The following is a 57,413-nucleotide window of genomic DNA, read 5'->3' on the forward strand; positions in this document are numbered from 1 at the left end:
GGGAAACTGCTGGGACAATGCGCCTCAAGAATCTTTCTTTGGCCATTTGAAAGACGAAACGGATTTAAAAGCGTGCCAAACACTCCAGCAGGTGAAGCAAGAGGTCAAGCGTTATATGACGTATTACAATCTGGAACGTGGGCAATGGAACCTAAAGAAGCTGCCACCTGCAAGATACAGGCAGCAGCTTCTTCACGTGTCCTAACCTTTTTTTCAAAGTGTCCTTTACAAAGGGTACAGTTTACAAGGGACCGCGTTTTTTTCTTTTATCCAAACAAAAGCTTACTTGGCATCGACCAGATCTTCGATCGAGTTCGCTTCGACATAAGCCGGCACGACCAATCCGGTCTTGACGCCTTTCATGTTGGCGCCGAGATCTTCGATCTTGTCTTGATATTTATTCCAATAATCGGCATGCGTCAGCGGCAGCCAAGCGGCCAGGCTCGCATCGGCATCGCCTTGGGCAACGCCCAGCCACATCGGACCGGCTTCGACCTGAAGGCCTTTTACCGTAAAGCCGAGTTTGTCCTGCATGATCTCCTGCACGAGGCTGAAGCTTGCGATCTCGGAATCCCAGGCGACAAAAGCAAGAGTGACGGTGTCGCCGCTTACCGGCGTGATGCCGTCGGTCCATTCGGCTACGCGCTCCGGATGGGCTTTCACGAAGTCCTTGGCCGCTTGTTCAGCCGTTGTGCCATCTTGGATCGCGATCATGATCTCGCCCATCTCTTCTTCCGTCCATTCGAACTTGTCGAGGAATTGATAAGCTTCGGGATGATCCTGCTCCAGTCCCTGACGGGCGATCGTATGAATTTCTTCCGCTTCGCCGAAAGATTTCTTCGGATCTTCCAGGTATTTCAGATCGTATTTCGAGAACATCCAGTGCGGTGTCCAGCCGGTAACTACGATCGGATCTTTTTTCTTGATCGCTTTGTCGAGTGTGGCGGTCATGGCCGCGCCGGATCCTTCCACCAGCGTCCAATCGCTGAGGCCATAATCCGTAACGGCTTTCTGCGTGGCATTCATGATGCCGGCACCCGGATCGATCCCGATAATCTTGTGGTCGACCTGACTGCCGAGCGAAGCATCCGCACCGGCAGCGTTGGAAGAAGCGTCTCCCCCCGACGAGCAGGCACCGAGTACGAGTACCGCAGCGAGACTTGTCATTCCGAACCATTTTTTCGTGCCAAAGTTAAATTTTTTCATTGGGCTTTTCTCCTTTTTCGAGCAGGTTTAAAGATATTTTGCGACAAACGGTCGAGAACGATAGCAAGAACAACAACGGCAAGACCGGCTTCAAAACCTTGACCGATATGCAGTTGGGTCACGGCGCGGTAGACTTCGACGCCGATTCCCTGGGCACCGATCATCGAAGCGATAACGACCATCGAGAGCGACAGCATGATCGTCTGGTTGATGCCGGCCAAGATCGTCGGCATAGCCAGCGGCAGCTGGACTTTGAACAATTTCTGTGCGCCTGTGGAACCGAACGCGTCGGCCGCTTCCACAAGCTCGCTGGAAACCTGTTTGATCCCCAGATTGGTCAGGCGGATCGTCGGCGGAATAGCGAAAATGATCGAAGCGATAACGCCGGGTACGACGCCGAGGCTGAAGAAGGTGACGGCCGGCAGCAGGTAGACGAACGCCGGCATCGTCTGCATAAAGTCGAGCAGAGGCGTGATAATGCTTGAAGCGCCCCGGCTTTTCGCACACAGGATGCCGATCGGAATCCCGATGACGATCGAGATGAAGCCGGAGGTAAGCACCAGCGCAAGCGTGCTCATGGTCGCGTCCCAATAGCCGAGGTTCCAGATCAACAGGAAGCCCAGTACCGTGAACAGCGACAGTTTCCATTTGCCGGCGAAGTAGGCGATCACGGCCAGAATAAGGATGAACAGAATAGGATGGGGGAAGGTAAATACGTTCGTAAAGAATTCGACGATGTCTTCGATCGTTACGGCAATACCGTCGAACAATCCTTCCAGGTGGATACTCATCCAGTCGACAGCGGAGTCTACCCACTTCGCGATCGGAAGTTTGGGGATTTCGGCAGCGATGATATTATTCGGCACGAGTGTAACCTCCTTCATTTTCCACTTCTCCGGCCATGGCTCCGAGCAGGCTGCCGCGAACGACAACGCCCATCAAGCGGTTTTCTTCATCCACGACCGAGATCGGAATCGGAGACGTACTGCTGAGTTCGAACATTTCGCCGATCAGACGGTCCGGCGGACACACCGGACATCCGGGAATCAGAATATCTTCAATAGAAAGCTTTTCTCTGACGGCCCGCGAAGCATCCTCGGCCGTAATGGCACCGAGCAGACGTTTGCCGCGGTCGATGACGAACAGGTTGGATACCGCGCGTTCGCGCATCAATTCGAGAGCGACGCGGGGACCGCGGTCGGGCGTGATAGTCTCGGGACGCCGCATGACATGGGAAGCGGTCAGAACCTTGGACAGATCCACGTCTTCGACGAAACGCTGCACGTAACGGTTGGCCGGCTGGATCAGGATTTCTTCCGGCGTACCGATCTGAACGACTTCGCCGTCGCGCATCAGGGCGATGCGGTCTCCGATCCGAAGCGCTTCGTCCAGATCGTGCGTGATGAAGATAATCGTTTTTTTCATTTTTTCCTGCAGATCGAGCAGTTCATCCTGCATATCCCGGCGGATCAGCGGATCCAGGGCACTGAACGCTTCGTCCATCAGCAGGATTTCGGGATCGTTGGCGAGTGCCCGGGCAAGGCCCACGCGCTGCTGCATGCCGCCGCTCAGTTCATCCGGCATTTTGTCTTCCCAGCCTTTGAGACCGACCAGCTCAAGCGATTGTTTCGCTTTTGCATAGCGTTTCGACTTTTCCACTTTTTGAATTTCTAGACCGTATTCCACATTTTCGATCACCGTACGATGCGGGAACAGCGCGAATTTCTGGAAAACCATACTGATTGTTTTGCGGCGTACTTCGCGCAGCTGCTCCGCGTTCATCTTCATAAGGTCTTTGTCATGGACGAGAACCTGTCCCGCGGTCGGATCGATCAGCCGGTTGAACATGCGTACGAGCGTCGATTTGCCGCTGCCCGACAAACCCATAATGACGAAAATTTCGCCCGGCTCGATATCCATGTTCACCTGGTTGACCCCGACGGTGATTTGTTTTTCTTTGGCCAACTTTTCTTTGTTATAGCCTTGTCCCAGTAATTTCACTCCCTGGGCGGCGTTGGGTCCAAACAACTTGCTTACATTTCGAATGCTGAGTATCGGCATTTCATTCACCCCTTCTATTTACTGATGCAAACGGACCGAAAGCGATAGAGCATTTTAAGAAAAACCAGGCTTTCGGAACCAACCGAGCTGCGTGATGCCAACGTCCTAAAGTGTAACAAAGCATTATTTTCTTTTCAACCTTCAAAACCGTACGTTAAGTTCATACAGAAAAAACTGTACAGAGTTATGGTGTGAAATGCTTGGAAATACTCCTTTATGCTCGCTTTTTGAAAACTTTACAATTAAGAATCCATCTCCTAGAATAAAAAATGACAAATCATGTATTCAACTATAAATAGAATTCTTATATGAACCTTATAGAGAAAGAACCGAAGGAGGTTTCAGGCATGAGCTTGGACCAGAACGAGTGGAATGAACAACAATATGAAGCGGTACAGCGGATTCGCAAGCGCGTCATTGAAGTCGTAGGACGAAATATGGAGCTGTACGGCGTAACGCTGTCGACCGGCCATCTATACGGGCTGCTTTTTTTTGCCGATAAACCGATGACCCTCGACGAGATGGGACACGAGATGCAGATGAGCAAGACCAGCATGAGTACCGGCGTACGCACACTGCTCGATCTGAAGATGGTCAATAAGGTCTGGGAAAAAGGGTCCAGAAAAGATCTATATGAAGTGGAATATGACTGGTATCAGACTTTTACGGACTATTTTGCTACCCAATGGAGAAGAGCGGTGGAAAGTAATATGCAGGCTTTGCGCCGTGCGATGAAGGAAATTGAACGTTTGGCGGAAGAGCCCGATACAAGCGAATTCATGGCAGGCGTGCTGCAAAAAGATCTGGAAAAAATCCGCCAGGCCGAAAGCTACTACCGCTGGCTGGATCGGGTGATCGATGCGATGGAGGAAGGCCAACTCTTCGACCTGGTACCCAGGGAGTCTTAAGTCCCGGTGTGCCGGAATCGACGGTTGTACGTAGGCGGACCGCTCCGCATAAATCGGCCGGGCGGCGGCGCTTCTAAAAAACTCGGTGCGGGTAATGGTTTGATTGTAGGCGGATTTTGTCTCTGGCCTTATTTCTGCTTACAATTCTTCGACTTTGTGGACTGGTCTGCTGCATTGACAGCCCCGCTTTCCGAGCTTACGCTGGAATTAATAAATTTACGTTTAAAGGTGGCTGTTTTACCTATGCAGTATCGTCCTACTCAAGCCGTCGTGGATCTGGATGCTCTTGGCGCCAACTACGAGGCTTTTCGTTTGCATCTGCAGGATTCGACCCTGCTGCTCGCCTGCGTCAAAGCCAATGCCTACGGGCACGGAGCCGTGGAGGTCAGCCGGGAACTGGAGCGTCTGGGCGCCGATTATTTGAGTGTGGCTTTTCTGGACGAGGCGTTGGAACTTCGAGATGCAGGCATACACATGCCGATTTTGGTGCTCGGTTATACGCCGCCCGAAGGACTGGGCGTCGCGCGCGACCGGGACATCACCGTTGCGCTGTTCAGCGACGACGTTCTGGAAGCTGCGCGGCTGCTGGAGCGTTCTGCGTCGGAATCCCGTCTCAAAGTCCATATCAAAGTCGACAGCGGCATGGGCCGCCTTGGCCAAATGGCCGGTCCGGACGCGGCAGCTTTCGTCAAAAAGGCTCTGCAGGCAGATGCGATCGAAGTCGAAGGATTGTTCACTCATTTCGCCAGAGCGGATGAAGCCGACAAGACCTATACCCAGTTCCAATACGAAGCATTCTGCGGTACCGTGGACACGCTTGCGCAGGAAGGCATCGAGATTCCGTTGATACATACCGGCAACAGTGCCGCCGCGATCGACACGCCGGGCTTTTCCCCGAAAATGGTTCGGATCGGAATTTCTTTGTACGGCATTTATCCTTCCTGCGAAGTCAATCACAATGCGGTTTCGCTGAGACCGGTACTGACGCTCAAGACGCGCGCCGTCTTCCTCAAGACTCTTCGGCATCCGATGGGAATCAGCTACGGTTCCCTGTATACGGCAGAAGCGGGCGAACGGATCGCGACGCTGCCGCTCGGCTACGCCGACGGTTACTCGCGCATGCTCGGAGGCAAGGCGGAAGTCCTGATTCGGGGCCGCAGGGCCCCGGTCACGGGAACAATTTGTATGGATCAGTGTATGGTGTCGCTCAAATCTTTCGCGGACGCGGAAGATATCCAAGAAGGCGAAGAGGTTGTCCTGCTCGGCAGCCAGTCCGGGGAAATGATTACCGCGGACGAAATTGCCGCCAAACTCGGAACGATCCCTTACGAAGTGTTATGCATGCTTGCTCATCGTGTACCCAGAATTTACACCCGCAGCGGTGCTGTCACAGCAGAATCCAATCCCCTTTTGCATGAAAATCCGGTCTCTTTTCAAAGGCTTCCGAGCGAAGTGTGAAGAATTGGGCTGTACGAATGAAAGATTGTGGGCTATAATGGGTGGCAGCACAGGTGATATACGCATCGTATATACACTTTTTCAACAGTTCCCGAATGAACGGGCTCCAAAACAGGCGGGAACCGTTGACGGGTATAAGCTCATGGGGGTGGAAGAACGGTGGCGAACTTGCAAAGCACCAAGAGAGTGATGATCAGCTTGCCCGATCATCTTCTGAAGGAAGTGGATGGAATCGCAGCTTTGGAAAATTCCAATCGCAGTGAACTGATCAGGTTGGCAATGAGACAGTATCTGGTCGACCGGAAGAAGCGGTATATCCGCGAGTCGATGCAGCGGGGTTACATGGAAATGGCCCATATCAATTTGTCGATGGCTTGTGAAGCGTTTCATGCGGAGGAAGATGCGGACATCACTCTGGTTCGCTTAGTAAGCGGGGTGTAACTATTGCTTGTAAAACGCGGTGACGTATTTTTTGCGGACCTGTCGCCAGTGGTGGGGTCCGAGCAGGGTGGAGTGCGCCCGGTTCTGGTGATCCAGAACGATATCGGCAACCGCTTCAGTCCTACGGTCATCGTCGCGGCGATTACCGCCCAGATTCAGAAAGCAAAGCTGCCGACCCATGTAGAAATCGATGCCAAGACGCACGGATTCGATCGCGATTCCGTGGTCCTGCTCGAACAGATTCGAACGATCGACAAGCAGCGCCTGACAGACCGGATTACAAGACTTGGCGAAGAAACGATGAAGCGGGTCGATGAGTCCCTGCAGATCAGTCTGAGCCTAGTCGATTTTTGAACCGGAATGCAGCTGCGGTAGTCGACGGAAACGGCGTTTTGCGCCAACCGGGAGAAGAGCATGTCCTATGCGGGTACTCACGCAGGGAACGCTCTTTTCTCGGTTTTTGGCGTGTCAGCCTTTTGACCACCTTACAATAAAGCTCACATAAATGTAACAAACAGAGCAGGCGGGCAAACGGATACGAAGGTGAAGAAGGCTGCTTTTCTGCGGTGTCGAAGCAGAGCAGAGTAGTCGACGGATAGCGGAAATCAAGGTAAAATGGCGGTGAAGTATCCGAAGAAGAACGGCTGATGCTTATAAAAGGCAGCCGATCCTGATTATTGACGAAGCGGGGAGAGCTTACAGATGCGTTTTAAAAATGTGTTTTCCATTATTGGACCTTCCATGGTCGGTCCTTCTAGCTCACATACAGCGGGGGCGGTACGGATCGGACTGATTGCGAGGCAGCTGCTGGGCACCAAGCCTTCCAGTGTCAAGATCGCTTTGTACGGATCGTTCGCCGAGACCTATTGGGGACACGGGACGGATCTGGCGTTGGCCGGCGGACTGCTCGGTTACGCGACCGACGATGCGCGCGTAGCCGAAGCGCTCGAGGAAGCGGAACGTCTGGGCATCGAGATCACTTTCGTTAAAGGGGTCGGTATGGCGCCGCATCCGAATACGGCAAAGCTTGAATTAAAAGCGGAGAACGGCCGGACCGCTCAGGTGCTTGGCGCCTCGATCGGCGGAGGCAATGTCATGATTCACGAAATGAACGGCTTCGACGTACGATGCAGCGGAGAATACCCGACGATTGTCGTCCTGCATGACGACCGGCCGGGTGTGATCGCTTCGCTTACGGCGGTATTGGGGGCCAGCGATACGAATATCGGGTATATGGGCGTCGACCGCAAAGGCCGCAGCGCCGAAGCGATGACGGTCATGGAACTCGATTCGGTACCGGATCAGCGGCTGCTTGCCCAGCTGCGTCAGATCGAAGACGTCAAGGAAGTTACGGTTATCCATTTGAACGGCGGGGAGGCGAAGCATCAATGAGATTTCGAACCTTAAAACAATTGGCGGAGATCAGCGGGGCGGAGAACAAAACGTTGGCCGAAGTCATGATTGAAGACCAAGCGGCAGAAACCGGGGCTTCACCGGAAACGATTGTCGCGCAGATGGCCGATTATTACCAAAAAATGAAAGAAGCCGTACGGATCGGATTGTCGGAGCAAAATGTATCGCGCAGCGGCCTCAGCGGCGGCGATGCGGTCAAAGTGCTGGACCTGGTCGAGAATGGAACACCTTCTTCCGGCGACCCATCCTCCCGGGCGATGGCTTACGCACTGGCCGTATCGGAAGTGAATGCTTCGATGGGGCGTATTATCGCTACGCCTACCGCCGGTTCGTGCGGGATCATTCCGGGAGTGTTCGTCAGTTCCCAGGAGCGTTTCGGCTGGAGCGACGAGCATATGGTGAACGGACTGTTCGCGGCCGGAGCGATCGGCTACGTGATTGCCAATAACTCGTTTATTTCCGGAGCCGAAGGCGGCTGCCAGGCGGAAGTGGGTTCGGCCATCGGAATGGCGGCCGGCGCAATGGTCGAACTGCGCGGCGGCAGCGCCGAGCAGGCGATGCATGCCGTCGGCCTCGCACTCAAGAATACGCTTGGACTGATCTGCGATCCGGTAGCGGGACTCGTGGAGATTCCCTGCATCGTCCGCAACGGACTTGGGGCGGTCAATGCGCTGGCTGCGGCCGATATGGGGCTTGCCGGCGTGCGCAGCGCTATTCCTTCCGACGAAGTCGTTAGTGTCATGCTGGAAGTCGGGGCGGCCATGCCGAGCGGACACCGCGAGACGGGGCAGGGAGGTCTGGCCCAGACGCCGACCGGTCGCAAGCTGACCGAAGGATTGATGCGCGGCCGCAAGCCGCTGGAACCGGAGACGGAAGAACCGAGTACCTTGTCAACCCTAAAGGTAGGAATACGCTCCCCTGAATCGCACTAGAAGCGTGTGCGTTTCAGGAAAACGTAAACCTGTGATTAAGAGTTGAAAGGGTACTAGAGTGGTGCAGGCCGAGACGGTCGAATAACAGGGGGCGGGCACGAACTGCCGATGCTCCCGGAAGAGGCGAAGCGAATTCAGGCGGATCGTGCCGCACGCTTCGCCTTTTTGGATGGAGAAAGGAAGGGCAGGAACATGATTGCGGACAACGGCCGGATTTATCTGTACGAATATGCTTGTCACGAAGACGAACGGGAACTTTGCGCGCTGGAGCTTCGCACTTTGTTTGAGACGAAGCCCTCTCCCGGATTTCTGAGGAGCGAACGGAATATCGATCCTTCCCGCAGTCCCTTTATTCGGGGAAAGCTGACGATCGAATACACGGCTCTGACCCTGGAGGCGCTCGCCGAGCAGGCGGGGCGGATCGAGCTGGGCGGCGAAACGTTCAAGCTGCGTTATATGGAAGCGGAAGGCGGAGCCGATTACGAAGAAAAGCGTCGAATCGAGCGGGTGGCCGGAGCGTCTATTCGCGGACGGGCCGATATGAAGAACCCTGACCGGCTGTATGGGATCGCTTATGCGGATGGTTTGTGGCGCCTGGGACGCTTCGCGCAGAGCGAAGCGGTCTGGCTGCGTCACAACGACAAGCCGCGCCAGTATTCGACGGCACTCGGAACGCGAACGGCAAGAGCCGTAGCGAATATTGCGGCGCCCGTGCCTGAAGGGATTCGTGCGATCGATCCGTGCTGCGGTATCGGTACGGTGCTGATCGAAGCGGGATCGATGGGGATCGGGATAGACGGATTCGACCTGAATCCGCTGGCCGTTATCGGAGCCCGGGAGAATCTGGCGCACTTCGGCCTGCCGGTCCAGGTGAAAGTCGCGGACATGCGAACGCTCGAAGGCCGTTACGATGCCCTTGTCCTGGATCTGCCCTATAATCTGTGTTCGGTCCTTGCGGCGCAGGAGCGGATGGACATGCTTCGTTCGGCCCGCCGTTTGTCCGCGCGCTGCGTGATTGTAGCGACGGAAGAGATCGGAGCGGAGATCGAGGCTGCGGGATTTGCCTTGGCGGATCGCTGCACCGTGCGCAAAGGGAAATTTGCCCGGCATATCTGGGTGGGCATATAGAAGAAAGAAACGGCAGCCTTTTTGTTTTTTCACGAAACGAGGCGCTGGAATTTCGATTTCGGTTTGCGAAAAACAACGTCTGTCTGTCATAATAGGTAGACCGTTTTTCGCGGCGCAGGCCCGGGAAATACGCCGGACCGTTAGAGCGGTCCGGAGAACAAGCAGCAAAAGAAAGAGGGAGATTTAGTGTCGGATTTGGAACTGAACAAGGACAGCGGTTCGTCCGAGATGACGGCGACCGAGCGCGAAGCCATGTTTCGCCGGACGGCGGATACTCTGGGCATCGCGGCCAAGCAGGTCAAAGCGGCCGTAGCGCTGCTGGACGAAGGCAATACCGTGCCGTTTATCGCGCGGTACCGCAAAGAAATGACCGGGGAACTGGATGAGAACCAGTTGAGAGATATCGAAGAAGGCGTGCAGTATGCGCGCGGTCTTCATGTACGCAAATTCGAAGTGCTGCGCACGATCGAAGAGCAGGGCAAACTGACGGAAGAGCTGAAGCGATCCATTCTGGAAGCCGCCAAGCTGCAGCAGGTCGAAGATCTGTACCGTCCGTTTCGCCAGAAGCGCAAGACGCGCGCAAGCGTTGCGAAGGAAAAAGGACTTGAGCCGTTGGCCGAGTGGCTGATGAGCCAGCCCGGCCGTGCGGAGATCGACCGGGAAGCCGCGCGCTACGTGTCCGAAGACAAAGGAGTCGCTTCGCAGGAAGAAGCTCTGCAGGGGGCACTCGACATCGTGGCCGAGCAGCTCGCCGACGACGCCAAGATTCGCGCCTGGGTTCGGACGTATACGCTGGATCATGCGATTCTCGTTACGGAAGCCAAAGACGCTTCGGCCGAATCGGTCTACGAAATGTATTACAAATACAGCGAATTGGCCAAAAAAATGCCGCCGCACCGCATTTTGGCCATCAACCGCGGCGAACGCGAGAATGTGCTCAAAGTCTCGCTCGAGACGGATTTCGCACCGATCCTGCGTTATATTGCCAGACGCGTCATTAAAGGTTCGTCTCCGGTCCATCCGCTGCTCGAACGTTCGATCGAGGACGCCTACAAGCGTCTGATCGCGCCTTCGATCGAACGCGAAGTACGCAGCGAACTGACGGAAAAAGGCGACGCGCAGGCGATCTCGATCTTCGCGGGAAATCTGCGGAGCCTGCTGCTGCAGCCGCCGGTGCGCGGCAAGCGCGTACTCGGCGTAGACCCGGCTTTCCGGACCGGCTGCAAACTGGCCGCGGTCGACGAGACGGGAAAACTGCTTGAAGTAGCCGTTACGTATCCGACGCCGCCGCGCAATCAGATCCGCGAAGCCTCCGAGAAGTTCCGGGAACTGGTCGACAAGTACGACCTGGAATTGATCGTAATCGGCAACGGTACGGCTTCGCGCGAGACCGAGCAGTTCGTCGCCGACTGGATCGGCGAGTATCAAGCGCGCAAGCTGTCGTACCTGATCGTCAACGAAGCCGGTGCCAGCGTCTATTCGGCGTCCAAAGTCGCCCAGGAAGAATTCCCGGACATGGATGCGGCGGAGCGCAGCGCCGCTTCGATCGCAAGGCGGGTGCAGGATCCGCTGGCGGAGTTGGTCAAGATCGATCCCAAAGCGATCGGTGTCGGCCAATATCAGCACGACGTCTCGCAAAAACAGCTTGAAGGACAGCTGAAAGCGGTCGTCGAATCGGCCGTTAACCATGTCGGCGTCGATGTGAACACCGCTTCGCCGTCGCTGCTGTCTTACGTCGCCGGTATCAACCAGACGACGGCCCGCAATATCGTCAAGTACCGCGACGAGAACGGTTCGTTTGCAAGCCGGGCGGAACTGAAGAAAGTGCCGCGTCTCGGCGCCAAAACGCTTGAGCAGTGCGCCGGATTCCTGCGAATCGAAGGCAAGAACCCGCTCGATCGTACGCCGATTCACCCGGAATCGTACAAAGTCGTCGACCGGCTGTTGGCCGAACTCGGCTTCAAATCGTCCGATCTCGGCACGGCCGAGATGACGGCGGCGCTGGAAGCGGCCGATGCACAGGCTCTGGCGGACAAGCTGGAAGTCGGCCTGCCGACGCTGCGCGATATTCTGGAGAGCCTTCAGCGTCCGGGCCGCGACCCGCGCGAAGAACTGCCGGCTCCGATCTTCCGGACCGACGTGCTGAAGATCGAAGATCTCAAGCCGGGGATGGAGCTTCAGGGAACCGTGCGCAACGTGATCGATTTCGGCGCTTTCGTCGATATCGGCATCAAGAGCGACGGCCTGGTGCATATTTCGCAGCTCAGCACGAAATTCGTCAAGCATCCGATGGACGTCGTGGCTGTCGGCGATACCGTGACGGTCTGGGTCCTGAACGCGGATCTCAAAAAAGGCCGCGTCGGCCTGACGATGCGTGGACCGGTGGAGAACGCTTGATCAATCCTCGCATATAAAAAAGCGTCCCGGAGTCGAATCCGGGACGCTTTTTAGTGCGTTCAAGCTTATCGTCTTCAAACGGATTTGGATAGGAATCAAGCCCGTTCGTCGGCTTTTTCGGCCATTCCGACGATTGTTTTTTCTTTTTCTCCGAATTCCGGATTGCCATGTTCGGTTAGTTCCAGCCGAGCGCCGTCGAATACCGCTGTCAGGTTCAGCGTAATCGGCTCTTCCGAGAACCGGATGACGATCCGCAGCGAACCGTCGCTCTTCCGGCTGAACCAACCGTTCGCCGGGCCCGTATCCGGCGCGAAGTTCGGACTGCCGCCCGGAATCGGCGTTTCCGTGCGATGCCATACACCCGCGCCGCAGCGCAGCGCGATCGTGGAAGCTCCGACGAGCGAAGCATCGTCTCCGGCTTCCCACAGCTCGAAGAGGACGGAGCCGTCCTCTTCTGCGGTAAAGCGCGCGGCTCGAAGCTTCCAGCCGCCGGCAAATTCCCCGTCCAGCCGGTAGATCCGGCCGGACCAAGCTTCGTCCGCCGGCGCTTCGCCTGCCGGCTCCGGCGCGTAGGCAAGCTTCCGCAGCCGCTCGGCGGCTTCGTCGCCCGCCGCGCCTGGCGCCCTAGGCGCATCCTGCATCGCCGGGAGCAGATGCGTCCAGACCGCTTCCAGCAGCTCCTGCGTCCGCGAGATCGCGGACGTCAGTACGATGACGGCATCCTGCTCCGGCAGCACCAGGCAGAACTGGCCGAAGGCTCCGTCGGCGCGGTAGGCGCCGTGACGGCAGACCCAGAACTGGTAGCCGTAGCCGCGCGTCCAATCGCCGCCCTGGTTGTCGCCGTTCTCGATACGTTTCGATGTCGCCAGGCCGATCCAGTTTTCCGAGACGAGCCGCTGCCCGTTCCAGATTCCTTTTTGCAGATAAAGCTGTCCGAATTTGGCAAGATCTTCGCTGGACAGTTTGAGACCCAGCCGCCTGCGGTCACGCCCTGCGGACTTTCCTGCCAGGTTTTGCGTTCGATGCCGAGCGGCGCGAACAAGCGGGGTTCCAGATAATCGACGACCTTTTGTTGGGTGATTTTTTGCAAAATGACCGACAGCATGTAAGTGGCGCCGCTGCTGTAAGAGAACTGGCTGCCGGGAACATTCTCGACTTCGGCTGCCAGGAAAGCGCGGGCCCAATCGGCTTCCGGTACGGGACGAACGCTTTCCAACGGATCTTTTGCCTGTCCGGTTCCCATGGTGAGCAGATCGTGCACCGTCATCTTCAATAGATTGGGATGCGGTTCTTTGGGCATCAGTTCCGGCAGCAGATCGGCGACTTTGTCTTCTGCGGTAAGTCTTCCTTCTTCGACGGCCAGGCCCACGGCTGTCGATGTGAAGCTCTTGCTGACCGAATACAGGGCATGACGGTCTTCCGGCGCGTGCGGTGCCCACCAGCCTTCCGCGGCAACTGCGCCATGACGCAGCAGCATGAAGCTGCGCAGATCGAACTTGTCTGCGGCGACCGCATCAAGGAAAGCGGAGATTCCGCGGGGATCGATTCCGAGGGCTTCGGGCCGGCTTCTAGGCAGTTTCATAGGTTCCATCATTGTGTACCTCCAGACGATTACAGACTGTATTGTCCTATTATTCCGTAGAAACGGAACCTTTCCTTGACAGTGTAGTCCAATCGCAAGGTAGAATTCAATAGACGAACGTACACACCAAAAAGGGGGAGAGCGGATGCACAGCGGGCGGAGCATGACCGACGCCGAGCTACAGGACTGGGTCGAAAAAGTGTCGCTTGAACATTTTGGCGTCCCGTTTCGGCACCGGGCTTTTTTTAATGCCAGACTGCGTTCGACCGGAGGACGTTATGCGCTTCGGTCGCACGATATCGATATCAATCCCCATCAGCTGCAGGCGCACGGACTTGAAGCGGTGGAAGGGATCATCAAGCACGAACTTTGTCATTACCATCTGCATATCGCCGGACTCGGATACCGTCACCGGGATCCGGATTTCAAACGACTGCTTGCCAAAGTAGGGGGGAGCCGCTACTGCCAGGCGCTGCCCGATCAAACGAAGCGTACGCTTCCGTTCAAGTACAAACTCATCTGCTCGAACTGCGGAATGGAATACAGGCGCAAGCGCCGGATGGATGCTTCCCGCTATCGCTGCGGACGCTGCGCAGGCGGTCTTCGTCTGGAAGAATGGACACCCGAAGCCCAGAGCGGCGATTGAGACAATCGGCTCCAAGCCTCGGCCTTTTGCGTAAAGTTCACTCCCGCCCTCCAAGATGGGGTATAATAAAAAAGGCTCCCGTATTCGGGATGCCTCATCTTGGTTTTATTTTGAAGGAGGAAATACGCATGGCCAAATCGGCAGCGAAAAAAATGCGCGAGAAGCGAATCAGAGAAGGAAAAATGGATCTGGCAGCAATGAGAAGTCCGTTCGCGCTTGCAGATCTGAGAACGCGCAGAACCAAAACGAAGCAGGAAGTGCTCGGCCGAGTCAAGCATAAGAAGCCTTATGAGAACCCGAATTTCACCGGAGGTGAACAGGGTTCTTTTTATTTTGTCCGAATTTCGAGAAAAGGGGTTGACGAAAAAAAACCGGCATGCTAAATTATATCTTGTTGAAACATTAACCAATGTTCCCTGATAGCTCAGTTGGTAGAGCACTCGACTGTTAATCGAGTTGTCACAGGTTCGAGTCCTGTTCGGGGAGCCATTTTTATGGAGAGATACCCAAGTGGCTATAAGGGGACCCTCTGCTAAGGGGTTAGACTGCGTTAGCGGTGCGAGGGTTCGAATCCCTCTCTCTCCGCCACATTTTTTTACTTCAACATCTACAACTTATGATTGATGAATCAGATGAGGAACCTGAGAAGGTTCCTCTTTTTGTTCTTCTGAGGGATCTACAACATTTTTATAAAAAATAAAATTAATTTTCGAAAATGCTTGCAATCTATCCTTGATCTTTGCTATACTCTTACTTGTGCCCAGTTGAGAAACACTGAGCCGTCAAGGTGATAAGGCCCGTTGGTCAAGGGGTTAAGACACCTCCCTTTCACGGAGGTAACAGGGGTTCGAATCCCCTACGGGTCACTTTGAGCCATTAGCTCAGTTGGTAGAGCACCTGACTTTTAATCAGGGTGTCGAAGGTTCGAGTCCTTCATGGCTCACCATTTCTTTTACTCCTCGGTAGAAATGGTGATCGGTTCGCCAAGCGAATCATTTGAATATGCGGTAGTGGTGGAATGGCAGACACGCTATCTTGAGGGGGTAGTGGGTGTATACCCGTGGAGGTTCGAGTCCTCTCTACCGCATAAGACATAAGAGCAGACTCCCTAGGGAGTCTGCTCATTTTCGTTTGAGACGGACGGCGCGGAGCGGGCTTCCCTGCGAAGCCGTTCGGCGACCCGGACGTAACCGGGATAGAGCGTGCGGATACAGTCCGGACAAATATCGTGGGTGCGCACCGAATCCGGACATTCGCCGGGTTCCGGATCGCGCCATGCCCCGTTATGCCGGGTCCGGCCGCAGCCTGCGCATATTTCTATCCAGCAAGGCGGGAGCGTAGAAGGCATCGCGGACTTCATCTCCTTGTGCCTGCAGCCGCCGGAGTACGAAGACTTTCGTTGTGGGCTGCAGGCGTATACGGCGCGGACGAAGACAGCTTCAGCAGTTCCGAGACCTGTCGGCGATATTTGGAAGCTTTGCGGCTGCCGTTAATCAGGTTTGAGAGCCGCGCCGGCGGGATATCGTACCGTTCGCAAAATGTCTTCTGGTCCATCTCCAGCTCGGCCAGCCGGCGCTTGATTTCCCAGCCGAACGGAGTGATCGGTTTTTTCCTTTGCAACTTGGCGTTCCTCCTGTTCATGCGTAAATGGATGAATTATAATCAATTAGAGACGGACAAGGGAGCATTTACCATAAAACCAATTATATACGCATATACGTTCATTTTCAATGATAAATAGCGTAAATACGTAATTTTTAAACAGGAAAAGGTGCTTGAGGGGGAAAAAACGTGCAGTCGATCTATGAACGGATTGAGCAGCTGATCAAAAGCAGCGGCATGACAAAAAAAGCGTTCGGCGAACGTCTGGCTATCAGCGCCGGCAATCTGGGCGATTGGCGCAGAGGCAAGTCGACGCCGAGCACACACAAGCTGATCGAGATTGCGGCCTTTTTTTCGGTGAGTCTGGATTGGTTGATGACAGGCAAGGAATGGCAGCCCGAAAAAGTGCAGGAAACGGGAAGCCGTTATTTTTTTGACGATTCGGGGCAATTGGATTGCCAGGATACGGAGTTGACCGACGAGGAGAAAGCATTCATTCGCGAATACAAAGAGTTTGCCGCTTATCGGCGGCGAAGAGCGGATGATCACCGTACCTAGACGCGCGTTCCCGATATTCCGAGCAGGGTCCGCGCCAATCCCTCTATCCAAAAAACGCTTTGAAGCGGGGGCTTCAAAGCGTTTTTTGGATAGGTGCAAGATAGGAAGCTTCATAAGAGAAAGCCGGAGGGGTAACGCTGCGTACGAGCAGCCAGCGCTCGGATACGTCTTCGATCATACGCATCAGCAGCTTGCGGCGGCTGACATCGTCAAGTCCAAGCAGGCGGGAGCAGTATTCGACATATTGGGTCGTGTGATGATAGAGATAAGCCGGCACGGCTTCGGACGATTCGATCTCCAGTTGGACATTGATCCAGGCATAGCAGAGAGCGGGGCAGCCGAAAGCCTGTTCGGATTGAAGAGCCTCGGCAAGCGGTGCGAAATTCATCCACGGATAAAGTGACTTGGACAGTTTCAGCAGCTTGCGGCCGGCACGGCGCATCTCCGTATCGATTTCGTTCGGACTTGTACGTGTGCGCAGGCTTCGGTCCAGACGAAAAACGGTCTCGTAATCTCCGCGGGCCAATGATTCGTAAAAGTCTTCGATTGCGCGTCCTTCGATATGAGCCAGGCGGGGGTGGATATAAGCGCGCATCACTTCTTCAAAAGCTTCGATGCTATCCAATCGTCGACCGTTTATATCTTCGTTCAGGCGGCCTATCGGGGAGGGGGAAGTGGTTTCAAGCAGAGTCATATAACTGAGAAGCTTTTGTCCGCTGTGCATGAGCCTGCACCTCCTTCGTGAATAGATAGCTGATTTTATGAAAATAAGCGATTGATGTTATTTATATGATAGGTTATGTTATTTGGAGCGATAATCTTCTTTTATGGTATACATTTTTACATGAAAACATGTTTTCAGTCAAGATAAATTCCTTTTATTAGATAATAATAAGCGTTAAGTGACTTTGCGCGTTACATTATATAACTCTATATTATCATAAACCTCTTTTTGCAGAGCTTAAAAAGGGGATTTGAAAAATAATATTGACTGCATGCTTACTGTGGGATATAATATAGAAGTTGACTGAAATATTTTCATGTGCGGTAGTGGTGGAATGGCAGACACGCTATCTTGAGGGGGTAGTGGGTGTATACCCGTGGAGGTTCGAGTCCTCTCTACCGCATAATGAAAAGCCTGCAGAATCCGTTTTTCGGATTTGCAGGCTTTTTTTGTGTCTAAGAAAGAAAATCGCAGCAAAAAAAGCCCGCCGCTAAAGCGGGAGCTTTCAAGCGGAAAAAGTGGGCCAATCGATCAACCCAGCAGTTTTTCGATATCTTTTTCGAGCTGGTCGGGCGACGTTTGCGGAGCAAAACGTTTGACCGGACGGCCTTCCTTGTCGACCAGGAACTTGGTGAAGTTCCATTTGACCGACTTGGAGCCCATCAGCCCCGGTGCTTCTTCGCTCAAATATTGGAACAACGGATGGGCGCCGCTGCCTTTGACATCGATTTTTTCGAAGATCGGGAATTTCACTCCGTAATTGATCTGGCAAAATTCGGCGATCTCTTCGTTGGAACCCGGATCCTGTTCGTTGAATTGATTGCTCGGGAAGCCGAGGATTTCGAGGCCGCGATCATGATACTTGTCGTACAGTTCCTGCAGTCCCTGAAACTGCGGCGTGAATCCGCATTTGCTGGCGGTATTGACGATCAGGACCACTTTTCCGCGATAATCGGCGAGTTTGACCTCGTCCCCTTTGGATGTGCGGGCTTCATATTCATATACGGACATATCGAATTCCTCCTCTAAAAATAATTACTCTCTTTTTGATTGTAAACAATTTAATTGAGTTTTGCAATTCGCTTTTCGTTTCATTCTTCGCTGTTTGCTTTATAGATTAGATAGTTTGACAGACGGTACATCTCTTAAATTCCACAGAAGGAGTGATACATCATGGAATCTTTATATACGGCAGAAGCAACAGCGCGCAGAGGCGGCAGAAGCGGAGTGGTCGAATCGTCCGACGGAGCGCTTAATCTGCAGCTTTCGGTACCGAAAGGACTTGGAGGCGGCGGAGGTACGGGCACCAATCCGGAAGAATTGTTTGCGGCCGGCTACAGCGCCTGCTTCGAGAGCGCTCTGGCCAATATTGCCCGCAAAGAAAAAGTCGATATTCCCGATACGGAAGTGACCTGCAAGATCCATATCGGCAAAGACGAGTCGGACGGAGGCTTCAAGCTGGCCGCCAAGCTGGAAGTGCGTATTCCGGGGCTTGATCCCGAGAAAGCCAAAGAATTGGTCGAAAAAGCGCATGCTTTTTGTCCGTATTCCAAAGCGACACGCGGCAATATGGAAGTGGAACTGAGCGTCGTCTGATTGTCACAAGGCGCGAAGGCCGGAAAGCTCCCGAACACCGGGAACTTCCGGCTTTTTCTTGTGCCATCTATGCGGTCCACGCGGTTGACACGAAGGGTGAAATTCATTAAGCTATATAAGCACGCGGCGCGGGGCAACCTTATCCTGCGTCCAAACTATGAATAACGGGTGATACTAACATGGCTTACAGACCGAATGTGGTAGGTGTAGATACGGCCGGAAGCAACGACAAAGACGGACTGTACGAATTCGTTGTCCATCTGGAAGACGGTACGATGTGCCGCGTCTTCTATAACCGTTTTCCGGAGTGGAAGCTGACCAACATCAGCCGTCTGCTCAAAACACCGTGCCCGATTTGCCGCAAAGATTACATCTGCAACTGCTTTGAAAAGTTCAAAGGTGATATCGATGTGCAGCTGCGGGACGGAAGAATCGAACAACTGCTTGCGTAATACGTTAGACGAAACGGATTTTTGAACCTTTGAAGTGCGCTGGGCGCTTCTTGCCGGTTTGGATATCGAACAGCGGACGTACGGGATTCCCCGTGCGTCCGCTGTTTTTGTGTGCTGCATCTCCGGCGATAAGCCCGACCGTTCCTTGGGGTTGAAGAGATTCAAGACCGGAAAGACGGTTAAAGGGATAATAAAGCATCAGCCATCGCGGACAAGCGAATCACTTTTCGACTTAGGAGGCGACATCATGAGCAAGGAAGAGCAAGTTCACACTCAAACCGCCGGTCAAAAGGTTGTCTTGATCGACGGCGTCTGCCACTTCTGCCAGGGAGCCGTAAGATTTATTGTAGCGCGCGATCCCAAAGGGAATTTCCAGTTCGCTTCGCTGCAGTCCGAACTCGGTACGGAGCTGGCCGGCGGAACGGGCTTCGAACAATCCGGAGAGCCGAATACGCTGGTCCTGATCGAGAACGGACACAAATATGTACGCTCTACCGCCGCGCTGCGAATTGCCCGGAAACTTCGTTTCCCATGGCCGCTGCTGTACGCGCTGATGATCGTGCCGCGGCCGCTGCGGGATGCGGTCTATCGCTATATTGCCCGCAATCGCTACCGTTGGTTCGGCAAAGACGATACCTGCCCGATCCCGCCGCCCAGTGTACGCAAGCGGTTTTTGGATACGGGCGCGGGCCACGCCTGAGCCGGCTGTCTCCGATTAAAAAAGAAAAAAATGGGTCTTGCCTGCTTGTAGGCTCTATGCTATTGTGAGGATAAATTGATGCAAGACAGCGGAAGCACCGCTCCTGATTTGCCAAATACGGCGAATCCCGGAGCGGTGCTTTTTTGCGTTTGACGGAAAAAGGGGGCGAACAAGCATGCGGAATTTGCAGATTGCGTTGGCGGTGGAGGACGAACAATATATCGAACCTTTTTTTCTGTATGCACGTACCGGAGAATTCGCGAAACAGGTAAGCGTAAGAGCTTTTTCAAAAATCGAGGCTTTTTTAGAAGGGATGGAAGAGAGCCGTCCGGACTTCGTGTTGGGCGAGCCCGCTTTCTTGAGACCGTGGTTGGCGTCGGACGGCGGCCGGGGGATTCCCTGGGCCGTATTGGGCGGCGGAGAAGAAAGTCTGGCGCTGGGTGGTCCCGTGCTGCTGCCGTTTCAACCGCTCAATCTGCTGCTGACGACGGTTATGGATCTGGCAGGGACGGCTCAGGTTTCCGGAAGGACGTCCGAATCCGGGGCCGAGGTGATTGCGGTGTATTCGGCGGCGCCGGGTGCGGGGAAGACGACGGTCGCAATGAATCTGGTCAAACAGCTCGGCAGCCGGGGACTTCGGGTCTTTTATCTGAATCTCGAAAATGTGGACAGTGCCGCTTCGTTCCGGAGCGCGGTCGGCAGCAGCGGGAGCGAAGGCGGACTGCCCGAGCTGCTGTATGAACTGAGAGCCGCCCGGGAGAACGGCGAAGCCTGCGGCTTTCCGCTGTCGCGCTGCGCCCCTTTTCAGGAGACGCTCAAATGTATTTCTTTTCCGCCGCTGGACCGTCCGGACGAGCTGCTCCAGATGAACGAAGCGGATACGGCGGCGCTTCTCGATTATCTGTCTGCCAGCGGAGCCTGCGACGTGATCGTGGCCGATACCGATACCGAGAGCCATGAGCGCTCCCGGGCACTGCTGCAGAGAGCGGATCGTGTGCTGTGGCTGCTCGCCGACGATCTGCTGCATCTGCGCAAAACGTCGGGTTGGATGAACCATTGGGAAACCAAACAGTCCGAATCCTTTTATGCGCTGCTTGCCAAAAGCACTTTCGTGGTCAATCGTTACGGAGGCCACCTGGAGAACCGGCTGCCCCGCCCCGAGATTCGTCCGATGGCGTTCCTGTCTTACATCCCTTCATGGAAGTACCTGTCGCGGGAAGATATCCTGCTCGGCTCGCCGATCTTTCAACGGGATATTCTGACGCTGTGCGAACAGTTGGGGCTGGACCGTCCGGGGCTGCGGAAGCTTCCCGCGCATGAACCCTCCTATGCGGTAGGCGGACGGCCATGAAGCATGCGGCAGCCGAAGAGCTTGTACAGGAAGAACTGTTTCGCGCTATGCGCGCCGAAGTCCGATCGTCGCTCGATGTGACGCAGACGGCGGACGACGGCGAGCTGATGACAAGGATCGAACGCAAGGTGCTGTCCGACAGCCGTTCTTCGGCGATGACGTCCGGCGAGAAAAGGATGCTGGTGCGCCGGGTTTACGACTCGTTCCGGGGTTTGGATATCCTGCAGCCGCTGGTGGACGACAAGAGTGTCACGGAGATCATGATCAACGGCCACCGGGAGATTTTTATCGAACGCGAAGGAGAGGTACACCGGATTCCGCAGTCGTTCGAATCGCGGGAGAAGCTGGAAGATATCGTGCAGACGATTGTTTCCGGGGTCAACCGGATCGTCAACGAATCTTCCCCGATCGTCGATGCAAGGCTCAAAGACGGATCCCGGGTCAACGTGGTGCTGCCGCCGATCGCGCTCAAAGGCCCGACGATGACGATCCGCAAATTCCCCGAGCAGCCGATGACCATGGACGAACTGGTCCGGCGCGGCGCACTGGACGAAGAAGCGGCGGAAGTTCTGAAAGTGCTTGTCCGCAGCCGCTATAACATTTTTATCAGCGGCGGCACGGGTTCCGGCAAAACGACGTTTCTCAACGCGCTGTCACAGTATATTCCGCCCGACGAACGGGTCATTACGATCGAAGATTCGGCGGAACTTCAGATCGTGACGGTGCCCAATTTGGTCTCGCTCGAGACGCGCAATGCCAATGTGGAAGGTAAAGGCGAGATTTCGATCCGCGATCTGATCCGTTCCTCGCTGCGCATGCGGCCCAACCGGATCGTCGTTGGCGAAGTGCGCGGCGCGGAGGCTTTGGATATGCTGCAGGCGATGAACACCGGGCACGATGGCAGCTTGTCCACGGGCCACGCGAACAGCGCCAAAGACATGCTCAGCCGTCTGGAAACGATGGTGCTGAGCGGCGCGGATCTGCCGATCGAAGTCGTACGCCAGCAAATTTCTTCGGCGATCGACGTGTTCGTCCATCTGTCCCGGCTGCGGGACCGTTCGCGCCGGGTCGTGGAGATCAGCGAAGTGACCGGGATGAACGGGGGTCAGGTCGAGCTGAGGCCGCTGTTTCTGTTCAAGGAAGAAGGGGAGCGGGATGGACGGATTGCCGGCCGGCTGCAGCGGAGTGCGGAACCGATGAAGCATACGGAAAAACTGCAAAATGCGGGAGCGGCCGACTGGCGCAGGATTGCCGGGCTGCCTGAAGGGGGGTGAATTTATTGCTGCGTACAAGCCCAAGCGGGACCCGCAGGCCGGCCAGAGGCAAAGCCGCGTCCGGAAAAGGTATTCCGCCAAGCGGCCGGGCTGCAGGAGAAGCGGAATCGGGTTCTACTTCTGCGGCATCGGCGGACAAATTGAAAGATTATACCGCGCATGCGCTGGCCGGTTACGAGAAGGTACTCAGCATCGCGGTTGCGGCCGCTCTGCTGTTTGCCATAGGCATGATCTTCTATCAAATGTGGATACTGGCGCTGCTGCTGACCCTGCCCGCGCTGAAAGCGCCCGGAATGTGGCGCAAGCGGCAGATCCGGCGCAAGCGTACGCTGCTCAAGCTGCATTTCAAGCAGGCTCTGTATTCTTTGTCCTCATCGATGGCAGCCGGGCGTTCGGTCGAGAATGCTTTTCGCGAAGCTTCGAAAGATCTGGATCTGCTGTATCCGGGAGGGAGCAGCGACATGATTCGCGAGCTGGATGTGATCACGACCAGGCTGGAATACGGAGAACCGATCGAATCCGCGCTGCTCGATTTCGGCCGGCGGGCGAAGATCGAAGAGATCGACAATTTTATCGATGTATTTGTGACCTGCAAACGGACGGGCGGCGATCTGATCGAAGTCATTCGGCGAACGTCGAGCGTAATCGGAGAGAAGATGGATATTCAGCAGGACATCTCGGTGATGATTGCGCAGAAAAAGTTCGAATCGAATATTTTGCTGGGAACGCCATTTATTTTCATCTTGTTTATCAATGCGTCGGCACCGGAATTTATGGCTCCGCTGTACGGTTCTCCGATGGGAATCATTCTGGCGACCGTCGGACTGGGCCTGATGTTTCTAAGCGCCTGGCTGATGGGACGGATCATGAATATTCAAATCTGAGCGGAGGGAAGACATGTTGGTAACGGCCTTTTCGGGGCTGCTGCTGTTGATTCTGGCGGCTGCCCTGCTGGCTGCTTGGACCAAGCGGCAGCCGGCGCATAACAAGGTGGCGGTGCTGCCGATGGAAGGAATCCGGATGCGCAGGCTGCTGCCGCCGATGCTGGTGCTGGTGGAACGGATGCGGATTGCCGCACGTTTTCCGATTTTTTTTCACAAACTCCAGTCTTCCGTACAGCGCGGCGAAGGATTGAGAGACAGCGCGGAGAGAACGATGCTGTTCATGGCCCAGATGCTGCTGTATGCCCTGCTGTTGATCGTCTTCGGATGTATCATGGCGATTGCCAACAGCGGTTCCGCCGCTTGGCTGCTGATCGGTCTGGGACTTGCGATCGTTCTGCCTTTTGCGCTGATCAAGGATCTGGCGTCGAAGGTCAAACAGCGGGAAGAAAAGATTCTGCTGGAACTGCCGGAAATGTTGAACAAAATCGTACTGCTGGTCGGTGCGGGGGAAACGGTGCAGCAGGCGATCATACGCTGCTCCCAGCAGAAAGAAGGCAGCGACCATCCGCTGTACAAGGAATTGGATCGCATGGTCACCGAGTGGCGCAGCGGAGATCCGTTCCACCAGGCTTTCGAACAGTTCGGCAAACGCTGCGGCGTGCAGGATGCCACGGTATTCGTGACGACGGTGCTGCTGAATCATAAACGCGGCGGCGGAGAATTTGCGATGGCCCTGAGGGACTTGTCGAGAACGCTCTGGGAGAAACGCAAGTCCCTGGGCCGAATTCAAGGGGAAAAAGCGTCGTCGAAAATGGTTTTTCCGATGATGCTCATTCTGATTGTCGTCATGCTGATGGTCGGAGGCCCGGCCATGATGCTGATTCAGATGTAACCACCATTATAAAAATATGAGGAGGAATAAGGATGCTGCAGGTAATCGGGAGCAAAGTGAAAGGGTTTTGGAAAGAGGAAGAAGGGCTGGGGACGCTGGAAGTTATTCTGATCATTGGGGTGACGCTAATCATTGCCCTGATTTTCAAAACACAAATTACAGCGTTGGTTAACAAGTTGCTCTCGAGCGTGAACACTAAAAGTGAAGAATTTTTCAAGTGAATATGATTAAGCGTTCATGCCCGAAGATTTTGAAATCTATATTTTCTGAAAATCAAGGAAGCTTCACGATCGAGGCCACCTTCGTCATGCCGATCGTCATGCTCTGCGTGGTCATGATCTTGATGCTCTGCCTGTATCTGTACCAAAGTGCCATGCTTGTTCAAGCGTCTGCGATTACATCGGAACGGGCGGCTTACAGCTGGAATAACCAATACAAGGAATCGCGTACCGGACGTTTCGGCGTAGATCAGACGGAAGATCTGTATTGGCGTTTGACCGAAGACCAGCTTCTTGCTTCGCTGTTCAGCGGAATAGGCGGCGGCGAAGCTTCGGAGACGATTAACTTACCGGGAGGGGGCGGAGGATCGCTGGGCGCTGTCAAAATGGCGAAAGCCGCAGAGCCGCTTCCTTCAGGAATGACCGGAACGATGACCAGCAAGCGCGGACTGCTGCATCCGATCACCACGGTCTTGTATACGCCGCTCAATCTGACGCCGATCAAACGGATCGCCGGAGACCGAATGGGCGGTTCCCAATACTCGACTGTCGTCGAACCCGTTGAGTTTATTCGCAATATCGAATTGGTCCGGTATTACGCCGGCAAATTCAAAGCGGACCAGGCTGTTCCGAACAGTGAAAAAGGCGGCGCTGCCGTCGCGATGACTCCGAAGAACGCCGGCGTCCAGTTGGGCAAAAAAGCGAAAAAGTAAGATCGATAGAAAGGAAAGCCGGGTGCGCGTATACGGACGTATCCCGGCGCGGGGGGTGAAGGTATGAGATTCCGACCGGGCAAGCTTCACAGGAGAAGGCTGTTTATCCTGAAGCCCCGTCTCTGGAAAAAAGAACACGGTTCGATTACGATTTTTCTGAGTTTGATTCTGGCGGTTACGCTGGCATTTGTCGCAATCTTTATCGACTATTCGCGAATGTCGGCGCTTAAAGCCAAAAGCGAACGTCTGCTGCATGCGGCGACACGCTCGGTGCTGTCCGCTTATGTGCCGGAGCTGCAGCGCAGTTATGGACTTTTTGCTTACGGAGACAGCGATCCTTCCCTGATCTTTTCCGGCGTGCTTGAACGAAGTCTGGCGTACAAAGCAAGAGAAGAGGTTCTGCCTATTCTGGATGCCAAGCTGCTCTCGTCATCAGTGGAGTTGAGCCGCGAACTTGGGAACTACGAGATTTTTAAGAATCAGATCAATGAAGAGATGAAATACAAAGCTCCGGTCAACTTTGCGATCGAGGTAGTGGGCCGATTCAAACCGATGTCCCAAACCATGAAAGAAGCCTCGGGAACGGTGGAGATCCTGGAAAAACTGCAAAAGTTGTACGACAAACGCGAGGCGGAGCTCGACAGTATGCTGAAACTGCAAAAAGAAGCCGGTAAACGCACGGACGGGCTGACCGAACAAATCGGCACGAACGGCGCCAACGATATTGCGGACGCTTCGCTTGGCGGAGTGTCGTCGGCCGCCGATATGGCCGCGCAGTACAACGATTATCAGACGCAGAAGCAAAGGGTGTCTTCGGAAAGCGCACCGCCGGAAAAAGACGGGAAAGGAGAACCCAATCCCGGATTTCTGGAATGGCTCCAGCTGCTCGCCCGAATCTCCGCTTACGAGTCGGGATCGGCACATGTGACAGGTCGTATGCAGCGTACGGTTACCTCCGCTTTTCCTCCGCATGAGCAGGATCTTAAGCAGGCGCGGGAGCATCTGCTCAAAGCCCAGGCGATCAATACGGAGATGGAAGCGGTAATTGCTTCGATCGGGACCCGCGGCGCGGACGGTTCATACGATACGGTCACGCGTTCGGATATTCCGGGAGCGGAAGGCGGTCCTACGGGGGATATGGCTTCGATTCGCGAAAAGATGAAAGAGCTGCCGCTGAAGCCGGAGTTTTTCTCCGGAATGGAGCAGCGTATCGTGGGTCAGGAACAAGGATTTACGGCTATGCAGTCGGATGTGAACACCTTGCAGCAGACTTTGGGAAGAGCTTTCGGAGATGCGGGGATGAACGGCTATACCTTGAAGCGCATGGTAGTCAGCGCAGGCAAAACCGCATCCGAGTATAACAGCCGTTACGGAGGCGGAGGCAGCGTAATCCGTGAAATCGAAGAAGAATTCAAAAAGCACCGTGCGGACGACGAACTGCGCAAGCAGGAAGAACAAAAAGCCAACAACAAACTTAAAGAAGTCGGAGAGATTCTCAAATTCCTGTCGGAAACCAAAGGCCATCACGAAGACTTCCAGGAATTGGAGAAGTATTACGCGGAGAACGTGAGTTTGAACAAAGGAATCTCTGCGGCGAACGAAGCGGCGAAATGGGAAGAAGACGCGGCTTCGGCCGGCAAAGAGGCAATGGAAGACATGGATGGATTTTTCGGGGGGATTGCAGGCGTACTGGACGCTTCGGGCGACCGGCTGCTGCAAAACGAATACGCTTCGGATCATTTTTCCAATTTCAATTATGCAAAAGTCCAAGAGCTGGCCAAACCCGGCACGCCGCTGGACGGTTCGGCCACCGCGGATCTGGTCAGCGTGGAGAATCAGGAATTGGAATATATTCTGTACGGATTCGGGAATCCGGGCGGAAATATCGCAGCCGCTTACGGGGAGATCTTCGCTATGCGGATGTCCATTCGGACCATGGAGGCGCTCACCGATCCTACTATTCTGGCTTTTGGCAACCCGCTTGTCATTCTGGCCAAAGCGCTTGTACAGGGGATTACGCAGGCGATCCTCGATATGACGATGCTGGCCCAGCAGGGCTATGTGGAATTGAGCAAGACGCTCAAGATCAGGCTGACTTACAAAGACCACTTGAGACTGTTTCTGTTCGCTCACCCTGGCAATGATAATCGGCTGTCCCGAATGCTCGCCGTCATTCGGTTCGATACCGGCGTCAACCCCGATGATCATTATACCTATCTGTCCGGCGATGCGGCGATCTCCATGCCGGTCTGGTTTCTGCCGGGCGTCATGGAAACGCTTGGAGTCGGCGAAGGCACCGCGTCAAGAAGTGAGTACACGATCGATCTGCAGGCGGACTACTCTTATTGAAACCCGGAGGCGGCTCATGAAGCGAGTTCCAAGCAAGAGCCGGCGGCTGGCCGGCGAACGGGGCAGCATCGTAGTGGAAGCGTCGCTCGTACTGCCCCTTTTTTTATTCCTGTTTATTTTCTTGGCATATATCGTTCAGATGACCGCCTACTCGACGGTCCTTCAGACTACCGCTTCGGAAGCGGCCAAACAGGTATCGACGCATCTGTATCCCGTACAGATGGCGGCGGACAATCTGGGCAAAACGGAGCCGGTGGCCAAAGCTCTACAGGGATTCTCGAAAATATCGTTCCAAGAACTGGCGGCGCAGTACGCTTCTTCGCTGCCCGATCCAATCGGCGAGTGGATCGGCGAAGCGGCGGCCAAAGGCGATCTGCCTCTGCAGTCCCTGAAAGACGAAGCGGCTTCGGCCGTGCTTGACCCGGCGATCAAGCCTCTGTTGACTCCGCTGATCGAAGGCGGCCCGCTGGATGCGGACAAGCTTCATGTTATCGGCCTGACCGTTCCGACGACAGGAGCCAGCAATCAGCCTTATTTCGGGGTGGAACTGACTTATGAGCTTCCGATCAAAGTCCCGTTTACCGGAAAATCCTTGTCGATCCGTGCCAAAGCGGAGGAAAGAGCCTGGATCGGCGATACGGGAGAAACGGCGGAAGAAGGGGCAGGATCCGGAACAGGTACGGAAGCCGGACCCCCGGCCGTCATTACATCCGTACCGGATCCGGCGTATCCCGGCAGCCGTGCAACCGTAACGGCTAAGATTCAGCCGGGACAGACCGCGGCGATCAAAGTCGTCTACAAAAGCGGAAACAGCAAGGCGAGATATCTGGGCCGGCAGACCGCCGATGCTTCGGGCAATCTGTCCTGGACCTGGCTGGTAGGCGGCAATACGACGCCCGGGGATTGGACATTAGTTGTGGAAGTCGAGGGAGCCGCATCCGCCGAAGCGTCGTTTGAAGTCCGCAAGCGAGAGTAAGACGTCCGAACAGTCGGAAGAAAGCCGCAGCCGGCAAAGGCCGATGCCTTTTCATTCCCATCCCTATTAATGAAGAAAAAGAAAAGAGGATATCGCATGAACGACACTTTGGCTTTTATCGGCTGCGGCATTTTTTTGACGATGGCTTTTATGACGGATATCCGCACACGCAGGATTCCGAATCGGCTTAACTTGGCTTTTGGCGCAAGCGGGCTGCTGTATCAGGCAGCCGTGCACGGTTTGGAGGGAATCTTGTTTGCCCTGCAAGGCTGTGCGGCGGGATTTGTCGTCTTGTTTATTCTGTATCTGCTTGGAGCCGTAGGCGCCGGAGACGTCAAGTTATTTGCCGGGATCGGGGCCTGGACAGGCTTGTTATTCACTGCGCAGACGCTGCTGTATTCCATTTTGTTTGCGGGAGCGATCGGACTGGGCATTTTGTGCTGGAGGCGCGAAGGGATGCGCCGAATCAAAGCGATTTTCGGCAGCATGGCCGGAATATTCATGTTTCGCAGCCTTGCCCCGCTGACGGCGGACCGGGTTAATCATCTGACGTTTCCTTTTATGTGGGCGGTTCTGCCCGGCGCATTGGCCGGTTACTTTTATATGTACTGAGGAGTGTTGAACGTGGAGGAGTTTGTCACCGATTTTGTCCAGAGCGATACGACTTACATGGTACTGAAGAGCAAGCACAAACTGGGCGGAGACGACTTGAACCGGGTTCAGGTCAAAATGCTCGCTTCTTCGAATGTTCCGCATGTGCTTGATCTGCATGTGCGCGAAGTCGATGCGGAGGTGGAACTGCATTACAATATAGGCGGCAAAAGAATGCTGTCCACATGTATGCGGACGGAAAAAATCACTTTGGTCGAATATTATGCGCTGCTGCTGCAAATCGTCACGGCGCTTGAATACGGAATGACCTATATGCTGAATCCGAACGGTTTTTTGCTCAAGGAAGAGTATATGTTTATGGACGGCCCGCTCAAAGAAGGTACGGTCTATCTGACGTATCTGCCGCTTAACGGACCCGGCGAAGCCGTTTCCAGCCGGGAGCGGATCGGAGGCCTGGCTGCACGCTGGATGACGGCAGTCGACGACCTTCGGGGAACCGGGGTTCAGCGGATTTTGCAGATGTGCGAACAGCCGTCCTTTTCCCTGCAGTCGCTCAAAAGTCTGCTGATCGGACTTCTGGCTGGAAGCGGGAAGCGGACTACGGGCGGTCTTGAAGCTGCGGGTGCGGCGGCTCCCAAGCCTTTTCCCCCGATGGGAGAATATGCCGAGTCCCACGGCCCCGTCCGGCACTCTTCCGTATCCGGATCGGGAAATGGCTGGGCTCGGGAAGAGAACCCGGGCGGCGCTTTTCCCCACGCATCCGGACATCCCAATTACGCTTACAACGAAGCTCCGGATTCCGTCTTCTCCGGAAATTCGGCAGCCGCGCCGGTTGAAGCAGAGGAACAAGAACGGCGTCTGCCCCGGAAGCTGCTGGGCAGCGCCAAACGCCAAAATGACCGCAAAGATCCGGCGCATAGGCAGCCTGAGATGGAAACGCCCTACGAAGAAGTAGGGTCGCGAGAAGGAAAAAACGGCCGTTTGGTTGCTCCGCTGATCGGGCTGCTGCTTCTGACGGTGCTGTGGAAGATGCTGTATATGGACAATCCCGGAACCGGAAGTCTGCTAATATGCACCGTGGCTACGCCGCTTCTGCTTGTTTTTGCCTATCTCGGTTGGTCGGGCAAACTGAAATTCAGCCGCCGGGGATCGGAGCGGCGGCAGGAGGAAGAAGAAGCGCAGGCGCTGGCTTCCGCTTGGCAGGAACCGCGCGGCGCTTCCGGACACCGGGTATTCTACGGACGACAGGAAGCGGAACAAGAATTTGGGGAAAGAACGCCGGGAGTCCCCCGAACGCCGCAGGCCGGCGCTTCAACGGCGGCAGCTGATCGCCGGAACGTGCCCGACTTTTTGAGACCGGCTTATGCGGGAGGGCAAGCGGACGAAGATTTCTCCGCAGCCGAACAAAGGTATGCCATGCAGGAAGAACAAGTTCATCCGCTGTCTGTTCTGCCGGAAGCCGGCACCGGAATGCTCGCTTCGCCCTCGTCCCAGCCAACGGTCATGCTGGGCGGCGGAAGAAGCGACGTTCCGGTGGGAGTGATCTCCGGAGCCGTGGATTCCAGACCGAGATACCGGCTGGAACGCGTAGAGAATGGCACACTGCCCAAAAGTATTGCGCTGCCGGGCGGCAGCTTCACGATCGGGCGGGCCGCAGACGTATCCCAGCATGTAGAGACGGCGGTCGGGATCTCCCGTGCCCATGTAGAGCTGGAGCTATCCGGAGACCGCTGTACGCTCAAAGATATCGGTTCCCGAAACGGCACGATATTGAACGACGAGCCTATCACGCCTTACAAAGCCTATGAATTGAACGAAGGCGATACCTTCCGGATTGCGGGGATTGCGTATACGCTGCTGGGTCAATAAGACATATCGAATAAGCAATATTGAATAAGCAAAAAGTCCGCTCAGGTTTCCCTGATCCGGACTCTTTTTTGACTTTTGATGATACGAGGTTCTAGCCGTTACTTCCTTTCCAAGTCCCGCACCGCTTCTTCCACATAAGGGTGGGTGAACGTGAACCCGGCCTGCTGTGCCGCAGCCGGAATCACGTGCTGGCCGCCGGTGACCATGAGCGACATTTCGCCGAGCACGGTACGCATCAGCACGGCGGGGACGGGGAACCAGTGCGGACGGTGGATGGCGCCGCCGATCACGCGGCCGAGTTCGTCCTGCCGAACAGCATTCGGCGCGGCCGCATTGACCGGACCGGACACTTCCGGCTGCGTCAGGCAGAATTCGAACAGCGCCGTCAGATCGTCGATATGAATCCACGACATCCACTGCCGTCCGCTGCCGAGTTTGCCGCCGCCCATCAGCTTGTACGGCAGTTTAAGTACCGGATACACGCCCGCTTCGCGGCCGAGAACCAGCCCGATCCGCATTTTGACAAGCCGGGTCTGCGCCATAGCTTCGATCGGATCAGCCGCCGCTTCCCATTTCACGGACAGCTGCGAAGGGAAGTCCTGCCCGCCGGGTGGCGAGTTTTCGTCGAACTCCGCCGTTTCCGACGTGCCGTAGATGCCGATCGCGGACGCTTGGATAAATACAGACGGAGGCTGGTCCAGGCCGCGAATGCCTGCGATCAGCTTGCGTGTCGATTCCAGGCGGGAGCGTTCCATTTCCTGTTTGGCTTGATCCGTCCAGCGTTGGCTGAGCGAAGAACCCGCCAGGTTGACGATGCCGTCGAAGCCAGCCAGTGCCTGGGGATCGCGTTCGATCTGATCCCAGGTGAGGGTGGCGCTTCCGTTCGCGGCTCCGCCTTGTCCTTCCGCCGCTTTGCGCGAGATGACCACCACCTCATGCCCCGACTGCGTCAGTCTTGCCGTCAGTTTTTTGCCGATAAATCCTGTTCCTCCGCTGATTGCTATCTTCATGCCGAACCTCCTCGTGCGGGAACTTCCGCTTTGTCCGCAAATGGGCGTACCCTTACTATTACGGTTCTTTTCCTTCTATTAAACGATGTTCCTTTCTTCTTTACAAATACTCCGTGTGCGCAGAAGGCGAATTCCGCTATAAATCGGTTTCGCTGCGGGCTGGGGAAGGCCTGCGTCCGTTTTCCGATCCCGCCTTCGATGACAGTTCTGTCTTATCCGTTCTTATGCGTGGATTTCTTGCCCGCTTCACGTTAAAATAAGACAAGGTTTGGACGGAGGCCGGGCAGTCGTACCTTGTCAACGCTAAAGGTAAGGTTACGCCTCCTTCAAATGCACCTAAAGCGTGTACGTTTGAAGGGAAAGTAAACCTCTGATTAAGAGTTGACAAGGTAGTAGTCGGAAGCGGAAAAGATGCTTTTTGGCAAAACAACCCCGGCGTCCGCAGACAAAGAGGAGGATGAATCATGCTTAAAATCGGCTCCCACGTATCCTTTTCGGATAAGGGACTGGTGAGCGCGGCGAACGAAGCGAACAGCTACGGGTCGACCTCGTTCATGATATATACCGGCGCTCCGCAGAACACGCGGCGCAAGCCTATGGAAACGATGAACATCGAAGAAGGACTCAAGCTGATGGAGCAAAACGGAGTGCCGGAGATCGTCGTGCACGCGCCGTACATCGTCAACCTCGCTTCGTACAAAGACCATACGTACGAGCTGGGGGTCAGCTTTTTGCAGGAAGAAATCCGCCGTACCCACGCGATCGGGACCAAGCAGATCGTGCTGCACCCGGGCGCGTTCACGGACAAGGATCTGGAATACGGCATCGAACGTATCGCGGCGGGACTGACCGAGGTGCTGAGCGGCGTGGAAGAGACCGACGTGAATATCGCGCTCGAGACGATGGCGGGCAAAGGCACGGAAGTCGGCCGCAAGTTCGAAGAGATCGCGCGCATCATCGACAAAGTGCCGAACAACGAACGCCTCAGCGTCTGCATGGACACCTGCCATATTCACGACGCGGGCTACGACGTAGCGGGCGACTTCGACAGCGTGTTGAAGCAGTTCGACGAGATCGTGGGACTGGATCGCCTCGGCGTGATGCATATCAACGACAGCAAGAATCCGGTCGGAGCCGGCAAAGACCGCCATACGCCGATCGGCGCGGGCTGGATCGGATTCGAAGCGCTCAACCGGGTCGTCAACCATGCGTCGCTGAGCCATCTGCCGTTCATTCTGGAGACTCCGTGGATCGGCAAAGACGTCAAAACGCAGCGTCCGATGTACGAAGTCGAGATTGCGCTTCTGCGCGGCACCGTAAGCGAGCGTTTCGGCAAGGGTTTCGGCGAAGACGTCGAGAAGCTGCATGCGTTTTTCGCGGCGCAGGGGATCGATCCCCGTTCGTTTACGCTCGATACGTGGGCTGTACTGAAGAACGACGCCAAAGCCAAAAAGGCCGATCCGCGCGAACCGCTTGAGCGGCTGTACGATCTTGCTCTGCAGGAGTCGGTGCTGCCGAATGCGTCCGAAGAAGACCTCAACAAACGTTTGATCGCCGTGCTGGCGGGCAAGGAAGCGTTGGCGCGTTTCTAGATTTTTGCAAAAAAGCGGGGAGGGCAGCGCGCGGCGTCTATGATGGCGGACTCGTCTGCCTCTTCCTGCACTTTCACTTATGTCGAGAAGGCCGGCGTGCGCATATTCGCAGCCGGACCCAAGGAGGATTACGGAATCATGGAACAACATGTCAAAACAGCGGGTTCCGCAGGCCCACAGCAGCCGCAGCACCGGGCTCGCATGCTTATCTCGTGTCCCGACGGACCGGGGATCGTATCGGCGGTATCGCGTTTCCTGTTCGATCACGGAGCGAATATCGTCCAGTCCGATCAATACACGATGGACCCCGAAGGCGGAATGTTCTTTATGCGGATCGAGTTCGATCTCGACGGACTGAACGAACGCCTGCCGAAGCTGGAATCCGATTTTGCGGAAATTGCCGATCGCTTCAAGATGGATTGGAAAATCTACCAGGCGGCCAAAAAGAAAAAGCTGGCGCTGTTTGTCTCCAAAGAAGATCACTGCCTCGTCGAACTGCTCTGGCAGTGGCAGGCAGGCGATCTGGACGCGGAAATCGCGGTGGTCGTCAGCAATCACCCGGATATGCGGGAGTATGTCGAATCGTTCGGGATCGCATACCGCCATATTCCGGTTACCAAAGACAATAAACCGGAAGCGGAGCGGCAGCAGCTTGAAGCGGTCGGCGACGATATCGACCTGATCGTTCTGGCGCGCTACATGCAGATCGTATCGCCGCACTTTATCCGCAATTATCGCAACCGGATCATCAATATCCATCACTCTTTCCTGCCGGCGTTCGTCGGGGGCAAACCGTATGCGCAGGCTTACGACCGCGGTGTGAAAATCATCGGCGCAACCGCGCATTACGTGACGGAAGAATTGGACGGAGGTCCGATTATCGAGCAGGACGTACAGCGGGTCAGCCACCGCGACGACGTGCCGGAACTCAAGCGGATCGGCCGTACGATCGAGCGGGTCGTTCTGGCGCGCGCGGTCAAATGGCATGCCGAAGACCGGATTCTGGTTCACCATAACAAGACGGTCGTCTTCAACTGATCCAGTACCCTTAGTGTTGACAAGGTACTAGCCCCTTGACCGATAACGATGTTAGGTTACGCCCATCGCAAACCTCAGATTTGATTCGGTCAAGGTATTAGGCGACAATAATTATTTTCGTAACAAAAGACCCCATGGGACCGTCTTAGTAAGGGGACGTCCGTGCGGAGTGCTTGTTTCCATATTTCGCAGCCGCAAGGCGCACAGTCGGCCTGTTGAGTGCTCAACAGGCCGCTGTCGTTGTTCGGGATGTAAAATTTAGCTATTTAAGGGTCTGAACTTACGAAACGAAAGGGGAATATTATGTTGGGATGGATGATGCGCGCAGCCCGAAGCGGCTTGGCGCTGCTGCTGCCTCTGGCGCTGATCGCGGCGCTGCTGCCGATTTTTCCGGCCGGGGCGAATGCCGCGGTCGACACAACGGGCGGATTTCGGGTATCGGCCGAATTCGGTTACGGAGGCAAGATCAATGACGGACGCTGGAATCCGCTGAAGGTGACCTTGGTCAGCGATACCGATCTGACGGGAGATTTGGTCGTCCAGGTATCGCCGCAGAACGGCATGGGAGAAAGTACATATGTCCGCCGCGTCGAGATTCCGGCCGGAACGTCCAAGGAAGTGACTTTTGCGGTACCCGGAGGCTCCTACTCGCGCAATACGAGCATGCTGCGCTTTTATCCGGGTTCGGTCGAAAAAGGAGAATCGCTGCCGTTTCGCGAAGGCCGCGCGTACTTGTCGAGTTCGAGCCAATTCGGCGGGATTGTCGGCGTTCTGTCGTCCGATCCCGATACGATGAACTTCTTGAGTCTGCTGCAGGGCAGCGGGCAGACCGTTAGTATGGTGCCGCTTGAAGCGGGCGATATCGGAGAAAATCCGCTGCTGCTGGATGGGCTCGATGTCCTGGTTATGAACGACTTTGCGGCGGATACGCTGAACGAGAAGCAGGCGGACGCCATCCGCACCTGGGTAGAACGGGGAGGGTCGCTGCTGCTTGGCGGAGGAGCCGGCTATGCCAAAACGGCGGCGGGATTCGAAGATCTGTCGCCCGTCGAAGCGTCCGGCGGTACGTCTTCCGTATCCGCGGCGCCGCTGGCATCCGGAGGCGAAGGCAAACCGCTGCCTGCCGGATCGTCGCTGACGGCGGCCAATGCTGCGGCCAAGCCGGAAGCCGATGTGCGCTACGGCACGCCGGATCGGCCGCTGATTGCTTCGATGCCGCTGCAGGCGGGACAGGTCTGGTACGCGGCGTACGATCTATCGCTCGAACCGCTGTCTTCCTGGGCGGGAAGCCCGGCGCTGTGGGGCAAGCTGCTGCAGCCCGATCTGAACGCTGCCGGAACGGGGAGCACGGGCGTTCCGAATACGTCTTTTGCTTCCTCTTCGTATAATGTCGCGAGTGCGCTCGATTATTTCCCTTCGCTGCATATGCCGAAGCTGAGCGTGTTGGTCTGGATGCTGCTGATCTATCTGGTGGTTGTGGCACCGCTGCTGTATCTGCTGCTCCGCAAATTCGATAAACGGGAATGGGCCTGGGTATTTATCCCGCTGGTTGCGATCGTCTCGAGCGGGGCGATCTATATGACGGGCTCTTCCGACAAAACGAACGAGATCGCGCATACCTTGAGCTATGTGACGCTTGACGGCGAAGGCCAAGGCGTACGCCGAAGCGCAACGGCGCTGTTCGTACCGAGCAGCGGCGAGTATACGGTCGATTTCCCGGCAGGCACGCAGTTGGGAATCATGACCACGAACGGCGCTTGGAGCGTCAACAACGGCGAAGTGACCGGGCAGCTGGACAACTTTGTCCGCGAAGGACCGGAAGCCAGCCGCCTGCGCCTCGGAGACATGTCGTATTGGTCCGTCGCCAAGTTTACGGTGGAAGAACCGGGCAGTCTGGATGAAGGCAGGTGGACACCGAACCTGACGGTTAACGCAAAAGGCGAGATCAGCGGCGTCATCGTCAACGAGACAGACCGGCGGATGGAAGATATGGCTCTGGTAGCCGGCGGCAAACTGTACAAGATCGGCACGCTTGAGCCCGGCAAGGAAGCTTCGGTCGGCAAAGGGTCAACGATGTCTTCCAACTATTACGATCTGGGCAGCATGCTGTTCGCTTATCCGACAACGGGGGGGACCGATACCTATACCCGCCAGCGTGCGATGACGCAGAATATTTCGGTAAACGGACCTCTGGTCGGCAGCGGCATGCAGAATGCTTTTTTGATCGCTTTCAGCGAAGATTCGGAAGATCTTCTTAATGTCGGCGGCAAAAAGGTCGCAAACGACCGGCTCAGCATGTATACCCAGCCTGTTTCGATCGATATTTTGCAAAACGGAGAAGTGAATATCCCTTACGGATACACGGGAGGAACGGTCATTCATACGAATACGACGCAGGTGTCCGATGACGGCATGGGGCGCATGAGCGCTTCGCCGGGAACGATGACACTCGGCTATACGCTGCCCGATTTGGGAGACGTCGATTACAAGCAGCTCGATATCCGTCTGCCGGACGGCGTGCAGCCGACGACCCGGCTTGAAATATGGAACGAAGCCGCCGGCGAGTGGCGTTCGATCAATTGGAAAACCGGGTCGGCCTCTTATCAGAAAGCCTCCGATTATGTAGCGAACGGCGATCTGGTGCAGATTCGCGTGAGAGTCAGCGAATGGACGACGATGGCGCTGCCGGAGATCAAATTGAAAGGATCGGTGCAGCCATGATCGAAATCACTGAACTGAGCAAGCGCTACGGCAGCTTCCAGGCGCTCGACAAAATCAGCATGACAATCGGAGCGGGTACGGTATTCGGCTTCGTCGGCCCCAACGGAGCAGGCAAATCGACCACCATGTCGATTCTGGCGACGCTGCTGCTGCCGGATTCCGGTACGGCCAAGGTCAGCGGCTACGACGTTACGCGCCATCCCAAAGAAGTTCGGCGGCGGATCGGCTATATGCCCGACTTCTTCGGCGTCTATGACCGGTTCAAGACCGACGAATACCTGCATTTCTACGGAGCGAGTTACGGGATCGCACGGACCGAGCGGGAGAAATTGATTCCCCAGCTGCTCGAACTCGTTAATTTGTCGGACAAAAAAGAAGCTTATGTGGACGGTTTGTCGCGCGGCATGAAACAAAGATTGTGTCTGGCGCGCAGCCTTGTGCATGATCCCGAAGTGCTGATTCTCGACGAGCCGGCTTCCGGCCTCGATCCGCGGGCGCGGATCGAAATGCGCGAAATCCTCAAAGAGCTTAAACGCATGGGCAAAACGATCATTATTTCCTCGCATATTCTGCCGGAACTTGCGGAGATGGTAGACGAGATCGGAGTGATCGAGCACGGACGCATGGTCGCTCAAGGCAAAGTGTCCGATATTCAAAGCCGGATGCGGGTGAATCGGGTGCTGCATATCCGTACGCTCGGCCGGCAGGAAGAGCTGGCGGTCCGTCTGCGCGACGAAGAGCATGTCAGCCGCGTCCTCGACGATGCCAACGGGATTCAGGTGCATTTCAGCGGAGAAGATGCGCAGCAGATGCATCTGCTGCGCCGCATCATGGACTGGGAATACGAAGTGGTTTCTTTTAACGAAGCCCAAACCAACCTGGAAGACGTCTTTCTCGAAATCACGAAAGGAGGGGCGGCGACATGAGTACTCCAAAAAGACCGGGCGGACTCGGAAGTCTCTGGATCAACCCGGTGCTCGACAAAGAATTCCGGCTGAGAATGCGCACACCGCGTTCGTTTATCGCGCTGCTTGCCTATGTGTTCGTATTGGGCGGGCTTGCTATCGGGTTTATTTATGTGACGATGGGCTTCCAGAATTCCCAGGCGGGGATGCGCTTCGATCCGACGACAAGCCGCCTGCTGTTCTATGTGCTCAGTATCGCGCAGCTGGTGCTGATCGCTTTTATGACCCCGGCACTGACGGCGGGAGTCATCAGCGGAGAACGGGAAAAGCAGACGCTGAACATTCTGCTGACGACGCAGCAGAGTTCGTCCGCTATCGTGCTGAGCAAGCTGGCGTCCTCGCTGGCATTTATGGTGCTGATCGTGCTCGCCACGCTTCCGATCTACAGCATCGTGTTTCTCTACGGGGGCATCTCGCCTTCGCAGCTGATCCTGGTGTTTCTGTTCTATCTGTTTACGATGCTGCTGCTTGGCGCGATCGGCATTTTGTGTTCGACGCTGTTCAAACGTACGATTATGGCGGTCATTATGGCTTACGGGATGACGCTGTTTATCTTTGTAGTGACGGGGGTCGCCTATCTGCTGATGCTCGCCGTCGTTCAGCAGACCTATTACAGCGGAACGGTGCCGCCCAAATATTCTTGGGTTGGATTTATCCTGGGGCTTAATCCGGCCGGAGCCCTGATCAGTATTTTCGAACCGGGTATCTCCAAGCAGGCTTTCCTCGTCAACAGCGGAAATCTGCAGGACGATGCGCCGATTGCATTGTGGCTGGAATTCCTGCTGGTCTATGCGGTCGTGACCGCCGGAGCGCTGTGGATCGCGATTCGCCGTACCCGGCCGGTACGCCGTAGAAGAGCGGAAGACGAGGAAAAGGTGCAGGGCGAAGAAGGATCCGCCGTGGCCGAAATGAAATCCGTACCCGGCAAGTCCGATCGGTCATAAACGTACGCAGCGGGGGAGCGAACCGTTAAGCCGTGAAGGAAAAGGAGGGACACCGATATGGAAAACATCTTGTTCGCGATCGCAAAGGTAAGGTTGAGGCTTCAGTTTTTCCGGATGTGTACATTCGCGCTGCGCGGCTTGACCGCCGGACTGGCCGCGGCCGCTCTGGTGTTGGCCTTCGCACGGTTCGTACCTATGGCTTACGCTCTTCCGGGCGCGCTGGCCTGCCTTCCGATCGGCGCGCTGCTCGGCGCGGGCGCTGCCTGGATCCGGCCGGTGCGGACGGAAGAAGCCGCGCGCGCGATGGATCGTGCCGATCCGGCGGAAGAACGCCGTGATCTGATGACGACGGCTCTTGAATTTGCGGACCGGGATTCGGCTGCGGCGAACTGGCAGCGGGCACAGGCCGAGACGTACGGCCGCGAGTTCGAGGCCAAACGCAAAGAGCGGCTGCCTTTTGCGGTGAAAAGCGGGCGCGCCTCCGTTTCTTCGGCCGCTCTGCTGGTTGTATGCGCCGTTCTGCTGCTGCTTCCGAATCCGATGGAGGGCGAACTGCGTCAGCGGGAACGCGAACAGGCGCTGATCAACGCCCAGCAGAAAAAAGCCGAAGCGCTGGCCAAGGAGTTGGAGCAGGCGCCGATCGAACCCGAAGCCCGGGCTCCGCTGGCCGAAACGGCGGCGAAACTTGCGCAAGGGCTGGACGATTCGCGCCGGTCCGAACAGGCGCTTAAACAGATGGAGCAGGCGATGAAGGAGCTGGGACGCCAGGCGGACGAAGCGGCGGACAGCCAGCGGGAACTTCAGGACTGGGGCCGCCGCCTCGCCGCCCAGCAGGCGCTGAAAGAAGCCGCCCAACAGGGGGCAGATGCGCCGAAGCGTGCGGAAGCGCTGAAGAATGCGATCAATAAACTCTCCGACTCGCAGAAAAAAGAATTGGCGGATACGCTGAAGAATCTGGCCGAACAGGCCCCTGCGGAAGGAAAAGAAACGGCTGCCCTTCAGGAGGCGATGAAGCAGGCGTCCGAAGAAATGTCAAAATCGCTCCAGCTGTCGGATGAACAAATCCGCGAGCTGGCCGAGAAACTTGCGGCGGCGGCCGGCGACTCGGGAGAACTTGGCAAACAGAGCGATCTGGCTGCCGCCGCTGCGGCCCAGATTGCCCAAAGCGGGATGGAAATGGCCGGGGAACTTGCGGCATCCGGCGTATCGCTGTCCGATGCCTGGGGCAGCGGCGGCACGGCCGAAGCGCTGGCTAACGCCGGGGGATCCGGCGAAGCCGGTTCGGGAGAACCGGGCGATTCCGAAGGTTCTCCCGGTGAAGGAACCGGCGGCGAAGGTTCGGGCGGCGCCGCGGCCGCAGGCGGTCAGGGCTCGGGTTCGCAGGGAAGCGGATCCGGCCAGGGATCAGGCCAAGGGGCGGGCCAGGGCTCGGGCGGAGGTTCGGGTTCCGGCAGCGGATCCGGAGGAAGCGGTTCGGGGCAGGGCGGAAGCGGAGCCGGCTGGGGCAGCGGCGGCCGCGAGCAGGTCACCACGCCGCGTGATCTTCAAGGCAGCGGCAATATCCAGTCCGACAGCGGGCCTTCGAGTGGCGGAGACAAACAGACCGGAGGCGTGTCTCCGACGATCGACGGGGTCAGCCGTCCATACGAGGAGGTATACGGCGAGTATTCCGAACGCGCCAAGGAATCGCTCGGGCGCAGCGACCTGCCGCAGAGCATGCAGGGATTGGTCGAAAGTTATTTTACGGAAATTCAGCCGGAGTCCTGAGAAAATCCGCTTGTTCCCGTTTCACGAGTTGAAAGGAGAGAAAATATGCTGCAGCAAACCGATCGAATCGAGGCTTGGAGAAAAACGATGGAGGACGTGCGTGAGGAGATTGCGCAGGTGATCGTCGGGCAGAGCGAAACCGTCGAACAGATGCTGTGGTGCGTATTTGCAGGCGGCCATGCCCTGCTTGAAGGCATTCCCGGACTGGGCAAAACCATGCTGGTCCGTTCGACGGCGGACGCGCTGGATCTTCCGTTCTCGCGGATTCAGTTCACCCCCGATCTGATGCCAAGCGACATTACGGGCACCGATATGATCCATTTCGAGAATGCCGGCGGGGTAACGAGCGAGTTCCGGCAGGGACCTCTGTTCGGCAGCATCGTACTGGCCGACGAGATTAACCGGGCCACGCCCAAGACGCAGAGCGCACTGCTCGAAGCCATGCAGGAGAAGACGGTCACGATCGGCGGCGTGACGCATCGTCTGCCGGAACCGTTCTTCGTCCTGGCTACGCAGAATCCGCTGGAGAACGAAGGCACGTATCCGCTGCCCGAAGCGCAGCTGGACCGTTTCCTGCTCAAGCTGGATGTCGACTACCCGTCGCCGGACGAGCTAAAAGAAATCATCCGCCGCACGACCGCGCCGCATCAGCGGCAGGCGGTCAAGCGCGCGGACGCCGCTGCACTGATGGAGATCCAGCGCGGCGCCAAAGAGGTGCTGGTGGCCGAAGACGTACTCGATTACGCGGTGCGTCTGCTGATGATGACCCATCCGGATCAGGCGGATTCGCCGGAATCGGTCAAGCGCTATGTCCGGTTCGGCTCGGGACCACGCGGGCTGCAGGCGATGATCGCCGTATCCAAAGTCCGCGCGATCATCCAGGGCCGCATGCACGTCTCGAGCGGAGATATCCGGGCTTCGGCCAAGCCCGCCATGCGCCATCGCCTGCTGCTGAATTTCGAAGGACAAGCCGAAGGCGTCTTGCCGGACACGCTGGTCGATGATATTCTCGCCCGGCTGGAGTCTTTGAGATGAAGCCCGAGGAACTGCTCGGCGCGCAGTGGACGTCGCAGCTGGACCGGTTGACCTTGTCAACGGCAAGGCGGGTCCGGGGGACAAGGCAGGGGAGACGGCGTTCAAGAGAACTTGGCGCTTCGCTCGAATTTGCGGATTATCGGGAATACTCGCCGGGCGACGATGTGCGGCGTTTCGATTGGAGCGTCTACGGCAGGACGGGACGCAAAGTGGTCCGGCAGTATCTGGATGAGCAGGAGCTTCAGGTGACGCTGTATGTGGACTGCTCGCAGTCGATGGATTTTGCCGACGAATCTTCGCCTTCCAAGCTGCTGCACGCCTCGAGGCTTGCCGCCAGTATCGGCTATATGACGCTTGCGGCGTATGACCGGCTTGGCGTCTATCGGATCGGAGAAAGGGTAGGCGAAGGACTGCCGCTGCTTCGCGGCCGTCCCGCCGTACATCGCCTGCTGAACTTTTTGGCCGCATCGGAGGCGAAGGGCCGGGGCGATCTGGCCGAAGCGTTCGCCGAGCGTTCCCGGCTGCCGAAGCTGCCGGGGATGACCTGGATCTTCTCCGACTGCTGGACCGAACGCGGGGAAGAAGAAATGGAAGAAGCGCTGGCGCGGCTTCAGGCCGCCCGGCAGGAAGTGGTCCTGGTGCAGGTCGTAACCCGCGGGGAAATTCAGCCCAAGCTGCGCGGCGATCTCAAGCTGATCGACGCGGAGCTTGGGACATCCAAGGAAGCCGCGCTTACCGGTCGGCTCGTGGAAGCGTACGAACGGGAATTCGCCGCATATCGGGGACGTTTGGCCGAATACTGCGCACGTCGGGGAATCGCCTATATTCTCGCGCCGACCGATGTTCCGATCCGGGAAACGGTGCTCGGTACGCTGCGGGAGCAGGGGCTGGTCCGCTAGGCTGGCTGCGGTTGTCCGGCAGGGAGCAGGTATCGGCGCCAAGGCGATCACGAATGAAAGGAGGTGCGGAGAATGGGAATCGGTTCTTGGGCAGGGCTCTGGTTTGCACTGGGGATTCCGATCATTATCATCATGTATTTGTTCAAACGCAAGTTTATCGACACTCCGGTATCCAGTCATTTGTTATGGCGGAGGGCGCTGGAAAATACCGAAGCGAACCGTCCCTGGCAGAAGCTGCGCAGCCGTCTGCTGATGTGGCTGCAGCTGCTGGCGGCGGCTCTGCTCGCTTTTGCGCTGATGCGGCCGTTTCTGTGGACGGAAGCCGGAAGCGGGGGGCATACGATCGTGGTGGCCGATGTTTCGGCAAGCATGAATGCCCGTTACCCTGCGGGACCAGGCGGAGATTTGCCTGAAGCTTCTGCCGCGGCAACGAGGCTCGAGGAGATGAAGCGCAGCATTCTGGCGGATACGCGGCAGTCGGGAAGCGGGCTGACGCTGATCCGGATGGGAGGCAGTCCCCAGGTTGTCGAATCGGGCGCTTCGGACCGGACATCCTGGGAACGTGCAGTCGAATCGCTGTCGGCCGATTACGGCCGGACCGCTTACCGCGAAGCGATCTCGCTCGCGTCGGCGGTGGCCGAAGGACAGGAAGATGCCCGAATCGTCGTCTATACGGACGCGCAGTGGAATGAGCGTACGGACGATCTGCCGGTTTCGGCGCCGATCGAAGTGCGCCGGATCGACGGAGCGGGCTACCGCAACGCGGCGGTCGAACAGTTCGGCACGGACGGGAGCGGCCGGTTCGTCGGCGTCATCGCAAACACCGGCAGCGCGGCGCTCGAACTTCGGGCGGAGCTGTCCGGGGACGGACTCCGGCTGGCGGAAGAGAGTCTGAAGCTTGCGCCGGGCCAGCGGAAGACCGTCACGTTCGGCGCAGCGGAAACGGCCGACGTATACCGGTTGGGCCTTGCGGATGCGCCGGACGATTATGCGGCGGACGACGACGCTTTCGCTTTTGCGGAAACGGGCGGTACGGTGAAGGTCCTGCTGCTGTCGGACGGCAATTTGTTTCTGGAAAAAGCGCTGCGGCTCTCCGGGGCTGAAGTGACCCGCCTCGATCTGTCGGGCGGCGTGCCCACAGCGCAGGGTGCGGAAAGTACGTCCGGAAATTCGGGAACCGCAAACGGAAAAGACGCAGAAACAACGGAAAAAGCAGCGCCTCCGCTGCCGGAAATCCGGCCGGATCTGGTTGTGGTCGAAGGACAGCTTCCGTCGGCTCTGCAAAGCGGCGAATGGAAACGGCTGCTGGCCGGCGCTGCGGTCTGGACGATCGGCGGCGGAACGGATACGCAGCAGCCGGCCGGGCGGCGGGTGGAAGTATCCGCGCACCCGGTCACCCGGTATTTGACTCTCAGCGAACCGTATTTCGGTCCGCTGACCCGGGATAAGCCGACCGGACTGACGCCGATCATGAAGATTGGAGAACGTCCGGCTATCGCGGCGGGCATGGAGAACGGCCGGCGCGCCCTGTGGTTCGGTTTCGATCTGCAGAGCGGCGACCTGCCGCTAAACAGCGAGTTCCCGGTACTGGTCAGCAACGCGGTCACTTGGTTGTCCGGCGGCCGCGGAGGGGGGCTGGGCCGAGTCGTATCCGGGGCGGCTGTGGATGTGCCAATTGTGCCGGGCGCGGAAGACGCCGTCTGGCGTCCTCTGCAGGGACTCGCGTTCGCAGCCGGAGCCAAGACGATCGAAGCCGAAAAAGGAGTAAAAGACGCAGGCGGATCGACAGAAAGCGAAGCGGGTTCGAACGAACAGCCCGATGTTTCGGAGCCTGCCGGGAACGCGGCGGAATCTTCACCGCTTCCCAGTTCTTCGCAGCCGGCTCCCCCGATTCCGGGTTTGTATGCTTTTGAACAAACGGGCCGTGGGCTCGGCGGCGCTCCGGTCTATCTGCTTGATGTAAGGCCGGATGCGTCGGAATCTGCGGCACCCGTCGGAGAAGATCCGATATTCGGCGGTGCTGCGGTCGATCCGGACGGAGCGGCGCCCGACCGGGCGGCGTCCGGAGACAATCGGGGGCGCTTTGCCCTTACGGCTCTGCTGGCGGCGCTGATCGCCGCGATTATGCTGACGGAATGGGGGGTGTACCGACGTGGGCGTTCAATTTGATCATCCCTGGCTGCTGCTTCTTCTGCTTCCGCTTGCGGGATTTGCCGTATTCGCGCTGCGGGGCCCGGCCAGGATCTCGATGTTTCGGCATCGGCTGGCCGCTTCGCTGCGGACGCTGTCCCTGCTGCTGCTCGTACTGCTGCTGGCCGGTGTGCAGCTGTACACCGTCCAGCGGGAGCACGAAGTGGTCTATGCCGTCGACCGTTCGTCCAGCGCTTCTTCCGCAGACGACGACCGGCAATGGATCGAATCTTCGCTGCGGGAAAAAGGAGCGGACGACCGGTTCGCCCTGCTCTCTTTCGGCCGTGACGCTTCGGCGGAGCAGACGATGAGCGGCACTTCGCCGCTTGGCGGGCTGGATGCGGCCGTCGATGAAGATTATACGAATGTACAGCGCGCACTCCAGCTGTCTTCGGGAATGCTCGGCACCGGCGATCCGCGTATTGTGCTGATCAGCGACGGCGAAGAAAATATAGGCAGCATGATCGAGACGGGGCGTCTGCTCAAAAACAGAGGCATCGCGGTGGACGTTCTGGACAAGACGGGCCAAGTTGAGCGCGATGCCGCGGTGGATTCGCTCACCCTGCCGGGCAAGCTGTATCTCGGCGAAGCGTTTACGGTCGAAGCGCAGCTGCGCAGTACGTTCTCGGGAACCGGAGAAATCCGCCTGTACGAAGACAATGTGGAGATCGGGACGCAGACCGTTCGGGTCGAGCGCGGCGAGAACAGCGTACTGCTGCAGGGTCTGGCCAAAAAGCCGGGCCTGCACCGCTACCGGGCCGAGCTGGGTATTCCGGGCGACGGACAGTCCGCCAACAACGCCGCGTTTGCTTTTACCCGGGTGGCCGGCAGTCCGTCCGTTCTGATCGTCGAAGGCAAGCCGGACACTTCTTCCAATATCCAAAGCGCGCTTAATGCGGGTCTGATCGATACGACCGTCATTGCGCCTTCCCTGCTGCCTTCGCAGATTGCGGATTACGCCCAATACGACAGTATTTTGTTCAACAATGTGTCGGGCGACTCGCTCGGACAAGCCAAAATGGACGCGATCGAAACGGCGGTCCGCAGTTACGGAATCGGCTTCATGATGAGCGGAGGCGATCAAAGCTTTGGATTGGGTGGCTACTTCGATACGCCGATCGAGCGGGCGCTGCCCGTCTCGATGGAACTGGAAGGCAAGCGGGAGATTCCCGAACTCGGTCTGATTCTGGTGATCGACCGATCGGGCAGTATGAGCGGCAGCAAGATCGAGCTGGCCAAAGAAGCGGCTATGCGTACCGTAGAGCTTATGCGGGCCAAAGACACGGTAGGCGTTGTCGCTTTTGACGATGCGCCCTGGTGGGTCGTCGAACCGAAGAAGCTGACCGACAAAGAAGACGTGCTGCAGCAGATCCAGTCGATTCCTAGCGGAGGCGGAACGAACATTTATCCGGCGATGGCCTCCGCGGGCGAAGCGATCCAAAAGATCGATGCGCAGCGCAAACATATTATTCTGCTGACGGACGGACAGTCCGCAGGCGGAGGGAATTACGACGAACTGCTTGCGGAATTGGGCGAAGATAACGTCACCGCATCGAGCGTCGCCGTCGGTTCGGACGCGGACCGCGGACTGCTTCAGCGGATCGCGGAGCTGGGCAAAGGCCGATTCTACGACGTGCAGGACGAAACGACGCTGCCTGCGATCTTCAGCCGCGAAGCGGTGCTGCTCGCCCGGACCTATGTCGTCGACAAGCCGTTTACGCCTGCGGTAGCGGATGCGGGAGATTGGGCGGGACTGTTTGCGGGAGGACTTCCGCAGATCAACGGCTATGTGGCCACGAGTGCCAAACCGTCGGCGCAGACGGCGCTGGTCAGTCCCGAACCCGATCCGCTGCTGGTCAGATGGCAGTACGGTTCCGGTCGAAGCGTGGCTTGGACAAGCGACCTGACCGGAGAATGGTCGGGGCAGTGGGTATCTTGGGAGAAGTTTGCCAATGTATTGACCCAGACCGTCAAATGGACGTTCCCGCAGTTTGCCGCTTCGCCTTACCGGATCGAAACGGCAATGAGCGAGGGAGGCACCGAGCTCAGCGTGACGGCTGCTCAGCAGGGAAACAGCACGCTTCCCGAAGAGCTGATCGCTTCGATCGGAGGCGACGCATCGGGCGGGAGCGAACCGGTGAAGCTGGTGCAGACCGCTCCGGGGCGCTATACCGGCATCCTGCCGGTAAGCGATCCCGGCGCCTACCTGCTTAATCTGTCGCCTGCCGACAGCGAAGAATCGGCCGGTCTTCCGGCCGCGACGGGCACGGGGCTGGTCATCCCGTACTCGCCGGAATACCGTATCGCTTCCGCTTCCGACCAGGGAGCGCAGCGTCTCGCGGAGCTGGCGCAGCTGACCGGAGGACGTGTCCTCTCCTGGGACGACCCGGCTGCGGTCTACGCGCAGCCGGCCGCTCCGCACAAACAAATGCGGGATTGGACTTCACTGGTATTGGCCGCTGTGCTGGCCTTGTGGATCGCGGATATTGCGATCCGCCGCCTGGCCGTTCCCTGGGAACGGATCGCCGCCGTGCTGGCGGCTCCGTTCACGGCGGCCGGCCGGCGCAGCTTCGCCGCAGACAGCGAAGCCGCTCCTGCGGAGGACGGCGCGCTTGCGCGCCTGACCGCCGCCAAGCGGCGGAGCACGGGCTTCCGCGGCGGCGAGAAACGCGCCGCCGAGAACGCCGCCGCGCCGCCGCAGGGCGCGGCCGACCGGGGCGCCAAGCGGCCGGCCGGGGCTCCCCGCGCCGAAGGCGGGGAGCCGGGGTCCGCGGCAGGCGGGGGCATCGCCTCCGCCGTGGACCGCGTCCGCGCGGAGCGCGGCGCCGGCCAAGCGCAGCCGGCCGACCGCTCCGCCGATGCGGCGGGCGCGCGAAGCGCAGCGCCGGGAGCCGCGGGCGAAGCTTCCCGCGGCGGCTCGCCGACCGGCCGCGAAGCCGGCCGGTCCGGTTCTCCGCCCGGCGAATCGAAGCCGCCTTCCGCGGATTCGAAGCGGCCGGATCAGCCGGAGAACGACGCGCCGGCTGGAGGCGGCAGCGCCATGGAGCGGCTGCTGGCCGCCAAGAAGCGCAGCGGACGCTAAGAGGCTGCCGCAGCGCAGAGAACCGTTTGGACAAACAGACCGCCGAGAACCTTCGCTTCCGATCGGAAGCATCCGGGTTTTCGGCGGTTTCTGTGTTCTTTCCGGACGATTCGAAGGTGATATCTATCGGAAAAGAGCGGAGAATTTACAAAAACCGCTTCTTTTTTTGACAAAAAAGACTGGAAAAGATCGATTCTTCTCGATATAAAGGAAGAAAAGGCACCAAGGAAGGAGGCGTTTCCATGAAGATCGATGCGGATCCCTCATCCAAACCGCTGCCCGGAACAGCGGGCCGGCTGCTGGAAATCTTGTCGGTATCGGCCAAACTGGGTCTGACTTCGTTCGGCGGACCGATTGCCCATCTGGGTTATTTTCGCGAGGAGTATGTGCGCCGGCGCAGCTGGCTGGATGAACGAAGTTACGCCGAACTGGTCGCGCTGTGCCAATTTCTGCCGGGGCCGGCCAGCAGTCAGGTCGGAATCGGAATCGGGATCGTGCGGGGAGGGGTGCTCGGCGGGTTGGCGGCCTGGATCGGGTTTACGCTGCCGTCGATTCTGCTGCTGATCGCGTTCGCCGTGTTCGTCCAGCATTTCGATATCGCGGGATCCGGCTGGATTCACGGATTGAAGATCGCCGCGGTTGCGGTCGTGGCCCAGGCACTGCTTGGGATGGGCAGAAGCTTGGCGCCAGATCGCGCACGGGCGATCTTTGCCGTGCTCGCCGCCGCAGCCGTGCTGCTGTGGTCGTCGGCTTTTATCCAGATCGCGGTCATTGCCGCGGCGGCAGCCGGAGGTCTGCTGCTCCTGCGTGCGCAGGAGCCCGATATTCCCGAGCTGTCCGTTCCAGTCGGCAGGAAGTTTGCCCTCTTCTGTCTGATCCTGTTTGCCGTGCTGCTGCTGGGACTGCCGATCCTGCGCACTGCGGGAAGCGGAATCGGGCTGGGATTGGCCGACAGTTTCTACCGGGCGGGGGCACTGGTATTCGGCGGCGGACATGTGGTGCTGCCTCTGCTTGAACGGGAAGTCGTTCCGACGGGCTGGATCGGCGCAAGCGACTTTTTGGCCGGTTATGGAGCGGCGCAGGCCGTTCCCGGCCCGCTGTTTACGTTCGGGGCTTATCTGGGCTGGATGATCGGCGGCCTGAAAGGGGCATTGATCGGCACGGTCGCCATTTTTCTGCCCGCTTTTCTGTTGATCGCCGGTACTCTGCCTTTTTGGAGCACGCTGCGGCAGAATACAAGGGTTCAGCAGGCGCTGCTTGGAGTCAATGCGGCGGTCGTCGGCATCCTGCTGGCTGCCCTGTACGATCCGCTTTGGACTTCGACCATCCGCTCGGCTGTGGATTTCGCAGGAGCGGCGGGGTTGTTTGTACTGCTTGTGTTCTGGAAAACGCCGCCCTGGATCGTGGTGGCGCTTGGAGCGGCGGGCGGATGGATATTGGGGATGTTTTACGGATAGCGGTTTTCGGTTCGGATCCGGCGCAAATATGGACGGAAATAGACATTCCAAAAAGAGCGGACCCCGTGATTGCGGCCGCTCTTTTTTTTGGAGTAAACGTATTATCGTCTCAGCTCGTAGAATTCGCACTGCTGCCGATCGTAATAATCGAGATCGCTGACGCTCGACTGGACCGCGATCATCGAAGAGTCAAACCGGATAATCAGGCCTCCCGGGTTGATCATCTCGTCGTCGCGGAATACCCGGACGGTTCTTTCCTGCTCCAGGGTTTCCTGGAAATCCGTATCCGTTTCGAGCCTTCGGTTGGTAGCCATGTCCGTCCTCCTCTCGGTATCGGTTCTTGTTTTGCTGCACGGGCATATGAAGTCATTTTAACACAAAACAAAACGGGAAGAACGATACGCCGGCTGATTGTCGAAGTCGAGCAGAGGCCAAGCGCCTCTATTTTTGCCGAAACCCCTTTCGGTCGGGCCAATGGCGCGTATAATAAAACGGAAGCAAGAAGTGAATTTCAGGAGGGTGAACGAATGAATGCCGTAATGTTATGGCCGGACGGCGCACCGAACGCTGCCGGAACGACCGATGAAGACGTACCTGCGATTTTTCCTTATCTGGTGGAAGGAGGCGGCCGGGCGGCCGTAATCGTTTGTCCGGGCGGCGGATATGAGTTTCGCGCCGATCACGAAGGAGAACCGATTGCGCTCTGGCTGAACACGCTGGGAATCTCGGCTTTCGTTCTGCGCTACCGCGTAGCCCCTTACCGGTATCCGAGTGCGCTGTCGGATGTGCAGCGCGCCGTGCGTACGGTGCGCCACCGCGCGGAAGAGTTTGGCGTGGATCCCGGCCGTCTGGGCGTACTTGGATTCTCGGCCGGCGGACACCTGGCTTCGACGGCCGGAACGCTGTATGACGCGGGAACTCCGGATTCGGCCGATCCGATCGAACGGTATTCCAGTCGGCCGGATCTGCTGATGCTGTGCTATCCGGTGATTACGCTGAGCGAACCGTATACCCATGCAGGATCGCGTACGGCGCTGCTGGGTGCGGATGCATCGCCTGCGGGCATCGAAGCGCTGTCGAGCGAACGCAATGTGACTGCGGATACGCCGCCGACTTTCCTGTGGCACACGTCCGAAGACGGCCTCGTACCGGTGGAGAACAGTCTGCTGTTCGCTTCGGCTCTTGGGCGCAGCGGCGTACCGTTCGATCTGCATGTCTATGCTCTGGGCGGACACGGTATGGGGATAGCCGGCGGGGATCAGCATGTCCGTCATTGGACAGGCCAATGCGCCTCGTGGTTAACACTCAACGGATTTGCCGATCGGGGGTGACCCGACGGAGTCGGACCGCATTTGTACAGCAGGAAGAAGGCCCCGCCAAGAAGCGGAACGCCTTCTTCTTTTTTTGCCCGCATAAGTGTGGAAAGATTCTGGTTTTGCGCTGCGCCTTTTTTTGCGAAATGGTGATTCAGTAAAATTCGGACAGGTGAATGAACAGTGAAAAGGAGGTGGAAACGTTTCCTGCGAAAGAAGGGAAACATTCAATTGGAGGGTATTCCTGACAGCGGTATAAATGCAAAAAACAAATTGGAACCGCTTACTCGTTCTTATTTTGACGGAACACCCGGTTTCACTGACAGGACGAGCCTATTCGTTCCCAGAAAGCGGTTTTTCGTTTTGCGGATTTCAAAAAAACCGTATTGACACTTCTAATATTCGGGTTTATGATGTGTATCGAAACGATTCGACGAGCCTAGAAAGCGTTTCCTGACTTGCGGGAAACGTTTCCCATGAGTTTCAAACGTTCATGACGGCATAGGCTTGCGAAGTCTCACAGACGTCCTACAACCGAGGTGAAGCGGCAAACGAGATGAACATCAAGGACATTGCGAAAATTTCCGGCGTGGGCATATCTACGGTATCGAGAGTGCTCAACAACAGCGGTGTAGTCAGCGATACGACTCGTGCCAGGGTGCTGTCTGTGGTCAAGAAGTACAATTATGTGCCCAACAGCAACGCACGCAACTTGAAGAAGATTCAGTCCAACACGATCGCATTGATGGTGAAAGGCATTTCCAATCCCTTTTTCGCCAACATGATCAAGGAAGTCGAACGTCAGGTGCATCTCCGGGGCTGCCCGCTGATGATTCAGCAGGTTGAAGACGGAGTCGACGAAGTCGGTGCGGCCATGCAGCTGATCAAGGAAAAGAATCTGTACGGCGTCATTTTTATGGGCGGGACGTACGACCATTCCGAAGAAGAGTTCCGGCAGCTCGGCGTACCTTTTGTCCTGACCACGATCACCACTTTGAAGGACGTTGATCCGTCCGCTTTTTCCAGCGTATCGATCGACGATGTGCAGAGCGCCTACAAAGCGACAAGCTATCTGATTTCGCTGGGACATCGCCACATCTGTTTTCTGGCCCGTTTTCCTTTCCGGGAGAACACGATCGGCAGCCGACGGCTGCTGGGTTACAAGAAAGCGCTTGAAGAGCACGGAATCGAATACGATCCGGCGCTCGTTGAAGATTGCGAGTACGCGCCAAGCTTCGGCTTCGCGGCCGCCAAACGCCTGCTGAACAAAAACCTGGGCGTTACGGCCATGTTTGCCGCCTCGGACGCGATTGCGATTGGCGCCGCGAAAGCGGTTCTCTCCTCCGGTTTATCGATTCCGGGCGACGTTTCGATCGTCGGATTCGACGGCATCGAAATGGCGGAATATTATCATCCGTCGCTCGATACCGTCAGTCAGCCCGGAGTCGAGATGGCCCATGTCAGTGTCGAGATTCTGTTCGATCTGATTGGAGGAGAGACGGCGAACCGACATGTGGTATTCGAATCCATGCTCGTCAAGCGCGGCTCCAGCCGGAAGATCAACTGAAGGAGCCCGGGAAGCGAATCTTCCCGGCGCCTCTTCCGCTATGAAGCGGCCGCCGAAATCTTTGATTTGGCGCCGCAAGCAAACGCTTACTGAAACCGCTCACGCGGAATCGGCCGTTCTTTTACGCCGATCGAAACGATTCGTCTGAATCCGGCAGCGGCTCGGCCGTTTCTTTTTCAACGTATTATCAGACCCAAGTAGAGTGAGGAGATGTCGTGTGAAACCCGCAGCTATATCCCCGGGCTCGTCCAAAGGGGAACAATCGAAGTTCAAGAGATTATTCGTAGAGATCTGGAAGTACCGAATGACGTACACGCTGCTCATTCCCGGTTTGATCTGGCTGATCCTGTTCTCGTATCTGCCAATGGGCGGATTGTCGCTGGCTTTCAAGCATTACCGCGCAAGCGACGGAATCTGGGGCAGCGAGTGGACAGGTTTGGAAAACTTCATGTACGTGTTCCGCGATCCCGCATTTATCGATGCCGTATGGCGGACCCTGTACGTCAACATCATCAAACTGTTCATTACCTTCCCGTTCCCGATTCTGCTCGCCCTGCTGCTGAACGAGCTGCGGATGAGACGGTACAAGAAAGTGCTGCAAACAGCCTTTACGTTCCCGCACTTCCTGTCGTGGATCATCGTATCGGGGATTATCATCAACGTGCTGGCGTATGACGGCTTCGTCAACAGCCTGCTGGCGCTGCTCGGTCTGCCGACGATCAACTTCCTCGGTTCCGAACAGAACTTCTATCCGATGATTATTCTGACCGATATCTGGAAATCGACCGGTTGGGGTGCGATCGTGTTCCTGGCGGCCATATCCGGTATCGATCAGGAACAGTATGAAGCGGCGCAGATCGACGGTGCGACTCGGATGCAGCAGATGTTCCGGGTTACGCTTCCGAATATCATGCCAACAGTCACGATCATGTTCATTCTGTCGGTCGGCGGACTGATGTCTTCCGGTTTCGATCAGATCTTCAACTTGGCGAATGCCGCCACCCAAAATGTATCGCAGGTGCTCGACGTATATATCTATCGGATTACGTTCCAGTCGTCGACCGACTTCGGTTTTTCGACCGCAGTCAGCTTGTTCCGTTCCCTCGTGAACATGATCCTGCTGCTGCTTGCCGACCGGGCGGCCAAATGGATGGGCGGAGACGGCCTGTTCCGATAAGAGAGGAGAACGAACTCAATGAGTACTTTGGCGAGAAAAACAAAAAAAGCAAAGGTTGGCACAAGCCGAATGGGCCTGATGGATTACATCATTTTCGTAATCCTGACGCTCGGCGCCCTGTCCATCCTGGTTCCGTTCTGGAACGTCATCATGATTTCGTTCGCGACGCAAAAAGAATACGCCGCGAATCCGCTGCTGATGTGGCCGAAAGATCCGACACTCGCTTCCTACAAAGCGCTGTTCGCGGACGGAAGTATCGGAACCGGCTACTGGAATACGCTTAAACTGATGGCCGCCGGCCTGCCGCTCAGTTTGTTCCTGACGGTCAGTATGGCCTACGGCCTCAGCCGCCCGAAATTCCCGGGCAAAAAGCCGATTTTCTTCCTTATTCTGTTCACCATGATCTTCAACGGCGGCATCGTGCCTCTGTACCTGGTCATGAGAGACCTGCATCTGACCGGTTCGCTCTGGGCCGTCATTCTGACAGGAAGCTTCAGCGTCTTCAACATGATTCTGATGATGAACTACTTCCAGGGCCTGCCGGAGTCGCTGATGGAGTCCGCGAGACTCGACGGCGCCGGCGAATGGAGAATCCTGGCTTCTATCGTTCTCCCGCTGGCTGCTCCGATCATGGCGACCATCGCCCTGTTCTACGGAGTCGCTTTCTGGAACAGCTGGTACGACGCCATGATCTTCCTGCGCAAAGCCGATCAGCTTCCGCTGCAGAACGTGCTGCGGGCGATCATCGTCGAATCGCAAACCAACGCCTCCAACGCGACAAGCGTCGGTCAGGGCGTGGCGCAATCTTTCTCGACGGGTATGAAAATGGCGGCGGTGTTCGTGACCATGGTTCCGATCATGGCGTTCTTCCCGCTGCTGCAGAAGCACTTCGCCAAAGGGGTATTGACAGGGGCTATCAAGACCTGAGGATACGATAAAAGATTTGCAAGGGTACCAAAAGGCTTTTCAAATCTTATTGAACAATGGGGGTAAAACATGAAAGCGAACAAAATGTTTTCGGTCAAAGCGCTGTTTCTGCTTGCACTGTCGGTCATGATGGTGCTTGTAACGGCCTGCGGCAACGGCGGTTCCGGCGATTCCAAGACGGGAACCGCGGATGTCAAGAATGAGGATGGAACGTACAAAGACAATCTGACCATCTCTTATGCCAGCGTAACGGACGTATCGAAAGCCAAAATGGACGACAAGTTCCACAAATTCTTCACCGACAAGTTCAATATCAAATGGGATTACAACTATATCGACTGGGATTCCTGGCCGGAAAAAATGCGCCTGTGGATCAACTCCGGCGACCTGCCGGACTTCGCAAGCTGGAACTACGTAAACGGGGACGCAATGAACTATATCGACCAGGGCCTGTTCTACAAGTTCCCGGACGATTGGAAAGAGCGTTGGCCGGAAACCGCCAAAGCTTACGCTTCGACAGGTCTCGGCGACCGTCTCGAAGAAAAAGTCGGCGGCACTTACGTTCTGCCTAAACCGGTCTACTTCAAAAACCAGCCGGCCGATCCGCTGCTGAACCAAATCGGCGTTATCGCGATCCGCAAAGACTGGGCCAAAGAAGTCGGCTTTGAACTGAAAGACGCGTACACGGTCAGCGAACTCATGGAATACGCCAAACTGGTCAAAGAAAAAGATCCGGGCAAAGTCGGTTCCAAGCTGATCCCGATGTCGTTCAATGCAGGCGACCTTCTGACGGGCTTCATGATGGCCAACAACGAGCACTCCCGCGTCGAATCCGCCTTCTACAAAGGCGAAGACGGCCAATACAAATGGGGTCCTGCCGACGAATCCACATTGACAGGTCTCAAATTGATGCAGCAGGCCTACAAAGACGGTCTGCTTGATCCGGAATTCTACACTTGGAAAAACAGCGAAGGCGGCGACGCGTTCCGCGTAACGGGCAACTCCGCTATCGCAGGTCTGGGCGGTCTGGCTTCTTACAGACAGGACATGGACAAAGCGATGAAAAAGAACCTGAACCTGGACAGCTCCGAAGTGGTGCACGAAGCGCTGATCGTCGGCGAAGACGGCAAATACCGCAACCTGGAGCAGGTCAACTTCTGGTCCGCTCTGATCTTCTCGCCGGATATCAAGCAGGAGAAATTCGAGCGCATCATGGACATGATCGAATATTCGGTAACGGATGACGCTCAGCGCATTCTGAACCTGGGCTTTGAAGGAGAAGACTGGAAAGAAGAGAACGGCGAGATCGTAAGCACGATTCCGGAAGGCGAATCGCTGGAAGACAAATATCCGGGCCGCTTCGAAGGTCTGTATGTATTGGGCGATGACTTCAGCGTCATCAACCCTGCGATCAAAAAAGAATTCCGCGACCGTTCGGTCGAACTGTACAAAGAAAAAGCGGCCCTGAGCACCGAAGGCGGCGCTATGGCAGCCTACGATTGGGACTTCCAACTGTACAGCTCCAAATCGAAAGACCAAGCCGGATTCGATTACGCAACTGAATATGCCAACCTGATTCTGCAGCCTGGCGATCTTGAAGCCAACTGGAAAAAATGGGTAGACGGCAAGCAGTCGCTCGTAAAACCGGTTCTTGACGAACTGAACAAAGAATTCGCGAAATAAAAAAGGTATAACCAGCAGCACTCCGGCCCGGGAGGCATCATGCCTGTCGGACCGGCCTTATGACAAACCCGGTGCGCGCGGAGGTTCCGCACGAACCGGGTTTTCTTCTTCTAGGGCATGTACGCAAGCCCCAGTCAGGCTATCGGTTTGCGTACACGCCGTAAATGAAGAAATCAACCATTACATTTAGAAGGCTTGGAGGACTCGGTATGGACAATCAGCAGCTTCTCGATCTGATCGGTGCGATGACGCTAGAAGAAAAAATCGCGCAATTGGTCCAGCTCGCCGCACCTTTCTATGAAGGGGCTAACGACGGGGGCCAGATTACCGGACCGATGCAGGCGATGGGAATCACCGATTCCATGGTCGCAAGCAGCGGCTCTATCCTGGGCTACGCGGGCGCGTCCGGCGCAATCGCGGTACAGGAAGCTTATCTTCGGAACAATCCGCACGGTATTCCTCTGCTGTTCATGGCGGATATCGTGCACGGCTTCAAGACCATTTTCCCTGTTCCGCTGGCTATCGGCTGTTCCTGGGACACCGAACTGGCCGAGAAAAGCGCGGAGATTGCGGCGCGCGAAGCGGCCGTCTCCGGTATACATGTGACTTTTGCGCCTATGGTCGACCTGGTACGCGATCCCCGCTGGGGACGCGTTATGGAATCGACCGGCGAAGACCCGTATCTGAACAGCCTGTTTGCGAGGGCATTCGTCCGCGGCCTGCAGGGTGAAGACCTGAAGAACGAATCCGAGCGCGTTGCCGCATGCGTGAAGCATTTCGCCGCCTACGGCGCTTCGGAAGCCGGCCGCGACTACAATACGGTCGATCTGTCCGAACGCCAACTGCGCGAATATTATCTGCCGGCTTACAAAGCCGCGCTCGACGAAGGCTGCGAAATGGTCATGACTTCGTTCAATACGATCGAAGGCATTCCGGCCAGCGCCAACGAGAAATTGATGCGCAGCCTGCTGCGCGAAGAATGGAAGTTCGACGGCGTACTGATCTCCGACTGGGGCGCCGTGAAGGAATTGATCCCGCACGGCGTTGCCGAAGACGAACGCGAGGCGGCTTACCGCGCTATCCGCGCAGGCGTCGATATCGAGA

Annotated in this window: 53 protein-coding genes and 6 tRNA genes (1 of these 59 running past the window's edge); 48 read left to right on the forward strand and 11 right to left on the reverse strand. The window is 56.8% G+C overall.

The annotated features are described in order from the left end of the window. Nucleotides 1-205 (forward strand): IS3 family transposase (locus HRQ60_RS16680; protein WP_172197618.1); only part of this gene is annotated, 205 nt, incomplete at its 5' end. Nucleotides 206-282: 77 nt separating this feature from the next. Here HRQ60_RS16680 and HRQ60_RS16685 read toward each other — a convergent pair. From HRQ60_RS16685 to HRQ60_RS16695, 3 genes are read right to left on the reverse strand one after another with little or no spacing between them, the layout of a single operon-like run. Beyond that, a complete protein-coding gene (locus HRQ60_RS16685) occupies nt 283-1,206 on the reverse strand; it encodes a glycine betaine ABC transporter substrate-binding protein (RefSeq protein ID WP_172197621.1) in 924 nt (307 codons plus the stop codon). Beyond that, complete coding sequence (locus HRQ60_RS16690; protein ID WP_343044722.1) at nt 1,203-2,072, reverse strand: ABC transporter permease; 870 nt, start codon at nt 2,070-2,072, stop codon at nt 1,203-1,205. Before HRQ60_RS16690 ends, HRQ60_RS16685 begins: the two co-directional genes overlap by 4 nt. Then, nucleotides 2,062-3,267, reverse strand: a complete 1,206-nt coding sequence (locus HRQ60_RS16695) for a quaternary amine ABC transporter ATP-binding protein (RefSeq protein WP_172197624.1) — start codon at nt 3,265-3,267, stop codon at nt 2,062-2,064. The genes HRQ60_RS16690 and HRQ60_RS16695 overlap by 11 nt, the downstream gene beginning before the upstream one ends. 347 nt (nt 3,268-3,614) lie before the next feature. On the opposite strand from HRQ60_RS16695, the gene HRQ60_RS16700 reads away from it, so the two are divergent. From HRQ60_RS16700 to HRQ60_RS16735, 8 genes are all read left to right on the forward strand, one after another. Next, nucleotides 3,615-4,175 carry a GbsR/MarR family transcriptional regulator gene (locus tag HRQ60_RS16700; RefSeq protein ID WP_172197627.1) on the forward strand — a complete coding sequence of 187 codons (561 nt, stop codon included), beginning with the start codon at nt 3,615-3,617 and terminating at the stop codon, nt 4,173-4,175. A 243-nt stretch (nt 4,176-4,418) separates the two neighbouring features. Further along, entirely contained in the window at nt 4,419-5,633 is a 1,215-nt protein-coding gene (gene alr, locus HRQ60_RS16705) for an alanine racemase (RefSeq protein WP_172197630.1), read from the forward strand. Nucleotides 5,634-5,792: 159 nt separating this feature from the next. After that, entirely contained in the window at nt 5,793-6,074 is a 282-nt protein-coding gene (locus HRQ60_RS16710) for a ribbon-helix-helix protein, CopG family (protein ID WP_172197633.1), read from the forward strand. A 3-nt stretch (nt 6,075-6,077) separates the two neighbouring features. Then, nucleotides 6,078-6,428: a type II toxin-antitoxin system PemK/MazF family toxin gene (locus HRQ60_RS16715; RefSeq protein ID WP_018975909.1), complete on the forward strand. Its 351-nt coding sequence runs from the start codon at nt 6,078-6,080 to the stop codon at nt 6,426-6,428. Between the two features lie 348 nt (nt 6,429-6,776). Beyond that, the gene (gene sdaAB, locus HRQ60_RS16720) at nt 6,777-7,466 is read left to right on the forward strand and encodes an L-serine ammonia-lyase, iron-sulfur-dependent subunit beta (protein ID WP_172197636.1); all 690 of its coding nucleotides are present in this window, start codon (nt 6,777-6,779) and stop codon (nt 7,464-7,466) included. Further along, nucleotides 7,463-8,419 (forward strand): L-serine ammonia-lyase, iron-sulfur-dependent, subunit alpha, encoded by a 957-nt coding sequence (gene sdaAA / locus HRQ60_RS16725; RefSeq protein ID WP_172197639.1) that lies wholly within the window; start codon nt 7,463-7,465, stop codon nt 8,417-8,419. Before sdaAB ends, sdaAA begins: the two co-directional genes overlap by 4 nt. Before the next feature lie 192 nt (nt 8,420-8,611). Next, complete coding sequence (locus tag HRQ60_RS16730) at nt 8,612-9,547, forward strand: TRM11 family SAM-dependent methyltransferase (RefSeq protein ID WP_172197642.1); 936 nt, start codon at nt 8,612-8,614, stop codon at nt 9,545-9,547. Between the two features lie 252 nt (nt 9,548-9,799). Continuing rightward, complete coding sequence (locus HRQ60_RS16735; protein WP_425501703.1) at nt 9,800-11,944, forward strand: Tex family protein; 2,145 nt, start codon at nt 9,800-9,802, stop codon at nt 11,942-11,944. A 95-nt stretch (nt 11,945-12,039) separates the two neighbouring features. Here the strand turns inward: HRQ60_RS16735 and HRQ60_RS16740 are convergent, their stop codons facing one another. Both HRQ60_RS16740 and HRQ60_RS16745 read right to left on the reverse strand, forming a co-directional pair. After that, nucleotides 12,040-12,681: a hypothetical protein gene (locus tag HRQ60_RS16740; protein ID WP_172197645.1), complete on the reverse strand. Its 642-nt coding sequence runs from the start codon at nt 12,679-12,681 to the stop codon at nt 12,040-12,042. Then, a complete protein-coding gene (locus HRQ60_RS16745) occupies nt 12,648-13,538 on the reverse strand; it encodes a serine hydrolase domain-containing protein (protein ID WP_172197648.1) in 891 nt (296 codons plus the stop codon). Before HRQ60_RS16745 ends, HRQ60_RS16740 begins: the two co-directional genes overlap by 34 nt. A 151-nt stretch (nt 13,539-13,689) precedes the next feature. On the opposite strand from HRQ60_RS16745, the gene HRQ60_RS16750 reads away from it, so the two are divergent. The 7 genes from HRQ60_RS16750 (at nt 13,690) to HRQ60_RS16780 (ending at nt 15,259) form a co-directional block, all read left to right on the forward strand. After that, nucleotides 13,690-14,172, forward strand: coding sequence for a SprT family protein (locus HRQ60_RS16750; protein ID WP_172197832.1), 483 nt, complete (start codon nt 13,690-13,692; stop codon nt 14,170-14,172). Between the two features lie 128 nt (nt 14,173-14,300). After that, complete coding sequence (locus tag HRQ60_RS16755) at nt 14,301-14,555, forward strand: hypothetical protein (protein ID WP_172197651.1); 255 nt, start codon at nt 14,301-14,303, stop codon at nt 14,553-14,555. Nucleotides 14,556-14,585: 30 nt separating this feature from the next. Then, a tRNA-Asn gene (locus HRQ60_RS16760) sits at nt 14,586-14,661 on the forward strand. Nucleotides 14,662-14,668: 7 nt separating this feature from the next. Further along, nucleotides 14,669-14,760, forward strand: a tRNA-Ser gene (locus tag HRQ60_RS16765). A gap of 206 nt (nt 14,761-14,966) precedes the next feature. Then, nucleotides 14,967-15,038, forward strand: a tRNA-Glu gene (locus HRQ60_RS16770). Between the two features lie 4 nt (nt 15,039-15,042). Further along, a tRNA-Lys gene (locus tag HRQ60_RS16775) sits at nt 15,043-15,118 on the forward strand. A gap of 58 nt (nt 15,119-15,176) precedes the next feature. After that, nucleotides 15,177-15,259 (forward strand) — tRNA-Leu (locus HRQ60_RS16780). Nucleotides 15,260-15,280: 21 nt separating this feature from the next. On the opposite strand, the gene HRQ60_RS16785 is transcribed toward HRQ60_RS16780, so the two are convergent. Beyond that, complete coding sequence (locus HRQ60_RS16785; protein ID WP_172197654.1) at nt 15,281-15,520, reverse strand: hypothetical protein; 240 nt, start codon at nt 15,518-15,520, stop codon at nt 15,281-15,283. A gap of 8 nt (nt 15,521-15,528) precedes the next feature. Then, nucleotides 15,529-15,792 (reverse strand): hypothetical protein, encoded by a 264-nt coding sequence (locus tag HRQ60_RS16790; protein WP_425501702.1) that lies wholly within the window; start codon nt 15,790-15,792, stop codon nt 15,529-15,531. Between the two features lie 171 nt (nt 15,793-15,963). On the opposite strand from HRQ60_RS16790, the gene HRQ60_RS16795 reads away from it, so the two are divergent. Beyond that, entirely contained in the window at nt 15,964-16,332 is a 369-nt protein-coding gene (locus tag HRQ60_RS16795; protein WP_172197657.1) for a helix-turn-helix domain-containing protein, read from the forward strand. A gap of 73 nt (nt 16,333-16,405) precedes the next feature. On the opposite strand, the gene HRQ60_RS16800 is transcribed toward HRQ60_RS16795, so the two are convergent. Beyond that, nucleotides 16,406-17,056: an urease accessory protein UreF gene (locus HRQ60_RS16800; protein WP_172197660.1), complete on the reverse strand. Its 651-nt coding sequence runs from the start codon at nt 17,054-17,056 to the stop codon at nt 16,406-16,408. Between the two features lie 320 nt (nt 17,057-17,376). Here HRQ60_RS16800 and HRQ60_RS16805 point away from each other — a divergent pair. Next, nucleotides 17,377-17,459 (forward strand) — tRNA-Leu (locus HRQ60_RS16805). Between the two features lie 128 nt (nt 17,460-17,587). Here HRQ60_RS16805 and HRQ60_RS16810 read toward each other — a convergent pair. Further along, a complete protein-coding gene (locus HRQ60_RS16810; protein ID WP_172197663.1) occupies nt 17,588-18,067 on the reverse strand; it encodes a glutathione peroxidase in 480 nt (159 codons plus the stop codon). 162 nt (nt 18,068-18,229) lie between these two features. On the opposite strand from HRQ60_RS16810, the gene HRQ60_RS16815 reads away from it, so the two are divergent. The 13 genes from HRQ60_RS16815 (at nt 18,230) to HRQ60_RS16875 (ending at nt 30,942) form a co-directional block, all read left to right on the forward strand. After that, the gene (locus HRQ60_RS16815) at nt 18,230-18,652 is read left to right on the forward strand and encodes an organic hydroperoxide resistance protein (protein ID WP_172197666.1); all 423 of its coding nucleotides are present in this window, start codon (nt 18,230-18,232) and stop codon (nt 18,650-18,652) included. A 179-nt stretch (nt 18,653-18,831) separates the two neighbouring features. After that, a complete protein-coding gene (locus HRQ60_RS16820) occupies nt 18,832-19,104 on the forward strand; it encodes a hypothetical protein (RefSeq protein WP_172197669.1) in 273 nt (90 codons plus the stop codon). A 247-nt stretch (nt 19,105-19,351) separates the two neighbouring features. After that, the gene (locus HRQ60_RS16825; RefSeq protein WP_172197672.1) at nt 19,352-19,804 is read left to right on the forward strand and encodes a thiol-disulfide oxidoreductase DCC family protein; all 453 of its coding nucleotides are present in this window, start codon (nt 19,352-19,354) and stop codon (nt 19,802-19,804) included. Between the two features lie 175 nt (nt 19,805-19,979). Beyond that, nucleotides 19,980-21,155: a nucleotide-binding protein gene (locus HRQ60_RS16830; protein WP_172197675.1), complete on the forward strand. Its 1,176-nt coding sequence runs from the start codon at nt 19,980-19,982 to the stop codon at nt 21,153-21,155. Beyond that, nucleotides 21,152-22,429, forward strand: coding sequence for a TadA family conjugal transfer-associated ATPase (locus HRQ60_RS16835; protein ID WP_172197678.1), 1,278 nt, complete (start codon nt 21,152-21,154; stop codon nt 22,427-22,429). Before HRQ60_RS16830 ends, HRQ60_RS16835 begins: the two co-directional genes overlap by 4 nt. Then, nucleotides 22,426-23,313 (forward strand): type II secretion system F family protein, encoded by an 888-nt coding sequence (locus tag HRQ60_RS16840; protein ID WP_343044723.1) that lies wholly within the window; start codon nt 22,426-22,428, stop codon nt 23,311-23,313. The genes HRQ60_RS16835 and HRQ60_RS16840 overlap by 4 nt, the downstream gene beginning before the upstream one ends. 13 nt (nt 23,314-23,326) lie before the next feature. Continuing rightward, entirely contained in the window at nt 23,327-24,205 is an 879-nt protein-coding gene (locus tag HRQ60_RS16845; protein WP_172197685.1) for a type II secretion system F family protein, read from the forward strand. Between the two features lie 32 nt (nt 24,206-24,237). Beyond that, complete coding sequence (locus HRQ60_RS16850) at nt 24,238-24,426, forward strand: Flp1 family type IVb pilin (RefSeq protein ID WP_172197688.1); 189 nt, start codon at nt 24,238-24,240, stop codon at nt 24,424-24,426. Between the two features lie 86 nt (nt 24,427-24,512). Continuing rightward, nucleotides 24,513-25,136: a pilus assembly protein gene (locus HRQ60_RS16855; protein WP_172197691.1), complete on the forward strand. Its 624-nt coding sequence runs from the start codon at nt 24,513-24,515 to the stop codon at nt 25,134-25,136. Between the two features lie 63 nt (nt 25,137-25,199). After that, the gene (locus HRQ60_RS16860) at nt 25,200-27,485 is read left to right on the forward strand and encodes a DUF5702 domain-containing protein (protein ID WP_172197694.1); all 2,286 of its coding nucleotides are present in this window, start codon (nt 25,200-25,202) and stop codon (nt 27,483-27,485) included. Between the two features lie 16 nt (nt 27,486-27,501). Then, on the forward strand, nt 27,502-28,461 hold the full coding sequence (locus tag HRQ60_RS16865) for a pilus assembly protein (RefSeq protein ID WP_172197697.1): 960 nt from the start codon (nt 27,502-27,504) through the stop codon (nt 28,459-28,461). 96 nt (nt 28,462-28,557) lie between these two features. Next, on the forward strand, nt 28,558-29,073 hold the full coding sequence (locus tag HRQ60_RS16870) for an A24 family peptidase (RefSeq protein WP_172197700.1): 516 nt from the start codon (nt 28,558-28,560) through the stop codon (nt 29,071-29,073). 12 nt (nt 29,074-29,085) lie between these two features. Beyond that, a complete protein-coding gene (locus HRQ60_RS16875; RefSeq protein ID WP_172197703.1) occupies nt 29,086-30,942 on the forward strand; it encodes a DUF6382 domain-containing protein in 1,857 nt (618 codons plus the stop codon). A gap of 98 nt (nt 30,943-31,040) precedes the next feature. Here HRQ60_RS16875 and HRQ60_RS16880 read toward each other — a convergent pair whose 3' ends face one another. Then, on the reverse strand, nt 31,041-31,952 hold the full coding sequence (locus tag HRQ60_RS16880) for a TIGR01777 family oxidoreductase (RefSeq protein WP_172197706.1): 912 nt from the start codon (nt 31,950-31,952) through the stop codon (nt 31,041-31,043). Between the two features lie 464 nt (nt 31,953-32,416). Here HRQ60_RS16880 and HRQ60_RS16885 point away from each other — a divergent pair, with 464 nt between their 5' ends. From HRQ60_RS16885 to chrA, 11 genes are all read left to right on the forward strand, one after another. Beyond that, a complete protein-coding gene (locus HRQ60_RS16885; RefSeq protein WP_172197709.1) occupies nt 32,417-33,544 on the forward strand; it encodes a deoxyribonuclease IV in 1,128 nt (375 codons plus the stop codon). A gap of 138 nt (nt 33,545-33,682) precedes the next feature. After that, nucleotides 33,683-34,582, forward strand: a complete 900-nt coding sequence (gene purU / locus HRQ60_RS16890; RefSeq protein WP_172197712.1) for a formyltetrahydrofolate deformylase — start codon at nt 33,683-33,685, stop codon at nt 34,580-34,582. A 303-nt stretch (nt 34,583-34,885) separates the two neighbouring features. Beyond that, entirely contained in the window at nt 34,886-37,303 is a 2,418-nt protein-coding gene (locus HRQ60_RS16895) for a hypothetical protein (protein ID WP_172197715.1), read from the forward strand. After that, nucleotides 37,300-38,229: an ABC transporter ATP-binding protein gene (locus HRQ60_RS16900; RefSeq protein ID WP_172197718.1), complete on the forward strand. Its 930-nt coding sequence runs from the start codon at nt 37,300-37,302 to the stop codon at nt 38,227-38,229. Before HRQ60_RS16895 ends, HRQ60_RS16900 begins: the two co-directional genes overlap by 4 nt. Next, nucleotides 38,226-39,212, forward strand: a complete 987-nt coding sequence (locus HRQ60_RS16905) for an ABC transporter permease (protein ID WP_172197721.1) — start codon at nt 38,226-38,228, stop codon at nt 39,210-39,212. Before HRQ60_RS16900 ends, HRQ60_RS16905 begins: the two co-directional genes overlap by 4 nt. A 57-nt stretch (nt 39,213-39,269) precedes the next feature. Further along, nucleotides 39,270-40,979 (forward strand): phage tail tape measure protein, encoded by a 1,710-nt coding sequence (locus HRQ60_RS16910; protein WP_172197724.1) that lies wholly within the window; start codon nt 39,270-39,272, stop codon nt 40,977-40,979. A 45-nt stretch (nt 40,980-41,024) separates the two neighbouring features. After that, nucleotides 41,025-42,014, forward strand: coding sequence for an AAA family ATPase (locus tag HRQ60_RS16915; protein ID WP_172197727.1), 990 nt, complete (start codon nt 41,025-41,027; stop codon nt 42,012-42,014). Beyond that, entirely contained in the window at nt 42,011-42,913 is a 903-nt protein-coding gene (locus HRQ60_RS16920) for a DUF58 domain-containing protein (RefSeq protein ID WP_172197730.1), read from the forward strand. Before HRQ60_RS16915 ends, HRQ60_RS16920 begins: the two co-directional genes overlap by 4 nt. Nucleotides 42,914-42,985: 72 nt before the next feature. Next, complete coding sequence (locus HRQ60_RS16925; protein ID WP_172197733.1) at nt 42,986-45,082, forward strand: vWA domain-containing protein; 2,097 nt, start codon at nt 42,986-42,988, stop codon at nt 45,080-45,082. Continuing rightward, nucleotides 45,066-48,185 carry a VWA domain-containing protein gene (locus HRQ60_RS16930; RefSeq protein ID WP_172197735.1) on the forward strand — a complete coding sequence of 1,040 codons (3,120 nt, stop codon included), beginning with the start codon at nt 45,066-45,068 and terminating at the stop codon, nt 48,183-48,185. Before HRQ60_RS16925 ends, HRQ60_RS16930 begins: the two co-directional genes overlap by 17 nt. 242 nt (nt 48,186-48,427) lie before the next feature. Continuing rightward, complete coding sequence (gene chrA / locus HRQ60_RS16935) at nt 48,428-49,642, forward strand: chromate efflux transporter (RefSeq protein WP_172197737.1); 1,215 nt, start codon at nt 48,428-48,430, stop codon at nt 49,640-49,642. A 101-nt stretch (nt 49,643-49,743) separates the two neighbouring features. On the opposite strand, the gene HRQ60_RS16940 is transcribed toward chrA, so the two are convergent. Next, nucleotides 49,744-49,956 carry a hypothetical protein gene (locus tag HRQ60_RS16940; protein ID WP_172197739.1) on the reverse strand — a complete coding sequence of 71 codons (213 nt, stop codon included), beginning with the start codon at nt 49,954-49,956 and terminating at the stop codon, nt 49,744-49,746. 213 nt (nt 49,957-50,169) lie between these two features. Here HRQ60_RS16940 and HRQ60_RS16945 point away from each other — a divergent pair, with 213 nt between their 5' ends. The 6 genes from HRQ60_RS16945 to HRQ60_RS16970 all read left to right on the forward strand — a co-directional run. Then, complete coding sequence (locus HRQ60_RS16945; protein WP_172197741.1) at nt 50,170-50,973, forward strand: alpha/beta hydrolase; 804 nt, start codon at nt 50,170-50,172, stop codon at nt 50,971-50,973. Between the two features lie 538 nt (nt 50,974-51,511). Continuing rightward, entirely contained in the window at nt 51,512-52,522 is a 1,011-nt protein-coding gene (locus tag HRQ60_RS16950) for a LacI family DNA-binding transcriptional regulator (protein WP_172197743.1), read from the forward strand. Nucleotides 52,523-52,739: 217 nt separating this feature from the next. Beyond that, entirely contained in the window at nt 52,740-53,699 is a 960-nt protein-coding gene (locus tag HRQ60_RS16955; protein ID WP_172197745.1) for an ABC transporter permease, read from the forward strand. 18 nt (nt 53,700-53,717) lie between these two features. Beyond that, the gene (locus HRQ60_RS16960; protein ID WP_172197747.1) at nt 53,718-54,626 is read left to right on the forward strand and encodes a carbohydrate ABC transporter permease; all 909 of its coding nucleotides are present in this window, start codon (nt 53,718-53,720) and stop codon (nt 54,624-54,626) included. Between the two features lie 69 nt (nt 54,627-54,695). Next, nucleotides 54,696-56,309 (forward strand): type 2 periplasmic-binding domain-containing protein, encoded by a 1,614-nt coding sequence (locus HRQ60_RS16965; RefSeq protein ID WP_172197749.1) that lies wholly within the window; start codon nt 54,696-54,698, stop codon nt 56,307-56,309. A 209-nt stretch (nt 56,310-56,518) separates the two neighbouring features. Further along, a protein-coding gene (locus HRQ60_RS16970) for a glycoside hydrolase family 3 N-terminal domain-containing protein (RefSeq protein WP_172197752.1) crosses the window boundary here: on the forward strand, nt 56,519-57,413 show its 5' end (the start). It continues 1,274 nt past the right edge of the window; 895 of the gene's 2,169 nt are visible here — the first part of the coding sequence; it begins with the start codon at nt 56,519-56,521; its stop codon lies beyond the right edge, outside the window.

Source organism: Saccharibacillus qingshengii, from assembly GCF_013185195.1.
Classification (GTDB): Bacteria; Bacillota; Bacilli; order Paenibacillales; family Paenibacillaceae; genus Saccharibacillus; species Saccharibacillus qingshengii.

What these genes read in the sequence shown, in the direction of transcription:
- HRQ60_RS16685 (WP_172197621.1), bottom strand. Translation starts at nt 1,206, where the DNA reads ATGAAAAAATTTAACTTTGGCACGAAAAAATGGTTCGGAATGACAAGT.
- HRQ60_RS16695 (WP_172197624.1), bottom strand. Translation starts at nt 3,267, where the DNA reads ATGCCGATACTCAGCATTCGAAATGTAAGCAAGTTGTTTGGACCCAAC.
- HRQ60_RS16700 (WP_172197627.1), top strand. Translation starts at nt 3,615, where the DNA reads ATGAGCTTGGACCAGAACGAGTGGAATGAACAACAATATGAAGCGGTA.
- alr (WP_172197630.1), top strand. Translation starts at nt 4,419, where the DNA reads ATGCAGTATCGTCCTACTCAAGCCGTCGTGGATCTGGATGCTCTTGGC.
- sdaAB (WP_172197636.1), top strand. Translation starts at nt 6,777, where the DNA reads ATGCGTTTTAAAAATGTGTTTTCCATTATTGGACCTTCCATGGTCGGT.
- sdaAA (WP_172197639.1), top strand. Translation starts at nt 7,463, where the DNA reads ATGAGATTTCGAACCTTAAAACAATTGGCGGAGATCAGCGGGGCGGAG.
- HRQ60_RS16730 (WP_172197642.1), top strand. Translation starts at nt 8,612, where the DNA reads ATGATTGCGGACAACGGCCGGATTTATCTGTACGAATATGCTTGTCAC.
- HRQ60_RS16735 (WP_425501703.1), top strand. Translation starts at nt 9,800, where the DNA reads ATGTTTCGCCGGACGGCGGATACTCTGGGCATCGCGGCCAAGCAGGTC.
- HRQ60_RS16745 (WP_172197648.1), bottom strand. Translation starts at nt 13,538, where the DNA reads ATGATGGAACCTATGAAACTGCCTAGAAGCCGGCCCGAAGCCCTCGGA.
- HRQ60_RS16750 (WP_172197832.1), top strand. Translation starts at nt 13,690, where the DNA reads ATGACCGACGCCGAGCTACAGGACTGGGTCGAAAAAGTGTCGCTTGAA.
- HRQ60_RS16755 (WP_172197651.1), top strand. Translation starts at nt 14,301, where the DNA reads ATGGCCAAATCGGCAGCGAAAAAAATGCGCGAGAAGCGAATCAGAGAA.
- HRQ60_RS16785 (WP_172197654.1), bottom strand. Translation starts at nt 15,520, where the DNA reads ATGCCTTCTACGCTCCCGCCTTGCTGGATAGAAATATGCGCAGGCTGC.
- HRQ60_RS16800 (WP_172197660.1), bottom strand. Translation starts at nt 17,056, where the DNA reads ATGCACAGCGGACAAAAGCTTCTCAGTTATATGACTCTGCTTGAAACC.
- HRQ60_RS16810 (WP_172197663.1), bottom strand. Translation starts at nt 18,067, where the DNA reads ATGTCCGTATATGAATATGAAGCCCGCACATCCAAAGGGGACGAGGTC.
- HRQ60_RS16815 (WP_172197666.1), top strand. Translation starts at nt 18,230, where the DNA reads ATGGAATCTTTATATACGGCAGAAGCAACAGCGCGCAGAGGCGGCAGA.
- HRQ60_RS16820 (WP_172197669.1), top strand. Translation starts at nt 18,832, where the DNA reads ATGGCTTACAGACCGAATGTGGTAGGTGTAGATACGGCCGGAAGCAAC.
- HRQ60_RS16825 (WP_172197672.1), top strand. Translation starts at nt 19,352, where the DNA reads ATGAGCAAGGAAGAGCAAGTTCACACTCAAACCGCCGGTCAAAAGGTT.
- HRQ60_RS16830 (WP_172197675.1), top strand. Translation starts at nt 19,980, where the DNA reads ATGCGGAATTTGCAGATTGCGTTGGCGGTGGAGGACGAACAATATATC.
- HRQ60_RS16835 (WP_172197678.1), top strand. Translation starts at nt 21,152, where the DNA reads ATGAAGCATGCGGCAGCCGAAGAGCTTGTACAGGAAGAACTGTTTCGC.
- HRQ60_RS16845 (WP_172197685.1), top strand. Translation starts at nt 23,327, where the DNA reads ATGTTGGTAACGGCCTTTTCGGGGCTGCTGCTGTTGATTCTGGCGGCT.
- HRQ60_RS16850 (WP_172197688.1), top strand. Translation starts at nt 24,238, where the DNA reads ATGCTGCAGGTAATCGGGAGCAAAGTGAAAGGGTTTTGGAAAGAGGAA.
- HRQ60_RS16855 (WP_172197691.1), top strand. Translation starts at nt 24,513, where the DNA reads ATGCCGATCGTCATGCTCTGCGTGGTCATGATCTTGATGCTCTGCCTG.
- HRQ60_RS16860 (WP_172197694.1), top strand. Translation starts at nt 25,200, where the DNA reads ATGAGATTCCGACCGGGCAAGCTTCACAGGAGAAGGCTGTTTATCCTG.
- HRQ60_RS16865 (WP_172197697.1), top strand. Translation starts at nt 27,502, where the DNA reads ATGAAGCGAGTTCCAAGCAAGAGCCGGCGGCTGGCCGGCGAACGGGGC.
- HRQ60_RS16870 (WP_172197700.1), top strand. Translation starts at nt 28,558, where the DNA reads ATGAACGACACTTTGGCTTTTATCGGCTGCGGCATTTTTTTGACGATG.
- HRQ60_RS16880 (WP_172197706.1), bottom strand. Translation starts at nt 31,952, where the DNA reads ATGAAGATAGCAATCAGCGGAGGAACAGGATTTATCGGCAAAAAACTG.
- HRQ60_RS16885 (WP_172197709.1), top strand. Translation starts at nt 32,417, where the DNA reads ATGCTTAAAATCGGCTCCCACGTATCCTTTTCGGATAAGGGACTGGTG.
- purU (WP_172197712.1), top strand. Translation starts at nt 33,683, where the DNA reads ATGGAACAACATGTCAAAACAGCGGGTTCCGCAGGCCCACAGCAGCCG.
- HRQ60_RS16895 (WP_172197715.1), top strand. Translation starts at nt 34,886, where the DNA reads ATGTTGGGATGGATGATGCGCGCAGCCCGAAGCGGCTTGGCGCTGCTG.
- HRQ60_RS16900 (WP_172197718.1), top strand. Translation starts at nt 37,300, where the DNA reads ATGATCGAAATCACTGAACTGAGCAAGCGCTACGGCAGCTTCCAGGCG.
- HRQ60_RS16905 (WP_172197721.1), top strand. Translation starts at nt 38,226, where the DNA reads ATGAGTACTCCAAAAAGACCGGGCGGACTCGGAAGTCTCTGGATCAAC.
- HRQ60_RS16910 (WP_172197724.1), top strand. Translation starts at nt 39,270, where the DNA reads ATGGAAAACATCTTGTTCGCGATCGCAAAGGTAAGGTTGAGGCTTCAG.
- HRQ60_RS16915 (WP_172197727.1), top strand. Translation starts at nt 41,025, where the DNA reads ATGCTGCAGCAAACCGATCGAATCGAGGCTTGGAGAAAAACGATGGAG.
- HRQ60_RS16920 (WP_172197730.1), top strand. Translation starts at nt 42,011, where the DNA reads ATGAAGCCCGAGGAACTGCTCGGCGCGCAGTGGACGTCGCAGCTGGAC.
- HRQ60_RS16925 (WP_172197733.1), top strand. Translation starts at nt 42,986, where the DNA reads ATGGGAATCGGTTCTTGGGCAGGGCTCTGGTTTGCACTGGGGATTCCG.
- chrA (WP_172197737.1), top strand. Translation starts at nt 48,428, where the DNA reads ATGAAGATCGATGCGGATCCCTCATCCAAACCGCTGCCCGGAACAGCG.
- HRQ60_RS16940 (WP_172197739.1), bottom strand. Translation starts at nt 49,956, where the DNA reads ATGGCTACCAACCGAAGGCTCGAAACGGATACGGATTTCCAGGAAACC.
- HRQ60_RS16945 (WP_172197741.1), top strand. Translation starts at nt 50,170, where the DNA reads ATGAATGCCGTAATGTTATGGCCGGACGGCGCACCGAACGCTGCCGGA.
- HRQ60_RS16950 (WP_172197743.1), top strand. Translation starts at nt 51,512, where the DNA reads ATGAACATCAAGGACATTGCGAAAATTTCCGGCGTGGGCATATCTACG.
- HRQ60_RS16960 (WP_172197747.1), top strand. Translation starts at nt 53,718, where the DNA reads ATGAGTACTTTGGCGAGAAAAACAAAAAAAGCAAAGGTTGGCACAAGC.
- HRQ60_RS16965 (WP_172197749.1), top strand. Translation starts at nt 54,696, where the DNA reads ATGAAAGCGAACAAAATGTTTTCGGTCAAAGCGCTGTTTCTGCTTGCA.